The sequence below is a fragment of the Paenarthrobacter sp. MSM-2-10-13 genome (assembly GCF_011605365.1).
GTDB lineage: Bacteria > Actinomycetota > Actinomycetes > Actinomycetales > Micrococcaceae > Arthrobacter.
In genome coordinates, this window is record NZ_JAAOXO010000009.1 from 1 (window position 1) to 56,736 (window position 56,736).

Genomic DNA, 56,736 nt, shown 5'->3' on the forward strand with positions numbered 1-56,736 from the left:
CCAACCGCCGAGCCGGCGGCATACCACCAGCCAAAGCCCACACCAACTACCAAACCCGCGCCCAGCAACCCCTGGCCGCCTAACCAAAAACAACAACGAGACCTGTCTCAAAAACTTGACGACCGCAGACCCTCTCGCAGTGGACACCTGCCGGAAGGTTTGAAAGTATTGGCGGCAGCGGACTACCGCTTCTTATGGAATCGATCGAGGGGATGAGCGTGCGCACTGTTTCAGTGGCTGCAGCCACGGTTGGCGAGGTGGCCGCTTTGGCCTGCTTGGCACTCCCCCGCACGTCGGTATCTTCCTAGGCTCTTAGCCGGGCACCGTTTTCCGGGTCTTTTGCTGCGCCCGCTTTCTGAGATGACCGACGACCCCTGCCATTTCCCGCGCGCCCACTAAGGCACGCGGACGTCGACCATTTCCGAAAGAAGAAGCTTTGCCATGCAGAAAATCACTGCCCAACAAATCCGTTCGTCGTTCATCAATGCCAGCCGCTCAGAGGCTGCCAAGCTGAATCTCCCCCGGAACTTCGAAACCCTCGACTGGGACAACCTGGAGTTCCTGGGTTGGCGCGACGAGAAAATGCCCCAGCGCGGATACCTTGTGCTTCCGCACCGGGGCAAGCTCACCGGGATCATGCTCCGCGCTCCTGAAGGCGGATCCGGAAAAAGGCGTGTAGTCCTCTGCGAACTGTGCCGGGACGTATTTTCGAAGGATGACGTTTATCTGTGGGTGGCCAAAAAAGCCGGACAATCCGGTAAGGACGGGAACACGGTGGGGACACTGATCTGCGCTGAGTTCGGTTGTAGCGCCAACGTGCGCAAGGAACCGCCCGTCAATGAGATCAACCCGGACCCTGCCGCCGTCGTCGTTCGACAAATCGCGGGACTGGAATCCAGAACCGAACAGTTCCTTGACCGCGTCCGCGCGAAGTAGCCGCGAATAATTCCCCAAGTAGGTAGCAGCAGGTGCCGTTTTGAGGCGTCAAAACGGCCTTAACTGCTACCTACTTGGGCCAGCCGGGGAGAGGTGACGTCACCGCAGGACGATATCCACCGGGTTCGCCTCGGAACGCCACGCTCCCGGTTCGCCGGGCCCGGCGATAACCGGAGCCGTGAGCACTCCCGAGCGGTTGGTTCGCTTGTCGCGGAGGATCTCGGTGACGGACCCAAGGTGCCTGGAGAGATCAATGACGTTTTCCGGCGCAGCCAGCAACAGCTGGAAACCGAACTCGTGGAGCGCCTTGATGCCCGCGCCTGCGAATTCCTCGGAAGCCAGCACGAACGCTTCGTCCATCATCACGGTGCCGTAGGTGGTGAAGCCCTGTTCGGCGATGCCCAACTGGTAGCTCAGCGCAGCAGCCATGATGAACGCCGTGAATCGCTGGCGCTCACCGCCGGACATGGAACCGGTATCGGCATGCATGAAGACTTCGGTCTTCTTCTTGCCGGCCTTGCCCGCGGCGGCTTTGGAAGCAACTTCCCTGTGCTCCTTGCACTGAATAAACAGGTGCCCGCGGACGTCCAGCACCTCAGCCCGCCAACGCCGATCCTCCGGCGTCTGCGATCCGAGCCGCTTGACCAGGGTCTCCAACGACTTATAGCGCGCGGTGAGCTCGGCGTCGTCGTCCGTTTCGGCCGGACCAGCGGCAGCTCCGCGCGAGGGCCTGGTGTGCTTCGCCTTCAGGGCGTTCTGGATCGCATCTTTGAACTGTTTGGCTGTGGCCGGGAGCGTCTGTTTGATGTCCAGTTCCAGGAAGCTGCCCTCATGGAAGTTCACCTGGGACAGGATGCCGTTGAGGGGCAGGATGCGGCTGGTGATGCTGCGGCGTTCCTCATCCAGCAAGTGCAGGAGCGTGCTGAACGACTCGTGCGTGCGCTGGTTGAAGAACAGCCGGAACTCGGCCTCCTGGGCGGGCAAGCCATCACTGACGATCGCGTGGTACCGGGATTCGAAGTCCCCGGCGGCGCCGATCGACGTGCCATGATCGGCGCTGATGGCACTTCCCCAGTCCCGCACGAACGCTTCGAACATGCGGGTCAACCGCTCGGCCGTTGCCTGCCCGCGCGATTCCGCCGCATGCAGTTCGTCCAGCAGCTTGTTGCGGACGCTGTTGGCCAGGTTGTCGAGTTCGTACAGTTCAGAGAGGTCGGTGACGCCCTGGAAGTACGGCTCCAAAGCAGTGACAGTAGAGGCCGACGGCGGTGCTTGCTCCAGCTTCAGCCTCGCGGCATCGAGCAGGCCGTCCGCCGTGGTCATCTTGTGATCCAGCGCCTTGTATTCGCTCTGCAGAACGGCAGCGGTACCTGTGGAGGACTGGTGCTTTTCCCTGACGGTTTCGATGCTGGCCCGCAGCGGTTCCAGGTCCGCTTGCGCGGCCAACGCATCTGTCAGCCGCTGTTCGATCCTGGCCAGCTCGTCCGCGGCCACGGCTGCGGAAACCTGTTCCCATGACCGTTCATCTTCAGCGACGCGACGCAGGGCTTCGAGCTGCCGCGCCATACCCTGATGCGAATCTTCGCGGCTCTGCGCAAGTTCCGCGGCCTTCACAAGCTCGTTTTCCAGCTCGCCCACACGTGCTGCCACAAGTTCGAGCTTGGAAGCGTTGTCGAAACCGAGGACGTAATCCTGGCGGCTCGTGAAACGGTCGTCCTTCTCCACGGTGTGGCGGTTGCGTTTGACCACGCCGCCCAGGCTCAGGCCCTTGTCCATCGAGGCAAGCTCGTCCGGGTCCTCGACACACGGGTAGGCGAAGTCCAGGGCGATCCGCTCCCGGATCCACTCTCCCGCGTCAGCATTGGCACCCGAGGTGAGAATGCTCAACTTAGTCAAGAGGTCGCCGTCGGACACTTCCTCAACAGCCAGGGCGCCACCGGCGAGCGGCTTGGACACATCAACAGCACGGAGGGCACCGCGGACGGTGTTGTCATTCAAATATCGGGTCACCGCCGCGAAATGCTCACCCGGTACCAGCAACGTGGTGGCCAGGTTACGAAGCGCGCGCTCGGCGGCGGGACGCCATTGATTCTGACCGTCGGCGAGATCGATCAGCTCGCCACCAAACGGCATCCGCTCTTCTGGGACCCCGGTTGCCGCTGCGATGGCTGCCCGGTTTTCAATGCTCGACGGCGGCAGCAGGGACTTGCGCGTGCGCAAGGAAATCAGCTCCTGCTGAGCTGCGGCAAGCTCACGCTTCTTAGTGGCGTGGCCGTCAAAAGCCTCGAAGCGAAGCTCTTTGAGTGCCTCCGAATCGTCCTTCAACTCGGCCGAGCGGGCGGCTGCCTGCTCATGCGCCTGATCCCACCCTTCGGCGGACCATTCAAGGTTCAGTCCGGCATCGGCCAAAGCCTTCTTCGCCGAATCCTCAACTTGCTGACGCAGCTTCAGGCCAACCTTGGCGTTCTCCAACGACTGCTCAATCGCCGAAATGGCGTTGCCGCCGCGGTTGTTGTAGTCCAGCTCAAGGTCGCGGAGTTCCTTGGCCAAATCATCCCGCACCGTGCGCTCGGCAGCCAGTTCCTGGGCCTTGGACTGAGCCAACTCCTTGAACCGGGCCAACGTCTTGGCATGGACCGTGACTGCCAGTTGCTGCTTGTAAGCCTCGAACTCTTCGCCAGCCAACTCACGGAGACGGTTCGCGTCCAGCAATGCCTGCGCGTACTCCTTGTTCAACCCCGGTACCGGAGCCAACTGGTCCCGCTGCTGCCGGACGTCCTCCAACCGTTGCCGAATGGACATCAGGTTGCTGAATTCCTCCACCACATCATCGGCTGCAGCCAACGTTGCAGGAGCATCAAGCACCTGATCGCGGAAGAACGTATTCACGCTGCCGCCCAAGCCCTTGCCGGCCTGGATCACGCGAAGCAGCGGAAGGGCCTGGTCAGAGTTGATGCCCAGAAGCCTGCGGAAGCGCTCGGCGAAGGCCTTGTGCACATCGAAGACCTGCCCATCCGGGAAAATCGACTCCAACGCGCCCTTGGTGAACCGCTTCTGCGCAATGCCCTCGATTGCCTCGAGGTCCAGCGGTTTGCTGTCAATGACATAGAAGCGCCCGACACTGGACTCCGTGCCGTTTTTCGGAAGGTCGAACAGCGCCGACACCGTCACCTTCGTGCCGGCTGCGTTATCAAACGTCAGCGCGACGGCGGACCACGTGGCACCAGGGCGCTGGAAGGCACTCGCCGAGCTGTCGCCGACCGCCTTATCACCAACCTTGCCGCGCATGTAAGTGAAGGTGGTCCTCTTATCCTCTACAGCGCCACCGGAACGCTGGGCGGCGGCCTCGTTCGAGCGCGGGCGGGCATCGAAAACACGGAGCATCGCATCAAAAAGAGTCGACTTGCCGACGCCCGAATTACCCGTCAGGAGGGTGCCCTTGCGGTCCACGTGCATGGTGTGGGCGCCATGGAAGGTGCCCCAGTTGACCACCTGCACCAACGCGAGGCGCATTTGGCCGGGATTCGTGAGCTCGCCGAGAGGGAGCATGCTTGCGATGGTCACTTGGCTGCCTCCTCTGTTGACGGGTCACTGTCCGCGGCGGTACGCACCATCGCAGGCCCGTCGCCATCCCCGTCGTCCAACTCGTCATCTGAAGGGCTGGTTGGGTTGGAATCGGGATCGAGATCCAGGAGGGGCTCCGTGCCTGATTCGTCGGCTGCTACTGCTATCAGGGCCTCGATTTGGGCTGGGATGTCGCCGATGTTTTCGAAGGGCAGGGCCAGTGGGAGGGCGTTGCTGATGGTGTAGGTGTCGTCCAGCGGGGTGGGGAGGATGAGTTGGCGGGCCAGGAGTTTGGTGATGGTCCGGGTGACCACGTCGGAGTCGCGGAGGGCGTCCTGTTGGCCAGACGGCGTGTAGTTGGCCACGAGGTCCGAGATCTCTTCGCGGGTGATGGTGGGGTCCGTTTGGGCTGTGACATGGCGGTCCAGCAGGAGGCGCAGTCGCAGCAACACAATGGTTTCCACGCGGCTCAGGGCACGCTGCTGGCGCAGGATGCTGGAGCGGGAGCTGGCGCCGATCACTTCCGGGTCAACGGGTCGGAGGACTGCGATTTTGCGGTCGTGATCGAGCTGCAGGGTGAGGAACAGCTCCGAGAGGCGGCTGCGGAGGATCAGTTGGTTGTCCAGCAGCGTTGTCCACAGTTTCTCGTCGCGGCCACCGTCGATGTACGGGCCCTTGAGCAGTTTCACCAGCGCATGCCGAACCTTCATGGGCAACACTCCGGTATCGCCGGGGAAGAGAGCAGCGCCATCCACAAAAGTGTCCCGCGGAGTAACCCGGAACGGGTCCAAGTGGCTGATTTCCGGAACCGGCTCAGCCTCCGCAGCCAGCTCAGCCTCGACAGCCTGCTCGGGCTCGACACCGACTTCAGTCACCGCTTCGGTGACGCTGTCCGCCGCGGTGACGTCCGTCGTCGTGATTTCTTCAGTCATCAGAATCCTCATTCAGCGAGACGACAGGCAGGTACGCCGTGCGGATGCTGCCGTCGATTTGTTCGAAGTCGATGTGTTCCCAAGTGGCCCTGTCGAAGGCTGCGCCCGTCTGAAGCGCCATGGACAGCAGGGTGCGCACGGTGTTGATGTGGCGTTCTTCGGGGGGCAGGTTTTCCCAGGCGTCGCCCAGGGTGGCGGCACCGGCCATGGCTGCCCGGACGACAGCGGGCTTGGCCTTGCCCGTGCGCGCCGACCTGACGCGGTCCGAGTCGCTGAAAGCGATGGGATCGGCCAGGCGCGGGGGTGTGGCAAATTCGTCGGGGTCGAAAAGTTTAACCATGGCCAACGACTCGAACCCGGCGTTAAACAGCACGGGCCCGCGGACCAGACCGGGACGGTCTCGCTCGTACGGCATGGACCGGATGGCTTGCTCGGCTTCGGCAAGCACCTTGCGCAGGCTGACGGACTGCCTGACGTCGTCGCTCTGAATGTAGGTGTTCAGGCTTTCGGAGAGCTTGCCGTAGATTCGCTGGATCTGGCTGTGCTGATATCGCAACTCGGCCACCAGGTTTTTCAGCGTTTCGCGGTCCTCATGGGATAGGTCGTCCGCAAATTGACGGCTCAGCACCTCACCGATCGCCGAGCGGAACCGCAGTTGCTGCTGCGGGTCCTCCAAGAATGCGGTGAACGAGCGGAAGGTTCGTCCCTCAGGGCTTTGCCGCAAGCGCTTGTCGGCCTCCAAAACCTGGGCCATGGTGGCACCCTTGCTCAGGGATTCCTCAATAATCTGGTTCCGGAGCTCACCCACCAGTTCTTCGATCCGGTCGCGCATTTTCTTGTAATCCGCCGGCAGGCTGGCTGCGAGGTCCAGGATGTTGCCGGCAGCTTCCACAGCTTCTTCGTCATCCAGAAGTCCATCGAACTCACCGGAGCTGATGTCCTCCACCAACTGCTGCCGCTCCTGGATTTCCTCTTCGAGGGCTTCCAAGCGCGCGCTCTGGTCCGGGTTGGTCTCGTTGGCGAGCTTCTCAACGTCGCCCAACAATGTGCCGAGCCGAGAACCGTTCAGCGTGGAACGCTCGCTGGAGAGGCTGTCCAGGAAAGCCAGCACACGGGCGGCCGGTTCGGTGACTTCGTAAACGATCTGACCTGATTGGTTACGCCGGGTCAGGAATTGTTTCCTGGTCCACTCGTCGCCGAAAAGCTTGCCGTTCTGTTGGCCGCCCAACGCCGGGTCCTGGCGGCGGAGCTGCTCAAGGAAAGCGTCGACGTCGGCATGGAACTCTTCGAGCGGAAGCTGCGGCCGGGTGCGGGTAAAGGATGCCTGCAGCACGGCGATCACCCACGGAGCCGACCGCGTCAGGGCCCAGGCAGGCCCTTTGGTCAGCTGCTCGAGATCACGGAGCCGGGCGCCGATGGCGTCGGCGGAGGACATGGCTGAACGGGACAACTACTCTCCTTCAGCTGCTGCGAAACCTGGCTGGCAGCGAAAACTGCCCCGTACAAGGTTAACGCAGAGCGTCGCCGGGGCGACCGACCGCCGGAAGCGGCGCCGTCGAGCCTTGCCGGAAGCAACGCCGTCGCAACCATTCCGTAACCTACCGCCTGGTATGGTTTCGATCCCATATCAACGCCGCCGCGAGGCGTTTCCGCACTGGCCGGAAACCATGGACGCCCCTAGTGTCAGAGCATCGACGCAGCCACGCCGCGTCAACCCACGCACCGTCGCCCCGGGGGGAACCATGAATTTCGACTTCTCTGCGCTTGATACCGCCACGTACGTATTCATTGGAACACTGGTTTTCGCTGCAATTCTGGTGGCCTTCATTGCCGCCGCAGCACTGGCAACAATCATTCTTATCGGAGCAATGGGCATCGCCTGGTACGCCATTAAGGCCGTTCTGGGTGGTCTGGTCCATGGCATTAACTTTGCGTGGGACCGGGTGGTTCACCACGCCGGACAAGTGGAAATTCCGGCCGAATTCCAGCCGCAGGTTTCCCCTAGCACAGGTAGCTACTCGCGGGTAGCATTGAGGGACAGCTGAAGGGTTCGCACCCACGGCGGACCCTGGCTCCATCCGGCACCACCGGCTAGAGGAGTTATCCCATGACGTCCGCCACTGACAACAGTCTCGCCGCCGCAAGCGTCAACGCCACCGCAGAAGAAGCCCGCGCCGTCGCCGAAGCCGCGCGCGAAACAGAATGGAACCGGCCCAGCTTCGCCAAGGGCCTGTACCTGGGCAGCTTCGACCTGAGCCTGATACACCCCTGGCCGCAAGCAAAAACAGAAGACGTCCAGCGGGGCGAAGAATTCATGGCCCGCTTGGTGCCCTTCGCCAAAACAATGTCCGGCCGCACGATCGAGCGGGACGCAAAAATTCCCGACGAATACCTGAAAGAGCTCGCGGACCTAGGCGTTTTCGGCATGAAAGTACCGCGCGAATACGGCGGCCTGGGCCTGTCCCTGGTCTACTACGGCCGCGCCCTTGCCCTGCTGGGATCGGTCCATCCGAGCCTGGGCGCACTGATTTCAGCCCACCAATCCATCGGAGTTCCGGAACCGGTGAAGGAGTTCGGCACGCCCGAGCAGAAGCAGGAATACCTGCCGCGTTGCGCCGCCGGCGCCATTACCGCATTCCTCCTCACAGAGCCCGACGTCGGCAGCGACCCCGCGCGCATGGGCGCCACTGCCGTACTGTCCGACGACGGCGACTCTTACCTTTTGGACGGCGTGAAACTGTGGACCACCAACGGTGTGATCGCTGAACTGGTGGTGGTCATGGCCAGGGTTCCCTCCCATACCGATGCTGACGGGACGGAACATAAGGGCGGGATCTCCGCCTTTGTGGTGGAAATGGACTCCCCCGGCATCACCGTGGAAAACCGCAACACGTTCATGGGCCTGCGCGGAATAGAGAATGGTGTGACCCGCTTCCACCAAGTCCGCGTCCCTGCAGCCAACCGGCTGGGTCGTGAAGGCCAAGGGCTCAAGATTGCCCTCACCACCCTCAACACGGGGCGGCTCTCCATTCCGGGTCTGTGCGTTGCCGCCGGAAAGTGGAGCCTGAAGATCTCCCGCGAATGGTCCAACGCGAGGACGCAGTGGGGCCGTCCGGTGGGCAAACACGAGGCCGTGGGAAAGAAGATCGCGTTCATCGCCGCCACCACCTTCGCGCTGGAGGCTGTGTTCGAGCTTTCCGCTGAGATGGCCGACGCGGGCCAGAAGGACGTTCGCATCGAGGCCGCGCTGGCCAAGCTGTGGTCCACGGAACTGAGCTGCCGGATTGCCGACGAACTCGTTCAGATCCGCGGTGGACGCGGCTTCGAAACGGCCGACTCCCTGGAAGCCCGGGGCGAACGTGCCGTGGCCGCTGAGCAACTTCTCCGCGACCTCCGCATCAACCGGATCTTCGAGGGCTCCAGCGAGATCATGAAACTCCTGATCGCCCGGGAAGCCGTGGATGCCCACCTTGCCGCCGCGGGAGACCTCGCCTCAGCGGACGCGAGCCTGCAGGATAAGGCGCGGGCCGCCGTCGGGGCTTCCGGCTTTTACGCTAAGTGGCTCCCGAAACTGGTGGCTGGCGCCGGAATGGATCCGCGGTCCTATGCGGAATTTGGACGCCTTGGCAAGCAGCTGCGCTTTGTGGAGAGGTCCTCGCGGCGGCTGGCCCGCCAGACGTTCTACGGCATGGGGCGTTGGCAGGCGAAGCTGGAGCACAAGCAGGCGTTCCTGGGCAGGATCGTGGACATCGGCGCTGAGCTGTTCGCCATGGCTGCGTGCTGTTCGCGGGCGGAGATGCTGCTCCGGACCCATCCTGAACAGGGCGCTACCGCTTTTGAGCTGGCTGAGGCGTTCTGTGAGCAGGCGCGGGTGCGGGTGGACGAATACTTCGATCAGCTGTGGAGGAATACTGACGACGGCGATCACGACCTTTCGCGGAAGGTCCTCGCCGGCGACTATGCCTGGTTGGAGGCCGGCGTTCTGGATCAGTCCGAAGGCACCGGGCCCTGGATCGGCGATGCCTCCCCTGGCGCTTCAACCAAGGAGAACCTGCACCGGAACTACCGGTAGGGCGTTCCTGCGGCGTTCCTTCCCAGTTAGTGCGGGGGACACCGTGACTTTGACGGGTCAGGCCGCGGAACCACCGTGATCGGCGCTCGGCAATATGGAGGCAACTGGGAAGGAACGCGACTAGCGCACGTCCCCATCCACATAGAACCAACGCTTGTCTTCCCGGACGAAGCGGCTTAGCTCGCGCTGGACCCCGCGTTCGCCGTCGAGCCTGTAGTGCGCAGCGAACTCCACTGTCCCCGTCGTGTCCAGGGGGCCACCGCCCGTGGCCGACACAATGTCCAGTCTGCGCCATTCCATGTCCGGATCAAGGTCCATCGACGCGGGGCGGGTGGACGAGTGCCAGGTGCGCAGGAGGTAGCCGGGATCCAGGACGACGAACGCCGAATAGCGGGACCGCATGAGTTGCTCAGCCGTTGGCGCATCCGCCGCGCTGCGATGAAAGCGCCCACAACATTCCTCGTATTGTTCGCCGGAGAGGCACGGGCAGGCACCGTTGCGGAGACGGGTTGAATCAGGGGTCATGGAGTGCCAATCTGAAGCCAAAAATGAGAGCTGGGCAACAATATTTTCCCACGCCTTATAACAGCTTCGAAACAACCCCGCCAGAGGGTGGGGCGGGGCGTGATTCCGTCGGTGCTGGACCTTAGGCTATATATATGCAAGCTGGGTGGGCATTGGGCGCATCACAAAACGACGGCCAGGGGAGGCTAACGTGGAGGATCCGACAACACTCGCCATCAACCTGACGTATTTGGGGACACTCGGACTCGCGGTCCTGATGTTTTTGGGTCTCTGTTTAATCGTCATCATCACCCTGGTGATCGCCGGAATCGGACGGTTACTGTCCATCATCCTTTTGGCCATGGTGGGGATCTTTCCCAAGAAGGCCAACACTCCCATAGTTCACCTCCCCCAGCACCCTGAACGCGTACCTGATCCCGCTGAGGCACACCACCATTCTGTTCCTGCCGCTGCGCCGGAGCCCGCTTTCGCGTCGGCCGGGGTTGGCGCTGCCTCCGCGCCCGGAGCCGGGGCCCCACCCGCAGCGCCCAAGCGAGACCTCCTGGGCGGTGCCCGACGACGCCTCTCGGGTGCGTCTTCTGCGCTCAAGGAAGGCGCGTGGAAGGCAAAAGTAGACCCCCGCAACCTGCCCAAACCGGCTGAGGTTAAATCAGTGGTGGAACACCAGACCGCCCACCACCCGATCGTTGTTGCAGCCGCCAAGGAACCACCCGTCCTCGCGAAGGACTGGGCAGACGCAGTGGCAGAAGCAGACGAGCGGGCTGCCGCACGCGCCAAAGCGCAACAGCCACCGGCCATCAAGGTCACCGTCCGCGACCTTGACGAGCCGACGCCGTCGTCCAACGGCAAAACCCCGGCTCCCAAGCGTCCCGACTTTCCACCCAAGAAGCCGGAGCAGGGTCCCGCACAGAGCCGCGACACCAAGAGCCCGGCCTCAGGCAATGGGGCAAAGAAGCCGGGCCCGGACACTTCCAAGGATGGAAAGTCTCCGAGCCCGATCCGAAAAGGTTCGCTCAGCGGCGCCAGCCGCAACTCCTAGATGCTTAGGCTGCCAACTGCCTAAACGCAGCACCGTGGTAGATCAATGGTTTGGATTCGAGATTGATGGTGGTGGCCTTGACCTCCAGAACGACGATCGCGTGATCCCCCGCGGGCGTCTCAGACACAATTTCGCATTCGAAACCCAGCACCGCGCCGTCGATCAGAACTGCACCTGAGTCGCTCACGCTGGTGTCCAATCCGGCAAAACGGTCGCGCGTTTTTGAGGCCAGCTGGAGGGCGGCCGCTTCCTGGCCCTCGGCGAGCACCGAAACGCCAAGCCGCTGCGCTTGACGGAGCTTCGGCCAAGTGGTGGAGGAGTTCTGCACGGCGAACATCACCAATGGCGGCTCCAGCGATACACCCACCGTGAAGGACGATGCAACCAAGGCTTCCGGCGTGAAGTCCACCATGGCGCTGAACGCCGCAACTCCGGACGGGAACTGCGCGAATGCTGCCTTGATGGCCGCCGTTTCTTCCACTGTGGTCTGTGTCATTCCGGTGTCCCCTATCGTGCGATGCCTGAGTTCCCTTCCCATGATTCACCTGCTTCCGGTAACGGCAATATTTGTTGATTCGAAAGACATTTGTGTTGCCGCGTGTCAAGAAATGTCGCGAAGTAAGGCCTCCTCCATTACCTCGCAAGAAGAAAAACGAAGAACTTCTACCATTTGCGTTTATGCCTCCGGTAGCCGTGTGTAGCCTCGATTGAACATCCGCACCGTTCCACCACAGGAAGCCGACATGAGCCTCAACGAGCTACGAACGCTTGGACGCACTGGCGCCCTGATCAGCCCCCTCACGCTGGGCACCCTGAATTTCGGCACCGGCGCCGCACCCACGGGTCCGGCCGAGAGCATCCGCATCATCAAGGCCGCCCTCGACGCCGGTATCACCAGCGTTGACACCGCCGACATCTACTCACAGGGCGAGGCCGAGACCGTGGTTGGCCAGGCCATCCACAGCCGGCGCGACGACGTTTTCCTGGCCACGAAGTTCCACGGCCAGATGGGCTCCAACCCAGCGCATGCCGGCAACTCACGCCGGTGGATCGTCCGGGCTGTTGAGGACAGCTTGCGGCGGCTGAACACGGACAGGATCGATCTCTACCAGGCGCACCGTCCGGACTACAACACCGATCTCCTTGAGACCATCACTGCCCTCAACGACCTCATCCGCCAGGGCAAGATCCTCTATTACGGCACGTCCGTGTTCAGCCCGGCCCAACTTGTTGAGGCCCAGTGGATCGCGAATACCAACCACCTGACCCCGCCCGTGGTGGACCAGGTTCCTTACTCCCTTCTGGTGCGCGCTAATGAACGGGACGTTTTCCCTATCACCCAGCAGTACGGCGTCGGGGTTTTGAGTTACGGACCGCTCGACGGCGGGTGGCTGGCTGGCGGTTACCGCGTTGGCGGGGGCCAGCCGGAGAGTTCACGCTTCTCCGCCCTTCCCGGCAGATTCGACGTGAACGCACCGTTCAACCAAGGCAAGCTGCACGCCGCCGACGCTTTGGCGCAGCTCGCAGCCCGCCACGGCCTGACCCTCATCCAGCTTGCCGTTGCATTCGCCATGAACCACCCTGCCGTGACCAGCGTGATTATCGGCCCCCGCACCGAAGAGCACCTGACCGACTACTTGAAAGCAGCAGACGTGGTGCTGAGCGAGTCCGTCCTGGACGAGATCGACGACATCGTGGCCCCGGCCGTGAATTTCCTGGAGCGGGACGCCGGCACTGTTGCGCCCCACCTTGAGTACCCGGAACTACGACGCCGGTAGCCCCCTTCCGTTGTGAGGCCCGCTTTGCACGCTCTCGGCACGCGTTAGCGCGCAAAGCAGGCCTCACAACAGGCTATTGACGCGGGTTCGGCCGCGGCGTGATCCTTGACCTAAGTGCTGCGGCACTCCGCAGCGTTTAGCTTCCAGTAGAACGCCGCCGTCCCATGTCCAAACACCATGTCAAACAAAGAGCATCGAAAGCCGCCAACCCCGGGCAGCCAACCGAAGGCCCCCTGACCCGCGAAGAACTTCAGCTCTCCGGGCGGAACCACTCCATGCCCCTCGAGGCCCTGCACGACGACATCACGCCGGCCGGGCTGCATTACCTGCTGATTCACTTCGATATACCCCACGTTTCCGCAGATACGTGGCGGTTGCGTCTCAGTGGCGCGGTTGATCGGAGCCTCGAGCTGAGTCTCGAGGACATCAAAGCCCGGCCCGCCGTCACCATGCCCGTCACCCTTGAATGCGCAGGAAACGGGCGGTCGCTTCTGCAGCCGCGTCCCGTCAGCCAACCCTGGGTTCTCGGTGCGGTGGGCACGGCAGAGTGGACCGGAACCCCGTTGGCACCCTTGCTGGAGGAAGCAGGCCTGGCGAGTGACGCCGTCGAACTTGTCTTTACCGGTGCCGACAACGGCATTCAGGGCGGCGTCGAAGAACCTTATGCGCGCAGCCTTTCGGTGGCGGAAGCCATGCATCCCGAAGTCATGCTGGTCTACGCCATGAATGGCAACCCGCTGCCCAAACAGCACGGCTTCCCCTTACGGCTCCTAGTGCCAGGTTGGTATGGCATGGCCAGTGTGAAGTGGCTGACGTCCATCGAAGCTGTAACGTCGCGGTTCATGGGATTCCAGCAAGCCGTCGCGTACCACTACCTCCAAGGTCCAGACGGGCCCGGCATACCCGTGTCCCACATTCGCGTCCGCTCCCTGATGATTCCGCCCGGCATTCCGGACTTCTACACCCGGCGACGAGTGGTGAATGCAGGTCCCGTGATGCTGCACGGGCGCGCGTGGTCAGGGCACGGCGACGTTGAACGTGTTGAAGTGGGGATCGACGGCGAGTGGATGCCCGCGCATGTGGATCCGCCGTTGGGTGATTTCGCGTGGCGGCGGTGGTCCATGGTGTGGGTGGCGAGCCCCGGTGAGCATGTGTTGCGGTGCCGGGCTATGGATTCCTCGGGCGCGCTCCAGCCCACTGAACAGGTGTGGAACTACCAGGGCATCGGGAACAACATGGCGCAGGTGGTTGAGGTGACGGTGCGGTAGTTTGGGATGGACTGCCTGCTGCGGCCGGCGAAGACGGGGCCACAGATTGGGGGAGCGATTGAGCCAGCACTTGGCAGGCATGGCCCTTCCGTCAATTACCTTGGGCACGGGATTACGCCCGCCCAAGGATGTCCACCGCCTGGTTGGCTGGGCACTCGATATGGGCTATCGCTCCTTCGATACAGCCGCGCTGTACGGAACGGAGGCCGCGATTGGACGTGCCATCCGCGACTCTGGCATCGATCGTCGCGAGCTGTTCATCACGGTAAAAGTACGTGGAAATGAGTACGGGTGCCGGGCTCGCGTTCATCAGGCCATCGAGCGGAGCCTCGACGCGCTCGGCACGAGCTTCGCTGACATGGTTGTTCCACACTGGCCCCTGCCCATGGTCAGGGCGTTGCCCTCCACGTTCGCGCAGATGCTGGACGCACGCGCAGAGGGGCTGGTCCGCGGCGTAGGGCTGAGCAATGCTTCCTCGGCGATGGTCCGCGCAGTAAGAACGGAAACAGGCGAATGGCCGCTTGTGAACCAACTGCACCTCTCGCCCATCGTTGGGCAGGCGGACTTCACGCGCTTTGCTGAGACGGTACCTGTCGGCATCCAGGCATACCGCGTCTTGGAATCAGGTTCAGGGCTCATGCAGACTCGCGTCATTTCGGAGCTTTCCCGGCAGTACGGCTGTACACCCACCCAGTTGCTGATCGGATGGCAACTCGGACTGGGGCACAGAGTGGTGCTCGGAGCCAGCACCCAGGAGCAACTGGGTGCCAACCTTGACACCCGGCCACTGGAGTTGGCGCCCTCTGACAGTCAGCGGTTGGCCCGGCTGGACCGGTTCTCCCTGGCCAAACCGGATCCGGTGACTCACTTCGAACTTTAACGAACTTGCTGCTGGGCTGCTCCGTAAAAGGTGAAGTACGCGGGGACGTCAAGCAACGGCGGTCGATCGCTGGCCATGAGGGCGGCTGCTCCGAGACGGGCGCTGACGGCTGATGCTGACTCAATCCCCCCAAGCACATAACGCCAGGGGCCTTGGGAAGGCTCATCCTGGGCAATTTCAATCATGCTGTCCACGACATCACTGATAGCCCCGGGATGGCCCTTTAAGGCGCCGTGCCATATCTGCCCATACGTTTCCTGGTCCCCGGTGGCAACTGCCAGGGCAAGCCGGGCTGACTGAGCCCTTGAAGGTGCGCTCATCCGTTGCGTCATCATATTCACGGTCCGCGCTGCTTGGATGGCTTCTTCGATGCAAGGGCGGCCAATCAACGCCGGAATATCGACGGTGAAAGCCCCCTTTTCCAGAAAGAGGCTGACAGTCTCGCTGGCCTCCGGGGGTACGCCCTCCAAACCCGCGACGTTCACCGCCCCCTCCTTGGGCCAAGCATGCTGCAACGCATGCCCCAGCTCATGGAGCAGGCTCAGGAGGTTCTGAAACGACAGCTTCAACGCCGCGCCCGCCTGACGCGTCACACCACAGGAAACAGCAGAACTGGCTGGCATCCAACCATCGGCAAGAAACACGCGGTTTCGTACCGGCTGCGTGTAGTTCTGCCTGAACCTACGCGAGGTACCTGCGAACTCCACCCGGATGTGGGCAAGCGGCATAGCCGCCGTGGACAGGGAAGCAAACCAGACGTCCGAGCCGGCAGGCTCAACCGTCAGGGAGACACCGGCCCCCGCCGCCAAAATGTGCTGGGCGGTCCGAAATGCCTCTTCGACGGAAAAAAGGCCGGACTTTACGCCGCGGACTTTCTGCTGCAGCACGTAAGGCACATCTGCGTAAAAATCAGCCGAAGGCCCAATGCCGGCCCGGAGACGCTCGACGTCCTGGATCGCAGCCTCGTGGAATTGGGTCAATACCTCGCGAAGTTGCAGGTCTGGAAGCTTGGTCTGGTGACGTTCTGTCTTCAGGGCATGTTGAAGATCGACGGCATGCTTACGTGCAATCCGGCTCCATGCCTCTACCAATCGTTTCCTGGTCAGGCTGGAATCCAGCGTGGCCAGGAGCTGCCGGTAAGTTACGGAGGGATCATCCGCGCAACCTCCTGAGACCAGCGAAGTTACCAGTTTCCGTTGCTGGTCACGGATTTCCGCGATGATGGCAGCTGCCCGTCGCGGGCCGGAAACCGGTGAAGCGGCGTCGTTGACCATCTTCTGCTGCAGCTGATCCAGTAGCGTCCTGCGAGCAGCGTCCATCGTCGGAGTTACCGGAGCGGCCCTGTCCAACCATTGAATGAATGCCAGGTCATCCTTTGCATTCGAATAGAACAAGTCCCTGATGTCCTGCAGCCCGGCCAGGTCTGCGTCCCGGTGGACTTCCCGCAGGGCAAGGAACCAGGATTCCACCACGTTATTGATGGCAAGGACGTCCGCTATTTCACTGTCGGACCCGACGCGGGATTCCGTTCTGACGGCACGGAGCGCGTAGAGTTGCCGCATTCGTTCGGCAATGGATTGCCTGTCCGGAAGCGCAAAGGGGTCCAGTGCATAAGCCGTGTCCAACAGGCTTCCACGGGATGAATCAGCGGAAGGCACCGCCGGAACCTCCATCCAGCCGGAATGAGGCGCCATTGGCAACGTCGCCCAAGTCGAAGCCGCAGGAAATCAATCGGGCACATTCCGATGGTTCAATGAACCTTCTGATCCTGGACTCCGGGTTGGCCCGCGCCAACGTTCGTGAGACGAGCTCCTCAATTCCTACCTTGTACTTGACTGACGCCGCCGCGAACTCTTCCCGCCGCTGCTCGCTGTTCAGAGCACCAAAGATCACTTCGAAAACGGCCCCTCCTCGGCTCCGGCACAGGTCGGTGAGGGCACCCGTTAGAACTTTGAGAGCGGCCTTGCCCGCCGCATAGCCGGCAGAACCGGCATCCGGTGTGTAGATCGCTTCCGATCCAACGACCGCAATGGATAGTGGACTGTCAGACTTCTCAATAAAGAGCTTGAGAATGTCGTAACCACCAGCGCCGTTGACCAGTAGCGACTGAGTTACGCCATCCCCTTCGCCTGAAGAAGGACGGTCCGATCTGGGGTCGAAGGCAGCAGCAAAAATGATCCTGGAAGGGACCACATCAAGGGACTCAGCGGCACGCCGACGCGCTCCACTCTCCGCGAGGTCGCATTCCATCCATGTCATCCCCTCTACGGACGGAGGCCCGGATAAGCCCGAATGCACACCGATGACTGTGCTGCCTTGCTCAATGAACAATCGGGCCAGGTCCAGTCCCAAACCGCGGGAGGCACCGATGATAAGAACCTGGTTATTCATCAATATTTCCTTGCTTCACGGCGAGCAGCATCCCGTGCTCGGTGCCGAGGAATGATGCGGTAACCCGCTGTGACCGGGCGAGGGCGCGTACCACTTGACGGATCGACTCCCCCAAGTTGTCATTATCGCCACCCTCGTGGACAGCATAGGTTCCGCCGGCGAAGGCATCATCGATAAGGAGCGCCCCTCCTGCCCGCAAAAGAGGAAAGGCTGCCTTCACGTATTCAACATATTCGGTCTTGGCGCCATCGATGAAGATCAGATCAGCACTTTCAGGGGCCATGCGGGACAAGGCGGACACCGCATCCTCGGTGGATATCCGGACCCTGTCATCCAGCCCGAAGCGCGAAACGTTCTCCCGGGCGATCTCTGCGGATTTGGGGTCGATTTCAAACGAAATCAGCTGGCCACCCTTTCCGAGCCCGCGCGCCAGATGGATCGTTGAGTATCCAAAAAGTGCTCCAATTTCAATTACCAGTTGCGGCCGTGCAAGCAGGGTAAGGCATTCCAGGAGCTTGGCTGCGTTGTCGTCCACTTGGATGGGTGGAAGCTGCTCGTCGACTATCGCCTGCCTCAACATGCTGGTCAGTTCCGGGTCACGTGCCGGAAGCATCGCAGCGATATAGTCGGCGGGATACTCACGCATAGAGCTCATCGGATTTCCTTCGTCAGGCGTTATCGGGTCTTTATTTGTTGCTCCCGCAGCCTGCCCCAGGAAGGCAATCAGGGCAGTGGGATCCGGCGCTTGGTGGGGTTCCTTCCCCAGGATTCTTTCCAACCAGGCTGCGGGCGGTGTCTGGTCGTGCAAAGCCAACCCGTGACGATGCATCCGCGTCGCAGCAACCTCGGACATTGCCCAAAACAGTCCGTACTCCGCACCAGGGCGGGTGGCCGGGATAGGCCAGGTCAACCTATGCAGGGCCTCCAGGTAAGTTGACGCATGACGGGTCGGGTCGGAACCGGTGACTGACCGCCACAGGTCCTGGTACTCAGATTCCGGGTGATTCAGCCAAGCCCGGTCCAATTCCATGACCAATGCGCGCAAGGGCAGTTCCTTAAGCGCCTCCAGCTGGAGAATCCCCTGCCATTCAACCAAGCCCCCGCCGGACGATTCTCCGGCGGCAGGGATGACGCAGTCTCCCCACCCGTCGTCGAAGACAGTCCATTCAAGCCAGAGGCTCAGCAGGTCTATCTCGGTTTCTCCAGCCGATTCGAGCCCGTGCCTGAGGGGTTCCCGGGAAGCTGTGAGCGCATGATGGACAGAGTGTCCCACTTCGTGCAGAGTGGCTTTCAAATCCCGGAGGTGCATGACAAGACGCCCATCGGCGCGCGACGAACACCGCAGCCCCACATGGGCTGTGGGTATTCCCGGAGCGGTCGCCGGTGCCGTACGCCCGGCTTCTTCCCTGAAGTCAGGATTCCGGCCATCGAAGGGCCATATGACGACGGCGGAAGCGGGCACCTTGGCGTTTGAGGGACCCCCGAAGAGAACTTCCCATCGGTTCCCGGCAAACGAGACACGAACCGTCGAATCGGTGGTGTCTGCCAGCCGTCGTCGTAATTCTTCTACGACTCTGTCAACGTCCAGCATCGGTTCGCGGGTCTGCGATGCGAGCGCCAGCATTTTGGCCGGGATTTCCTCCGTAGCCAGCTCGGAGTGGGACACCAGCGACAAGGATGCCGTGCCAAAGATCCTGGACATTGCGTTGATCACGGATGTGGAAAAGGTGGCGACAAAATTGTCTGCTGCAATGCCCCGGGAAGAGGGATCCGATGCTTCCGCCCTCAGGTTGCGAACTGCCGCCGCCAGGTTCTGGACGGCCAGTGATTCCACATCCAACACAGCGTCCCAGGCAGTTCGCACAGCTTTGCGGTGGGAACGCGTTGGCGCATGCGCGAGGGACCGCTCCACCGCGACAAATGCGGGCAGTCTGTCATCTTCCGCGGGAGGAACGCCGCCCCCGAAGGTGCAGTGTCTTTCTTCTTGACGGAGCACCCGGGCCGCTTCCTCAACAGCACCCCTGGGATCAACCAGTCCATTTTGTGGCCCGTCCGCTGGTCCGCTAAGAGAGGCTCGGAAAGCGTGGTCGAAGAGGTCGTCGTTGGCTTCGAGGAAAGCTATCAGGTACGCGGTGTTGTTGCGCTCCACGAGACTGTCCCCGGAGGCAGTCGTTCGTGATTTGCGCTCTTCCACCCAGTTCCGAAGTCCACGCATGTAGCCCGGCTCAGTCATTGCCGCCGCGTTCGTCATGGTCGTTGCCCGCCTTCCGGTTCTTCCACCGTTGGATGGTCAAAGCGGTAGCAATCGCCGCTGTACGAAGCCACGTACAGGCTGCCATCACCGCAAGGCATGGGCGAAGTGTGCACCTCTGTGGGGTGGTCGGGCCGGCCGATAATTTGCGAAGACTCCCACAAGAACTCACCGGTGCACGCATCCAGGCAGCAAGCAGTCCCCCTGTCGCTGGTGAAAAGCACCGTCTGGTCCTCACCCATGACCAGGGATGTGTACTCGAAGAGCGCACCACCCGTCCAGTGCCATTCCCTGGTGCCGGCTACCGCATCCACCGCCAAGATTCCCTGTCCCCTTACCGGAACAATGACGAGTTTCCGCAACGATGTGAGGCTGCCATCGATACGTCCACCCATCCTTAGGTCAGCCAGCTGCTCTCCACTTCGGGTCCATCGGTGGAGGACTCCCTCCGTCGTAGCGCAGACCACCAAGTCCTCGCAGATTGTGGGTGACGATCTGATGATCCCGCTGGCTCTGGCACGCCATTGGAGCAAACCGTCCGCCTGCAGGCAGGCCACATCGTCGTGGTCCACCACCACCACTTCTCCGGATTCGAAAACCACGGGTGACGCATAGGGTGCGCGGCCGTAAGCGTAGGTGTCCCGGTACGTTGCGGACGCGGTGTCGAAGGTCCACTCCGCATTTCCGGACGCCACATCGAGGGCAACCAGTTTGTGCCCGAAAACGGCAACGTAGGCCTTCCCACCGTCAGGTGAGAAGGCGATGGTGCCCAAGACCGGGCCTGAGAGGGCAGCCGTCCACACTGCACGGCCCCTCAGATCGAAGCGGACAACCATTCCTCCCGTGCTGGCAACCAGGAAATCGGCAGTTCCCGGAACAGCGACAGGGGAAGAATAAATTCCTGCGTCCAGACGCCGAACCCAGAACTCGCGCTGCATGGTGGTGTCCAGGAACCGGAGACGGCCGTCCTCTCCCCCTATGATCACACCGATGCCCGCCACGGGGAGAGGACTCGCATTGAAGGCGACCGGAACATGGTCATCCGACAGCAGGCTTTTCTCGGTGACGGTGCGGAGCGCAACCACCTGCGGTTCCCGACGGCGGGATCCCAGCCAGGTGAATTGGGCTGTGCATTCCATGGAGGTCTTACCCATGGCATGCCGAGAGTGGAGACCAAGAACAGATACAGCATCAAGCGTCATTCATGCCCCTCCAATAACCCGGTATCCGAGCTGCCGGGTCCTCATGCTGTACCTCAAGGCCAGGAGAAGCGACGCGACGGCTGCGGATGCAACGGCCACCAGTGCCGATTCCCACACAAGGATTCCGACGATGGCGATAGGAATGGTTACCAGGTACGTTACGACCGTTGAGGGCAAGGAAAGCCATGCAGCCCGTTGTTCCACCGTCAGGATCTCGCCGCACAGATTCTCGACAACGTAGGCGGGGACCGCGATGAGATACGCGGCAGTTAGTACCCAAACCAAGCCGACGTCGACCTCGGGACCGCCCAAAACCTTAGTGAGGACGGGGACAGCCGCGGCCACTCCGGCGGCGGCAATGAAGCTGGGCCATACCACATATTTGCGCGAACGTTGCACTACAGCGTGGGCGTCTTGTTGGCTGCGGCCCCGTGAGTATCCGACAAAGACGCCGACGGCGCTCAGGGTCGCTTGGGGTACACGGCAGTAAAGCGTCCAGATCCTCGTTGCCACCGCTGCGGCAGCCACAGTGCCTACGTCCAGGCGGCTGATGAGCATGAAGGGCACCACAGCCGCGGCGTAGTTGTTCATCTGCCTGAGCCCGATGCCAAGACTCGTGGTAAACATCTCCCGCGTCAACGGAATGATCCGCTGTTGGGCAGCTCCATCAATGCGTTCTCCCCGGGACCGGGAGAAGTGCCGGGCGAGGACAACAAAACCGCAGGCAGCAGTCAGGACCTGGGCAATCACCGTCGCGATGGCCACTGCCATCACCGGGTTGGCCGCCAATACGTTCAGGGGGCCGTATACCAAGGCTGCGTTGAAGGCGGCATTCAGCACGAACACCGTAGCGATGAGGATTATCGAAGCGCGTTGTCGTCCCACGATGCGCAGGGTGATCGACACGGCCGCCAGGGCCAAAGTGAACGGAATGCCAAACATACGCACCGTCAAGTAGTCGGTTGCTATGGCAGCAATTGCCGGCTCAGAGCCCACGAGGTCAAAAATCAGGGGAACAATCCGGCTGACGAGCATTCCGGCAGCAGTCCAGACGGCGGCAACCAGAAGCAGTGCTGCAAAAAGTTTGGGTAACAGCCTGCTGGCGTCGTTACGGCCCTCAGCCCGTGCCAACTTCACTGCAAAAACGTCGATGATGCCAGCAAAGAACGCCATGAACAGTGCGGTGACCAGATCGCCCAAACCTATGCCAGCCACCATGAGAGCCCCGAACGGTGCCACGAAGGCCAGGTCGATGGCCCCGTTTCCCGCGCTCAGGAGATCGACTGCGAACATGGTCCCGGCCAAGGAGATAAACGTCCGTGGCGAAAGGATGGTGTGGGAGGCCGCGCCCGTCGCTGCCGTGTCCTCCGATGAATTGACCTGTTGTGACATCAGCTCAGCTTGCTGCCAACTGCTGTCGCACAGCCATCAGCGTCGCATCGGCATTGTCGTCCAGCATGTTGTCTACCGTGGCCAACACCTCGGATGGATCCGGGAGCATGCTGGCGAGGAAAAGATACCGGGCTATCGCCTTGCCGGCCATTCCTGCCTTGGCATACTGCTGCGCTGCTTTGCGTAGGTGGTGGGTCACGTAAGGAGCCCCCAGAGAGGTCGCACGATCATAGGTTTCCGCTGCCAACTCGGACTTTCCAAAGGCTGCGAGCACATCTGCGTACTCACCGGCGCTTACTGACCATAGCGGATCCCAGGCGACCAGATCCGCAGCGGCCTGAAGCGCCTTTTCCTCGTCTCGTGAGACGTAGAGATGTTCTTTTACGGAGGACTCGAGGTACGTCTTATGCAGATTGCGGGCGAAGGGAGCGTCGCTGTCTTCCATGGCCCTCTGAGCTGAAACGGCGGCCTCGTTCATCAAGGCACGGGTTCGGGAAACGTCGCCGATCTCGGCAGGGATCATCGCCACGCCGCGGTACCAGGCCGACGCCGAAACGGCAGGTATCTTCTTTCCGTGCTCCAGAACCACCTTATTTCCAGTTCTGGCGAACCACTCGAAATCTTGTTTAGTGACTCCGACACCCTTCAAGTACCAAACCACGGCAATGCTGCAGGCGTCGAGCAAGCGGTGGGCCGGGACGTCCTCGGATGCAGCCGTCCTGCGAACCTCTGACATGAGGTTCACGTCCAGCCCGCGTCCTTGGGTGCGGTTTCCAATGATGTAGCGAAGCAGTGCGGCCTCAAACTGGAATCGCGCTCCCGGCTCACCTGCCCGCGCCAATACGCTGTCTGCAAGTTCGAACCTCGACAGGGTAACCAAGGCACTGGCAAGGACTATGACAGCAGCATCATCCATCGTCTCAACGCGGTCCAAACGCTTCTGGAGTTCGCTCACGCGTTCACCGCCGTGAGTACGAAGCATCGTCACGTCTTCGTAGTCGAGCCCGTGAAGGTCGCACACTTCCCGAACGACATCCGGCTCGAAAACCTGCCCTATCGGATAGTAGTAGTCGCCCGGGATGGTGGCTGTGAACGCAGCCACGTTCTCGCGGGAAAATTCCACGATCTCATCCCGCTGCGAAGGTAAATCAAATTCGATAATCGTTTCGGTGAAAGAGTTCCAGCGGTCCCATCCGGCAATCTCGGAAATATTCAAAGCTTTGCTGATGGATTTGGCATGGTTAATTCGTGATATCAATGCGTGCTCCTCATTTCAGGACGTCAAGCGTGAAATTGCACCCATCAGCAGGTCTGCGGCGCGCATGGCATCCGCCAGGACGGCCGGCTCCCGCGCTTCCCGGGCGGCACTGAACTCCACAATGTCCAAACCGACGATGGGGTTATTGCGAAGAACCACATCGAGAACCCACAAGAGGTTGCCCGCGTCCATCCCGATGTGCGCGGGGTAGCCCGTTGAACTCATTTGGGACTGTTGGATAACATCGACGTCAATTGATACGTAGGTTGGTACCTCGGAGCCGAGTGCCTCAACCAAACTCGCTTCATCCCGTAGCAGCGGGGACGTCACGGGGATGATGCCCGCACTCACGTCGAGGCGTCCTAACACCTCCATCGCTGACGACGCGCTGATCGCGACAAATGGATCAACCCCCACCTGGAGGACACTTCGACGCCCCAGCCGCTCGCCAACGTGGGTCATGACGTTCGTGTTGAAAAGCGGATCCGCACGCGTTGAAGCCGCCGGCCGCCACAGTTGAATGTCAAGGTGCTGGTCGAACTGAATGACTCTGGTAGGCGCAGTGCCCCTCGCAATGAGACCGTCGATTACTCCGGCCGTAATGCTGTGGTCGCCGCCGATGACGCATGGCACAGAAAGGGAATCGAGGTCGGCGACGACACTTCCAATCTCTTCCGCCACTTCCTGAGCAGAGGACCCGACCGGAACAATGTCCCCCAGATCAACGGCAGCGAAATCCGTTCGACGAGTCTCCGCGTTCATCAGGCATCCATCCGGGTAGCCCCAGGTATAACGGCGGGAAGCAGCCCGAAGAAACGCCGGACCGTTTTCTGCACCGTCGTGTGGAGAGCCTGCTGAGGATGCCACTCCAAGAACTGCCACACGGGCACTACCAAGGTCGCGTGGGTCCGCGCCGACGGCAAGTCCGGCAAACCCGCGCGATGGTTGTCTAAGCATCACATTCCGTGTCAATAGGGCGGCAATGGGCCGGTTGGGCGCTGCCCAACCGGCCCACCAAATTACTTGGCCAGAATAGCTTCGAGTTCAGCATCAATCGACTGAACGGCCACAAGACCTTCGGTCGCAGCTTCGGTACCAAATTCCTCTTCGAAGAAGATGCCCGGAGTTGCCGCACGGAAGAAAGCAGGGCTCTTCTCGTAGTTCTTTTCAGTCATTTAATTCCCCTCCAATTAAAATTGCCAATCAGATATTGATTGAACTCCAGCAATACGTACTGATCAGTACGTGAACACGCTAACACACACATTCCGCCCAAAACAGGGTTCTAGAGAGATTTCTAAATCAACTTTATCGCGTTATATCAAGCGCCTTGGGAAATCAAGTCAAGCGCCACTAGATCAACAATTGGCATTACAGGAAATTTCAAATTATGCAAGTCAAATCGATGACCGCCCTCATTATTCGGGCCCGCTCGGGCCCCTTTGACGCCTCGAAACAGGGTCTGCCGTGCACACACCCCGGTTATCGGCGACAATTCAATGATGAGCATCCCGTCCTCGTCCCCGGCCAACGTCCGAGTCGATGCTTGGCTGTGGGCGATCCGTGCCTACAAGACCCGTTCCGCCGCCACCGCCGCGTGCCGGGCCGGGCACATCCGCGTCAACGGGAACCCGGTTAAGGCTTCGCAGAGCGTGATCATTGGAGACACCATCCGCGTCCGGGAGTCAGGCTGGGAAAGGATCCTTGAGGTACGGCGACTTATCGCCAAACGCGTCGGCGCGGAAGCCGCTTCCCACTGCTTCACCGACCACACTCCCCCGCGTCCCGTAGCCCCCAAGCTCGGCCTGCCCCAGCGTGACCGCGGCGCCGGCCGGCCCACCAAGAAGGACCGACGGGACATGGATAAGCTGCGGGGCTAGGCGAGCCCTCACGGACGTTATCCACAGGCCGCGTTTTCTGACATGAATGGATGCCCGTCCCCGGCCTAGACTGTCCGGCACACCGCCAAACAGCTGCTGGGGAGCCTGTCATGTCACGTCTTTCGTTTGCCGCTTTTCCTTTTACTCACGCCCGAACGTGGGTCGCGGGACTCGCCGCTGTGGTGCTTCTGAGCGGTTGCCAGGGCGGCTCCGCACCAGGCCTCTCACCCTTAGGGAGCATCTCGACGACGGCGTCGCCCACCTTGAGCGTTTCGGCTCCGGCGGTTTCGGCTACTGCGACTGCTCCCCCCGTATACAAGCCTGCAGACGCCCACGGGAAGGCGCAGAATGTGCCCGTTCCCGTAATGCCCGAGCTGGCGAAGGAGAACTCGAAGGCTGGGCTGGAAGCGTTCATCAGGTACTGGTACGCGCAGCTGAGCTACAGCTACGAGACGGGCTCCACCGATCAACTGAAGCCTCTGAGCAGTTCGACATGTGCCTTATGTGCGTCCCTCCGCAAGAGTGTGGAGAGCGCTTGGCTGGACGGGCGATGGATCACAGGGGCAACTATTAAGTCAGCGACCATTGAGGCTGACTTCGATCCATCAACTTCCACCCAAGTCGCCGTCGTTCAGGTCATCCAAGAACCCATTGAAATTAGGGTGCCTGGCGGAACTCTCTATCAGGACCCCACAGCCGCAACGAATTCAGCAAGTCGTGCAGCCCTGACGTTTGAGAATCAGCGATGGTTACTGACCGACCTTGGTTTGATCCGTTAGCTTATGCAGAGTCTCAAGCGTGTCACCGTCGCTCTTATCGCCTCCACCTACCTAGCACTGACGATGCAATGCGGAATCGCCAAAGCTAAAGACCCAAAGATAGACGTTGGGTACGTCGACAATGGGCTGAACCTCAGCTCTACCCAGTGGACCAGAGACCCTGTCACCGGCAGCTTTACACCGTTCGTTGAAGGCAGCGGGGGTTCTGAGGACCCGAATCAGTACCTGGCCGACGTTCATTGCCGGTCCGGTGGAACGGACACGCCCGACAGGGGTTGCCTCACAATGGAATGCCCGGCCAAAACGCCTGACGGAGAAGAAGGCACCCCCGTGATCTGGAGGCAGGCCCCGAAGTCCATCACGAATCCGACGTGGACTGATTATCCAGCTGTCAGCGGCCCGACCTGCCTCTACGACTCCCAACCCGAGAACGTCCTGGCCAACATAGCCGCACGGATCCTCACCGCCTTTCGCCAACTACCCGTCAACCCCGGAACCCTCGAAGCCCAACCCTTCCCCCACACCCTCAAAGGCGGGCCCACCAACTTCTACACCACCACCAACGAACAAACCTTCGACCTCACCATCCTCGGCCAAACAGTCCACCTCACCGCCACACCCACCACCTACAGCTACACCTTCGGCGACGGCACCACCCTCGGACCCACACCAGCCGCCGGCTACTCCATCCCCGAAACCGAATGGCTCAGCACCGAAACCCGCACCAGCCACATCTATGCAGAAACCGGCAACTACCAAGCAGCAGTCACCACCAGCTTCACCGGCACCTACTCCGTCAACAACGGCCCACCCCTACCCATCAACGGCACCCTGGACATCACCACACCCGCCAAAACCATCCACGTCTGGAAAACAGAAAAAGCACTCGTCGCCGACACCTGCCAGGAAAACCCCAACTCCTGGGGCTGCCCCGGGGCAGCGTCCAGGTAAACAGACGACGCCGCGTACCGCCACCACCCACTTTGATCGCCTAATCCTGGCGACACACCACTGGGTCGGCGCGTCGAGACCACCCACGATTCAAAGTGGGTGGTTGCGGCCCATGACGTCAGGGATCCTTCGCCTTAAGTGAAGAAAAGCATCAGTTCCGAAGAACCGATGCTTTTCGTCTGCCGAACCTTAGGAGAACCAGGTACCTGGAGGGCCCATAAACAATAGGAAGCTAAAGACGGCTCCCACGGCCACAAGGGTGACAACTACGGCAAGAATCGGGTTCCGAAGTACCCAGGCCTGGGCTTTCTCGAATCCGCCTCGGGGTGCCTCGCCGCCAGCGGCCAAGCGCCACCCGCCGTCGAGGAGACCTCGACGATCCAGCGACTTCTCCGTTGGGATGGTGGCGTAGGGGATAACGGCTGAACCGATCGCGAGCAGACCCGTTCGGGTAGACCACTTTTGGTTGATCCACGTAAATGCCGCCGTCGCAGCGTAGCAAAGGAAAACGAAACCGTGGATGCCTCCGGCAATGCTCACCCCAACCTCAGTGGTGCGCGTGACGTACTTAAGGAACAGCCCGATCAACAGCAACGTCCATGTCACGGCCTCGGCAAAAGCAACGGTACGGAACAAGGTGCGGGGCTGCATTGAAGTCCTCAGGTCGGAAACGGGAGACACGCGCTATTTTACCGGCTGTAGAACTGCCCCCACGTCACGGCATGGGCCTCGCAGCGTTACGGCAAAGGCAGCGCCTTCCGATTCCGGATCTGCGAGTCGCCCAACTCAATAGCCACGGGAGCTATCTCCACCTCCGGCTCATGGCGTGAGCGGGCTTTGCCAACAGCGATGTGGGGCAACCACCGCGGCGACTTGTAACCAAGGGCGGGCGAGCTGAGGATGAAGTCGTCGATGTTGTCCAGGCCCAGGTCGTCGAAAAGTACGTGTAGCCCTTGCACCAAAAGTGCCTGATAGTCGTGCACTTCTTGAGGCACTTCGACTTCGAGCCCCATCAGACGGCCCCCGCCCAAAGGGATCAGTTTGTCCGACTTCCCCAGAAAGCCCTGCAATACCGGCAACTCCGTCAACCAACTGGCGATCTCCGGAAGCGTCTTCTCTGGAGCTGACAACCCTTTGGTCCAGGCAGCAATGTCGCGGCCCAGTTCATCCAGGATGCCAACATGGAGCAACGTCATATGCAGGCCTTGCGGTTTGCGGAGGGCCTCAACGAACCGGTTCAGCCCGTCGTAGTCCGACGCTCCTGCGCCCACCCGAAGGACAGGCACCTCAACTGTGATGCGAGGTCCATGCGGTTTGCCTGCAGCGGGATGATGACTGCCCGTCATGGTTGCCATTATGCGCCGTAAGGCCTGCGAGCGGGAGGCCGACGGCGGATCTCAAGTTCCGCCGTCGTGGTGCTGTTGGCGGGTGGCAGGGTTTCACTTCTTGGGGCGAGCCTGAACCAGGTTGGCAAACGGCAGGCGCCCATGAGCGGCCACGAAGCCTGCGTGGAAGGCGGCCTCGGCTGCATTGACCTCGGAAGCCGGGAGTTCCTTCCACGCGATGATCAGGTCCAAGGCGTCGCGGAGTTGCCAGATGAGCCGTGCGTCCCAGAAGACGGTGGGCCGTCCACGGCCGTAGTCCAGAAACTCTTGGATCTGCTTGCGGAGCCCGCGGTTGCCTTGGCTCCCGGCGCTGGCTTTGCCGATGTAGAGCACAGAAGCATCGGGCACCCATTCGGCTTCCAGCTCTTCACGCTTGAGCGAGGGGTCCTTCTTCTTGAACGTGCCAGCGCTGCTCTTGCTGAGGAACATGGGCTCAAAATCGGCGGCACGGAGGATCACGAAGATGCCGGGGCCTTGGGGAATCCTCATGGGATCGAGTTCGTCGATCGGCCGGAATCCGGTAAACCCGTCCTCCGTGAGGGACTTTTTGGTGAAGAGCATGGTTCATTGTGCGGGACCGCGCAGCGTCCGGCCCAAAGAGCGGGCAACAGCGCGCACGGAGCAGCCCGTGACACCCAAAGCGTGAAGCGACTCTTTCAGCGTTGACACGCACTTGTGACCCGTGCCATATTCAGAGCGTGAACCTGTCAGACAGCCGGACAGCCGGACAGCAAGGACCTCAGGGTGGGCATACGCCCATCTCACGCATCTCCGCAGCCGAGGCGGTCTTTGCGGCACTCCGCCGCGCCATTGAGGGCGGTCAGTTCGATATCGGCACCAAGCTGAGTTCCGAGGCAACGCTGGCAGGCCAGTACGGCGTGAGCCGCTCAGTCATCAGGGAAGCATTGAGGTCCTGCAACACCTTGGGCCTCACGGTGACCAAGACCGGCAAGGGCACGTTCATTGTGGCCAACAAGGTTGCTAACGACCTTACCTTGGGTCAGTACAGTGCGCGGGATCTTAACGAAGCACGTCCTCACATCGAGATCCCGGCAGCGGGACTGGCGGCTCAAAGAAGGACCGAGGAAGAACTGGAACACCTCAAGGAAATCGTCCAGGAGATGCTCACCGAGAACGATCCCGAAACGTGGGTGAACCTGGACGCCAGCTTCCATTCAGCCGTTGCCCGCGCCAGCGGGAACCGTGTGTTTGCCAGCGTAGTCTCGGACATTCGTGAAGCCCTGGCCCACCAGTCCGAAACCTTGAACCTCGTCGCAGACCGGCAACACCGCTCGGACGAGGAACACGTCGCAGTACTCAACGCAATCGAAGCCGGCGACTCCGAAGCCGCGAGCAACGCGATGGCCGCTCACCTGCAGGCCGTCAGCGTGGCACTGGACACGATCCTCAGTAAATGACACATCCGAAGGACACTATGCCCGCCCCTGCAGCACCGGCCCACCAGGCCGCGGCACTGAACATAAAGCCGCCCCACCACGTCCCGCTCGTAGAGGTAACACGCGACGGCTTGGTGGAGAGCATCCACTACGGCTCGTTGATCGCCCTCACAGCGGGCGGCAGCACCGCCGTCGAGGCTGGCGAGCCGGCCGCCCCCATGTACCCGCGTTCAAGCCTGAAGCCATTACAGGCTGTTGCCTTGCTCAAGGCCGGGTTGGACATCCCCCAGAACCTCTTGGCCCTTACGGCGGCCAGCCACTCCGGCGCGCAGATGCACCGCGACGGCGCCGTTGAGATCCTGAAGCTTCACGGCCTCACCGAGGCGGCCTTGGGTAACAGCCAGGACCTCCCCTTCGGTGTCCCTGAACGTGAAGAGTGGCTCCGCGCCGGCAACGGCCCCACCCAGCTCGCGCAGAACTGCTCCGGCAAGCACGCCTCCATGACCGCCGTCTGCGTCATCAACGGCTGGCCTGTGGAGGGCTACTTGCACCCCGGGCACCCCCTGCAGGTCCTGGTCCGCGACACCATCACAGAGCTCACTGGCGAAGAAGCCGCTGCGGTCAGCACGGACGGCTGTGGCACCCCGCTCTTCGCGCATTCGCTGCACGGCATGGCGCGCGCTTACGGCCGCCTCGCCGCTGCCGATGAAAGCACAGACGAGGGCAAGGTTGCCCACGCCATGCGCCGATTCCCGGAAATGGTGGCTGGTGAGAGCCGTGACGTTACAGCCCTCATGCGTGCCGTTCCCGGCTTGCTCGCGAAGGATGGTTTTGAAGGCCTCCAGCTGGTTGGCCTCCCGGACGGCACCGGCGTCGCGGTGAAGATTTCCGACGGCGGCGATCGCGCCCGCATGCCCGTCACCGTCGAGCTTCTTCGCCGGTTGGGCGTCGACGGCGGCAGCCTGGACACGCTTCAAAGCCCCCCTGTGCTGGGCGGCGGCCTTCCGGTCGGCGAGCTCCGCGCAGCCCAAATTTTCAGCAACTAAACCAAGGACAGCTATGACCACCGTCGATCAGGCGATCCCCCTCCGTTCCGAACACGACCTTTTGGGCGACCGCAATGTCCCCGCGGATGCCTACTGGGGCGTGCACACCCTCCGCGCTATCGAGAACTTCCCCATCACCGGGCAACCCCTCTCCACCAACAAGCACCTGGTTAGGGGCCTGGCGGCCGTAAAGCAGGCAGCCGCACGCACCAACCATGAGCTTGGCCTGCTGGATGCCGAGAAGGCAGGCGCCATCGAGCAGGCATGCCAGGACATCCTTGACGGCATGCTGCACGAGCAGTTCATGGTGGACGTGATCCAGGGCGGTGCGGGAACCAGTTCCAACATGAACGCCAATGAGGTCATCGCCAACCGGGCGTTAGAGATCCTGGGCCACCCCAAGGGCGAGTACTCCAGGCTTCACCCCAATGACCACGTGAACCTGAGCCAGTCCACCAACGACGTTTACCCGACGGCCGTGAACCTCGCCACGATCTTCTCCGTGAAGGAACTCCTGGAGGCCCTCGAGGAACTCGAGTTGGCCTTCGCCGAGAAGGGCCGTGAGTTCCGGACTGTGGTGAAGATGGGTCGCACGCAGTTGCAGGACGCGGTTCCCATGACGCTTGGCCAGGAGTTCGGCGGGTACGCCGTGACCATCGGCGAGGACCGGGCGCGCCTGGACGAATCCCACATGCTGATCCACGAGATCAACCTCGGTGCCACGGCAATCGGCACGGGGTTGAATGCCCCGGCCGGTTACGCGGATGCCGCGTGCCGCCATCTGGCGGACATCACTGGCCTTCCCCTCATTACTGCTGCTGACCTCATTGAGGCCACACAGGACGTGGGCGCGTTCGTCCACCTGTCCGGCGTGCTGAAGCGCGTGGCAGTGAAGCTCTCCAAGATTTGTAACGACCTCCGCTTGCTGTCTTCCGGACCGCGTGCGGGTTTGGGCGAGATCAACCTTCCGGCCGTGCAGTCCGGTTCGTCGATCATGCCCGGCAAGATCAATCCGGTGATCCCGGAAGTGGTCAGCCAGGTGGCGTATGAGGTCATCGGCAACGATGTCACAGTCACCATGGCCGCGGAGGCCGGCCAGCTTCAGCTGAACGCCTTCGAACCGATCATTGTGCACAGCCTGCACAAGAGCATCTCCCACCTGGAAGCAGCGTGCCGCACCCTTACGGCGCGCTGCGTCCGGGGCATCACTGCAAACACCGAACGGCTACGGCTTACCGTGGAGCAGTCGATCGGTCTCGTCACGGCATTGAACCCCCATATCGGCTACGCCTCCGCCACCGCTATCGCCCAGGAAGCGTTGGCAACGGGCAAGGGCGTTGCAGAACTCGTGTTGGAGCACGGTCTCCTGACCGCTGCCCAGCTGGAGGAACTGCTGAGCCCCGAGCGTCTGGCAAATCTCAGCAAATAGGCCGAAACTGGCCTGTAAGCGCTCCGACCAGCCGTCCCGCCCCATGAGGCATACCCCCACGAGGCTTTGTTCTGCGTGCCCGAATCCCTCTCCGGGCGCGCCCAGGACACCCCCAACAGGACACCCCTAAGGATTCCAATGACCAACCCCATCACGGACCACACGGTCCCGGCCCAAGCGCACGCCAGCGAGAAAGCCCTCCACCAGGAGGACTCCGGCTACCACAAGGACCTCAAGCCCCGCCAGATCCAGATGATCGCGATCGGCGGCGCGATCGGCACCGGGCTGTTCCTGGGTGCCGGCGGCCGACTCAACGCAGCTGGCCCTTCCCTTGTCATCGCGTACGCAATCTGTGGTTTCTTCGCTTTCCTGATCCTCCGCGCACTCGGTGAACTGGTTCTGCACCGCCCGTCGTCGGGTTCCTTCGTTTCCTACGCCCGTGAGTTCTACGGCGAGAAGGCCGCCTTCGTTTCTGGGTGGTTCTACTGGATCAACTGGGCCACCACCACCATTGTGGACATCACCGCCGCGGCGCTGTACATGAACTTCTTCGGAAAATACGTCGCGTGGATTGGTGCGGTTCCGCAATGGGCCTGGGCGCTGATTGCCCTGGTGGTAGTCCTTTGCCTCAACCTGGTGTCCGTGAAGGTCTTCGGCGAAATGGAGTTCTGGTTCGCGCTGATCAAGGTGGCAGCACTGGTGGCCTTCCTCCTGGTGGGCACCTACTTCGTCATCTTCGGCACACCCGTGGAAGGCCAGGAAGTCGGCTTCAGCCTCATCGCAGACAACGGCGGCGTCTTCCCCAACGGCGTCCTTCCCATGATCATCCTCATGCAGGGCGTGCTGTTCGCCTACGCATCGATTGAGCTCATCGGCACTGCAGCCGGCGAAACTGCCAACCCGGAAAAGATCATGCCCAAGGCCATCAACTCCGTGGTGATCCGCATCGCCCTCTTCTACGTTGGTTCCGTCATCCTCCTGGCCCTGTTGCTCCCGTTCACCGCTTACGAGAAGGGCGTCAGCCCCTTCGTGACGTTCTTCGGCTCCATTGGTGTTGAGGGCGTGGACGTCATCATGAACCTCGTGGTGCTCACCGCGGCCTTGTCCTCACTGAACGCCGGGCTCTACTCCACGGGCCGCATCCTCCGCTCCATGTCCGTGGCCGGTTCGGCCCCGAAGTTCGCCCAGCGCATGAATAAGGCTGGCGTCCCGTACGGTGGCATCGCCATCACGGCTGGCGTTTCCCTGCTCGGCGTTCCTCTGAACTACCTGGTCCCGTCCGATGCTTTCGAGATCGTCCTCAACGTCGCATCCGTGGGCATCATCGTCACGTGGGCCACCATCGTCCTGTGCCAGATGCAGCTCAAACGATGGGCCGACAAAGGGTGGCTCAAGCGCCCGTCCTTCCGGATGTTTGGTGCCCCCTACACCGGCTGGTTGTCTTTGATCTTCCTGGCAGCTGTGCTGATCATGGTCTTCATCGAGTCCCCATTGACCATGCTGGTCACCGCGATTGCCTGCGGACTCATGGTCTGGGGCTGGTTCCTGTGCCGCAAGCAAATCCATGAGCTTGCTGCCACCCGTGACGGCTACACGGGCAGCGCCCCCGTCATCGCCAACCGCCCTCTTCCCGGCGGCGACAAGTAACAGGCAACTACCGCTAGTTCACGACGGCGGCACCCGGGTTCCGTACCAATCGGAACCCAGGTGCCGCCGTCGTACGTTAACGCACCCAACTGAGAAGGGGGCGGACACAGACATCCGATCATTCGTGGCTACTATTGGTCCATGGCTGTCACAGACGAGGCGATCAGCAAGATCAAAGACATGTTGATCCGCGGCGAACTCAAGGCCGGCGACCGACTTCCGCCGGAAAAAGAACTGAGCGAACGGCTCGGCCTTTCAAGGAGTTCATTGCGTGAGGCTGTGAAGGCCCTGGAGCTGATCCGTGTGCTGGATGTTCGCCGCGGCGATGGCACCTACGTGACAAGCCTCGACGCGAAGCTGCTCAACGAAGCCGTTGGGTTCGTCGTTGACCTGCACCAGGACCGGTCCATCCTGGAACTCTTTGAGGTCCGACGAATCCTGGAGCCCGCAACCGCACACCTGGCGGCCGCTAAAATCACGCCGGCCGAGCTGCAAGCCCTGCGAAGCACCATGGACGGCATCGACGAGAACACGGACGTTGAGGAACTCGTCGCGCATGACCTGCAATTTCACAGCATCATTACCGAGGCCGCGGGAAACGACTACCTCGGGAGCCTCTTGGAAGCACTGTCCAGCAGCACCGTGCGGGCCCGGATCTGGCGTGGACTGACGCAGGAAAAAGCTGTGGCGCACACCCTGGCGGAGCACCACGCAATTGCTGACGCCTTGGAACGCGGCGACGCTGAACTGGTGCGGGCCCTGGTCACCGTGCATATCAGCGGCGTAGAGAACTGGTTGCGGCAGGCGCTCTAATTGTCCGGCAAAGGGGTGACCGCCAAGCCGTAGGTCCGCACGGCCGTCTCCTCCAGCACAAGGTCCTGCTCCGAGGGACTCAAGGAAGACACCAGTTCCAGCAAGACATCCAGCGTCCGGCCGTACGGTGCACCCACAGTACTCACGGGCCAGTCACCGCCGATCATCAAACGCGCCGGCCCGAATGCCTCCAATGCTGTTTCAAACAGCGGCCGCAACGCATCCGCGGTGTAGTCGACTCCGGGCAAATGTAAGCCGGAAAGTTTGGCCACTGTGTTCGGCTCCCGTCCCAGCGCCAGGAAGTCTGCGCGCCACAGGTCCATGAGCGAAGGATCAGCCAGCGGCGGCTTACCCAGGTGGTCCAGCACAACGGTCAGTTCCGGCATCTCGCGGGCGAGCCGAACTGCAGAACCAAGATGCCTGGGGAACGCATCCGGGATGTCCAGGGTGAGCCCGCGCTGAGCCACCAACGCCAGGGAATCCCGAACAGTGGGTAGATCCAGAAAGTCGCTTCGCGGATCATCGTGGAGCAGGTGCCGCACTCCCTTGAAGACCGGGTGAGCAGAGAACCGGTGCAACTGCTCAGCGGCGTCAGCCGGCGCGTCCAACCTGATCCAGCCCACCACTCCGAACACCCAGGGATTCCTCGCGGCGACGGTCAACATGCTTTCGGTATCGGCAACGGAATCGTCGGCCTGCACCAGCACCGCTCCCCTGACTCCGGCAGCGTCCAACGTCTGGCGCGCCTCATCTTCGCCGAAGCTGCGGAAGAGTGCACCATGCTGCGGGCCCAGCCACGGATAGTGGCGCGCACCGCCGGTGACGAAGGTGTCCAAGGTCCACATATGCAGGTGCGAATCAATCACCGCCCAACGCCCTCCAAAGCCTCCCACAGCTCCTCCGGCACGGTCGCCTCCATACGGGCAGCGTTGATGGAGACTTGTTCAGGAGAAGTCGCCCCGGCTGTCACGTTCACCACTGCCGGGTGCCGCAGCGGAAACTGGAGTGCCGCCGTCGGAAGTTCCACGCCGAAATCGCGGCAAACGGCTGCGAGCGCACGCGCCCGTTCCAGCACATCCGGTGGTGCCTGACTGTAGTTGTAGTGGGCGTCCTCGGGGACTTCGGGCCGGGCCAGGAGGCCCGAGTTGTAGGCACCAACGCTGACGACGCCGGTGCTGCGCTCGGCACAGCGTTCAAGAAGCGGGACGCCGGGCTGCTCAAGCAGGGTGTACCTACCGGCGAGCATCACAAGGTCCAGGTCCGCGGCTTCGACGCATTCCAACGCCGCTTCGGCAGAGTTGATGCCCACTCCGATCGCCCGGACTACACCCTCGGAGCGGAGTTTCTCCAGGGCCGGGAGCGCGTGGGTGATTCCGGCCTGGAGATCGTGGACGTCGGGATCGTGCAGGTATGCGATGTCCACGTGGTCCAGGCCGAGCCGTTCCAGGGAGTCTTCGATGCTGCGGCGGACGCCCTTTTCGGAGAAGTCCCACACACGCTGGGTGGTGGCGGGGACGTCGAAGCCTTCGGGGTCCTGGCCCCCACGTGTGTTGGGTTCCAGGAGCCGGCCTACCTTGGTGGAGATGACGAATTCGTCGCGGGGCTTGTCCCGGAGAACAGCACCCAGTCTCTGCTCGGAGAGGCCCAGCCCGTAGTGGGGCGCGGTGTCGAAGTATCGGATGCCGGCGTCCCAGGCTGCCAGGACGGTTGCGAGCGCCTCTCCGTCGGGGATGGCCCGGTAGAGGTTACCGATGCCCGCCCCGCCGAAGCCCAGTTTGCCCAGTTTTCGCAGATCGAGTGAGTTCATGGCAGTTCCCATACCCTTTGGATACCCGTATCCACCCCTGAGTAATCGTCGTGGACCTCTAAGAGTTCAGCCATTCGGGCCTGCCATGGCACATTGGCCGGGTGGTGGGCGAGGGCATGCCGCATCGCTTGGTAGTCGTCCACGTCCACCACATGGAAGAGGTCGAGCCCGCTGCGCCAGATACGCCAGTTCCGCACACCGGCTTCCTTGAGCGCTGTCACCAGCTCAGGGGGAATGTGCGAGTGGGCGTCAGCGTACGCCTCTTCCAACCCTGGTTTGAGCCGTGTGTGGAGGGCGATGCTCTCAACCATTCACGGCCTCCGGCTCTGCAGCCGACGGTTTCAGGAAGAGTTCCACCACAGGTACGGCGACGTCCGGCCGCTGCACTGGCAGCTTGATGGTTAACGTCCCTGGCGGTTGGCCTCCCTGGGTCATGTTCATGGCCTGCTGTCCGGGGTTTACTTCTTTGAGGAACACCTCGGACGCGTCGTTCAGCAACTGCGCGTACTCGACCTTCCCGGCAAGGTCCGGGAGGTGGACGTACTCGAACGGCCAAGCGAACAGGTGGACGTAAAGCCTGTCACCGCGCTGCGTGTATCGCGTATCTGCCGGGGCCGTGAACTGCGAGGCCCCCGCCCCGTAGATGGCGCGCGAGTGCAGCTTCATCCAGCCGCCAATGCCTTCCAAGGATGCCAGGGCCCGAGGATCGAGGTTTCCCCTTCCGGTAGGGCCGACGTTGAGCAGCAAGTTGCCGCCCTTGGAAACACCGTCTACCAGCATGCGGATGAGCAGGTCCACGGATTTGTAGTTCAGGTTGTCCCTGTCGTAGCCCCAGCTTCCGTTCAGTGTCTGGCATGCCTCCCAGGTGACCGGTTCGCCGTCGAGCATCATGGGGCCGGCGGGCTGGTACTGTTCCGGCGTGACGAAGTCTCCCGGGATTTCCAGCCGGTCGTTGACAATAATGCCGGGTTGCAGCTCCCGCACCATGGCGAGCAACGCCTCAGAATCCCAATCCTTTCGCCCCTTGCCGCCCCAGAATTCCTCTTCATGTCCACCTGTGTAGGAGAAGTCGAAGAACAGGTAATCGATGGTTCCGTAGTTGCTCAGGAGTTCACGCACCTGACCGTGCAGGTACTCGCGGTAGCGGGCCATGTCGCGCCCGGCGTTCAAGCTTTCGACGTCGGCAGCGTTGCGTTGCGGGTGTACCCCGTCAACGGTGAAGTCGGGGTGGTGCCAGTCAACGAGCGAGTGGTAGAAGCCGACCTTCAGCCCCTCAGCCTTGAGTGCTTCCACATACGGTGTGATCAGGTCGCGGCCGGCCGGCGTGTTGGTGGCTTTGTAATCAGTCAAGGCTGAGTCCCACAGGCAGAAGCCGTCATGGTGCTTGGTGGTGAGGACCACGTACTTCATCCCCGCATTCCGGGCGGCGCGGGCCCATTCCCTGGGATCGTAGAGGTCCGGGTCGAAGCGTTGGAAATACTTTGAGTACTCCTCCACGGTGATTTCTTCCTGGTTCATCACCCACTCGTGCCGGGCAGGCAGGGCGTAGATGCCCCAGTGCACGAACATCCCAAAGCGTGCCTCTTCAAACCAAGGTGCGTGCTGAATCAACGGGATTCCTTCCAGATGGGGCCGTTCGGAAAACTGTAGGCGGCCAGTGTTTCACGGAGCATTTCGTTTCCTGCACCCGGCCCAGCGGGCGGCCAGTAGGCGCCGTCGTGGACCACCACGGGAGTGATGAAGTGTTCATGGAGGTGGTCCACGAACTCGATGGTCCTGTTCTCCCTGGTACCGGAGACAGCTACGAAGTCGAACATGGACAGGTGCTGCACGGCTTCGCAAAGGCCAACCCCGCCGGCGTGCGGACATACCGGCACACCGAACTTGGCAGCAAGAAGTAGTATCACGATGTTCTCGTTCACGCCCGCTACCCTGGCGGCGTCAATCTGCAGGACCTGAAGTGACCCTGCCTGAAGCATCTGTTTGAACACCACACGGTTCTGGACATGTTCACCGGTGGCAACGGGGATGGGCGCAACTCCACGGGAGATTGCAGCGTGGCCCAGGATGTCGTCCGGGCTGGTGGGCTCCTCAATCCAGGCGATGTCGTAGGGAGCGAGGTGGGCCATCCAGTCGATGGCTTCCTGCACGTCCCAACGCTGGTTGGCGTCCACGGCGATCTTGATGTCGGGGCCCACAGCAGCGCGCGCAGTCCTCACGCGGCGGATGTCGTCCTCCAAGGAGGCGCCCACCTTCAACTTGATCTGGGCGAATCCGTCAGCCACGGCTTCCTTGGCCAGCCGCGTCAGTTTCTCGTCGCTGTAACCCAGCCAACCCGGCGTCGTGGTGTACGCGGGGTAACCCTCAGCGCGAAGTGCCGCTTTGCGGGCTTCGCGTCCGGGTTCGGCGGCGCGAAGTATGCTCAGCGCCTCGTCCGGAGTGAGCGCGTCCGTGAGGTACCGGAAGTCCACGAGCGCTACGAGTTCTTCGGGCGTCATACCTGCGAGCAACTCCCACAGGGGCAGACCTGCACGTTTGGCTTTCAGGTCCCACAGAGCATTGACCACCGCACCGATAGCCATGTGCATAACGCCTTTCTCCGGCCCCAGCCACCTGAGTTGGGAATCATGGGCCAACAGTTTCCAGGTGGCGCCCATGTCAGCGAGCAGTTCCTCAACGGACCGGCCGAGGATGTGCCCGCGGAGGGCATCAAGCGCCGCCGTTTCAACCTCGTTCCCGCGCCCAATCGTGAACACAAACCCGTGGCCCTCGTGCCCATCCCCGGCATCCGTGCGGATGATGAGGTACGCCGCTGAATAGTCCGGGTCCGGATTCATGGCATCGGAACCATCAAGTTCCAAGGACGTTGGGAAGCGGACGTCGAACGTTTCCACTGCGGTGATGGTGCTCATACGGCTCCTGAGGTGCGTTGCTCTATCTTTACCCGACACTAAACATCGGATGTCTACCTTGTCAATGGGTCACATTTCCGTATTATGGGTAACAACACCACACTAGAGTTCGGATGTTAGTCCCGAACGCACGGAGGAAGCCATGACCTTGAAATTCGCCAGGCTGGGCACGGCCGGAAACGAACAACCGGCCGTCATCGCCCAGGACGCCGCCGGCGCAGAGAAGTACTTCAGCCTAACGGCCCTGACCCAAGACATCGACGGCGGTTTCCTCGCCTCGGACGGCATCGAACGCACCCGCGAAGCCCTGGAGAAAGGGGAACTACCCCAGATCTCAGCGGAGGGCCTGCGCATCGGTGCACCCATTGCCCGCCCGGGCGCCGTCGTCGCCATCGGCCTCAATTACACCGCGCATGCTGCCGAATCCGGTGCTACGCCGCCCGAGGTTCCCGTAGTTTTCCTCAAGCCCACCAATACCATCGCCGGGCCGTTCGACGCCGCCCCCATCCCGCCGTCGTCGGAAAAGTACGACTGGGAAGTGGAACTGGCAATCGTGATCGGCAAGGAAGCGTCATACCTTTCCTCCCTATCCGACGCCGAAGCATGCATCGCCGGCTACGCCGTGGCCAACGACCTCTCGGAGCGCGACTACCAAATCCCCGGCGCCGCAGGACAGTGGACCAAAGGCAAATCCCTTCCCGGCTCCACTCCCCTGGGCCCGTGGCTGGTTCCAGCCTCGGACATCGATGCCGGCAACCTCCGCCTGCAGACCCTGGTCAACGGTGAGGCCCGCCAGGATTCCAGTACCTCGGACATGATCTTCCACCCCGCAACGATCGTGCACCACCTCAGCCAGTACATGGTCCTGGAGCCGGGCGACGTGATCATCACGGGCACGCCGGAGGGTGTGGCACTGTCCGGCCGTTTCCCCTTCATCCAGCCCGGCGACGCGGTGGAACTGGAAATTGAAGGACTTGGACGCCAGCGCCAGGAGTATTTCCGTGCGCAGGCCGGCGCGCAGTCCGGTGCGACCGCCCACATCTACGCCTAACGCCGTGGCAACCTCGGTGGGCAACGACTTCGAAGGCCTCACAGCACTCGTAACCGGCGGCGCCTCGGGCATCGGGGCAGCCATCGCGGACCGCCTGGCGGCAGGGGGCGCGCAGGTGGCGGTCCTGGACCTGGCCCCCGAAACCAGCCCGCACTGTGGAGTGCAGTGCAACGTCGCCGACGACGGCTCGGTGCGTGCCGCCGTCGAGCGCGTTGTACAGCAGTTCGGCCGCCTGGACATCGTGATCAACAACGCCGGCATCGGCGCGCAAGGTGACATCTCGGCCAACGATGACGACGAATGGCTGCGAGTCCTTAACGTCAACGTGGTGGGCATAGCGCGCGTCAGCCGGGCAGCACTCCCGTACCTGCGCAAATCCCCGGCGGCTGCGATCGTGAACACCTGTTCCATCGCCGCGACGGCCGGACTCCCGCAGCGTGCCCTGTACTCGGCGTCGAAGGGCGCCGTCTTGGCGCTGACGCTCGCCATGGCCGCGGATCACGTTCGGGAGGGCATCCGCGTGAACTGCGTGAACCCCGGCACAGTAGACACCCCGTGGGTTGGCCGGTTGCTCGATTCAGCCGCTGACCCCGCCGGCGAGCGCGCCGCCCTCAATGCCCGCCAACCGCATGGCCGGATGGTGGACCCTGCTGAGGTGGCCGGTGCCGTCGCTTACCTGGCGAGCCCGCTGTCCGGATCGACGTCGGGAACCTCACTGGCGGTCGACGGCGGCATGCAGGGCCTGCGGCTGCGGCCGGTTCAGTCATCTTAGGTGGGAGGTACGACGCCGGAGCGAACGCGCGCGCCGACAGGCCGCCGTCGCGCGTTGCTTCGTAACGCAACGGGCCCGCAACCTCCGGCAGCGGTGATTCGCCTATGCTCAACTCCAAGAGATCAACGGCGACTCACTTAGCAGACTCAGGAGATACAGCCATGAGCAACTGGCGCATCAGGGACTTCCACTCGTCCGATTTGGACGGCATCCTGCACCTCTGGGAGTCACTCAAAGCCGACGGCGTGGAACCCGTATACGCACTGTCCGAGGTTCTGGCGTCCTGTGAAAAGGACCATGCCGTGGTGGCGGTGCAGGGTGAGCAGGTGGTGGGAGCCGCCGTCGGACGCGCCGCCCACGACCAAGGCTGGATCGTTTTCCTGGCAACGCTGACGGAGTTCCGCGGACGCGGGATCGGCACCTCGCTGCTGTCCGCCGTCGAGAACCGCATGGCCCCGCACGGGCTCAACAAACTCTCCGCGCTGATGCCGGAAACGGAAACGCGGGTGGAAGCATTCCTGGGCCGCGGCTTTGTGGTGAAGAAGAACCTGCGCTACTTCGAGCGGACCATCCCCGTGCAGCGGCAGGAACTCGGGGCATTGGGGCTCTTGGGCGGGCGCATCCTTGCCCGGGATCTCTGGGAGAACGTGGCCGGCATGCGCCGCGAGAAGGAACTCCTTGAACGCCGACTGGTTCTGCCATTGGCTGAGGCTGATCTGGCCGATGAATACGGCGTTGTTCCGCCCCGGGCCGTGGTACTTTTCGGTCCTCCAGGCACCGGCAAAACCACGTTCGCAAAAGCCATTGCGTCCCGGCTTGAGTGGCCGTTTGTGGAGGTGTTCCCGTCTCGCCTCGCCTCCGATCCCAAGGGCCTGGCCGGTGCTCTGCGCGAGACGTTCCTGGAAATTGCCGAACTGGAACACGCCGTGGTGTTCATCGACGAAGTGGAGGAGATCGCGTCGCAGCGCGCCGGCGATCCGCCGTCGCCATTGCAGGGCGTCACCAACGAACTCCTCAAAATCATCCCGGCTTTCCGCGAACAACCCGGCCGGCTGCTGGTGTGCGCTACCAACTTCATCCGCGCCCTGGACACCGCGTTCCTGCGCCACGGCCGGTTCGACTACGTCATCCCCATCGGGCTCCCCGACGTGCACGCCCGCGAGGCCATGTGGCAGCGGTTCATCCCCGCAGCCGTGGTGGACTCAGTCGATATTGCCCAGCTGGTGGACCGAACCGAAGGCTTCTCACCGGCGGACATCGAGTTCGCTGCGCGCAGCGCCTCCCAGCGGGCTTTGGAAAAAGCAGTGTACGACGACGATGCTGCCTCGGGCGGTTCAGCCGGCCTTGCGTCCGGGGCCGGGTCCACCGGGCGCAAGGGACCCGAGACGCAGGACTACCTCGACGCGATTGCGGATACCCGGACCACCGTGAGCCCCGAGGTGCATCAGGACTTCCTGGAAGACATCGACGTGCTGGGGCGGGTGTAGGTTTCCGGCGGCGAGATCGCCGGAACGCTGCCGGGCCGCCGGAATGGTGTGAGATCGCCGGGTCTATCCGGCGATCTGGACGCATTCCAGCGATCTCGGCGAGGGTCCCATGGGTGGCGGTAATCTTTGAGCCATGTCCTCGAATCCCCTTCGCCATGCGCTCTCCCGCATGGGCGGCCGCGATCCCCACGAAAAACACCGCACCGCCACCCCGCTTGAGCTGTTCTTCGACCTGACCTTTGTTATTGCCTTCGGTGTTGCCGGCAGCCAGTTCGCGCACGCGGTGGCCGAAGCGCATTTCGGGGCGGGCCTTTTGGGCTTTAGCTTCGCTATGTTCGCGGTGATCTGGGCTTGGATCAACTTCACGTGGTTCGCCAGCGCCTACGACACCGATGACTGGGTGTTCAGGGTGGTCACCATGATCCAGATGGTTGGCGTCCTCATCCTGGCCATGGGCATTGAGCCGATGTTCCACTCGATTGTGGAAGGGGATCATGTCAACAACGTGGCCATCCTCATCGGTTACATCATCATGCGCGTAGCTTTGATCTTCCAGTGGCTGCGCGCTGCCCGCCAAGACCCGGAACGCCGCGAGACATGCCTCCGTTACGCGAAGTACCTGGCAATCGTGCAAGTTGGCTGGGTCATCGCCTTGGTGATTGAGACGGATGTGCTCACCACGTTCCTCCTGGCGGCCCCTTTGTTTGTCCTGGAGATGGCGACCCCGTACTTCGCAGAACGCAAGATCCGTACGCCCTGGCATGCTCACCACATTGCTGAAAGATACGGCCTGCTTGCCATCATCGCCCTGGGTGAATGTTTGATTGGCGCTATTGAAACCCTGCGGGCAATCGTTGCCACACACAGTTGGTCCATGGACGCCGCCTTGGTGGGCTTGAGTGGAACCGGGCTGGCCTTCGCCATGTGGTGGATCTACTTCATCCTGCCCTCAGGCCCTGCACTTCACGTCCAGCGGCATCGCTCATGGGTGTTTGGCTATGGGCACATGCCGGTCTTCGCAGCCATTGCGGCTACAGGCGCGGGACTCCACGTCGCTGCGTACTTCATTGATCACGAGACACACATCCCGGCGGCTGCTGCCGTGGCCTCCATCGCCATCCCGGTGATCCTCTTCAAGGCCTCACTCACCACCCTTTACTGCATCATGCTGGGTCCGGATCGCGACCTCATCTGGAGTTCCGCGCTGGTGGTCCTGGGTCTGGCGTCCAGTATTGCCCTGGCCGCGGCCGGTGCATCCGTGCCCATCTGCATGCTGGCAATGATGCTGGTGCTGGGCCTGTCCATTGGGTACGACGAACGGCGTGGGCACAAAGGCAGGGCGGCAGCACTCCGTCGGCTCGAATCCGCCGCTGGCTAGGGCATTCCGGTGCGTTGCGAGGCCCGCTCTGCACGCAATATCGACTCGAAAGCATGCAGAGTAGGCCCCACAACGGGTGGATTTGGGGTTACTCGGGGACGATCTCGTCCAGTTCCCGGAGCAAGTACGGGTTGATGCGCTCCAGAATCATCCGGACCTCTTCGCGTGGAACGGCCGCGTACAGCACAGGGCGGGCGTCGGCGTAACGCGTTACCGGCGGCTTGTCCGGCCACTTTTCGGCAAGTGCTTTGACCCTCTCGGGCAGGGAGTTGTGGGCGTTGTCCGCGATCTTCACCAACGTTGCGTCGTGGTCCTCCGCAACGAAACGGATACCGGCGTCGTAATCATCCGGGTCTTCATGGAAGCGGCGGGTGACTCGCTCGATGATGTCCACCGCACGCTGGGAAACTCCCATATCCAGCAGGGCTTGGCGGGTGATGGGCGTATCTTCGGCGATGTCATGAAGGTATCCGGCGATCTGGATATCTTCGTCGAAGTCGGCGAGCGCGTCGCCCACGGCCAGAACGTGCTCCCGATACGGCCGCTTGAGCTTGTCCTTCTGCCGGTTGTGAGCCACCTCGGCCAAAACCTGGGCTGTCTCTACGGTAAAGCGTGGTTCGGTCATGCTGGCCTCCGGCTTGAAGAGGGACCGACGGGGATCGGTCCTTCCCTTCAGGCTATCCGCTGTTCGGGCCCCGAAACACCGAGCTACCCGGCCTACCGGCTCTGCCCGCTCTACCAGTCTTGAACTGCGCGGGCTGCAATGGCAACGGTGATGGCCCTGGGCAAACGCTGAGCGAAACCTGCCGCAACGCGGTTAGCCAAGCCCGAAACCACGCTGCCGGGCGTGTCCTTGCGATCGAGGGCCTTGAGCGCAGTTCCCACAACTTGGGCCGAGGTCTGCATCTTGCCAACCGCCGCCGACTCGCCGCCCAGCACGTCGAAGAACTCGGTGCGCGTCGCTCCGGGGCAAAGGGCCAGAACGTTGAGTCCGGAGCTCTTGGTTTCGTGGGCAACGGCTTCGGTGAAGCTCAGGACGAAGGCCTTGGTGGCGCCGTAAACGGCCATGCCGGGAATGGGCTGGAAAGCGGCCGTGCTTGCAACATTCAACAGGGCACCCTTCCCCGAGGCGAGCAGTCCGGGCAGGAAGGCACGGGTAATGTCCACGAGGGCGGCCACATTCAAGGAGATCTCGGACGCAATGGTGTCCGGGTCCTCCTCCACCAACGGACCATGGGTACCGAAACCCGCGTTGTTGATCAACGTGTCCACGGTGATTCCGCGGCCGAACAGTTCGCCGAGGAGCTCGCGTCCAACTCCTGCCCGGCCGAGGTCCATGGGGAGCACAGTAACGGTGACACCGTGCCGGGAGCGCAGGTCCTGGGCCAACTCCTCAAGACGGTCTGCGCGCCTGGCCACCAGGACGAGGTTGGAACCCCGGGCAGCAAATTGCCCGGCGAATTCGGCGCCGAGTCCGGAGCTGGCACCGGTGATGAGTGCGGTGGTACCTGCGTAGGTCATGGTCATGGCTGGATCCCGTCCGTTGAGTCGGAGACAAATGTAGTCGCCGTCTACATGGTAGGCAGTGTCTACATTGTTGTCAATGACTACATTGGCCTAGACTTGACCCATGACTGACCAGCCCTACCACCACGGCAAACTCCGGGAAGCACTATTGGAGCGCGCCATGGAAACCATCGAAGAAGCTGGCGTGGACGGACTCTCCCTGCGGCAGCTGGCCCGCGACGTGAACGTCAGCCACGGAGCCCCGGCCAAACACTTCCGCGACAAGCAGGCCCTGATCGACGCCGTGGCCATGGCCGGCTTTGAGTCGATGAACCGCCGCATTCGGGATGCCGCCCAGTCCTATGAAAACCTCCGGGGACGTTTCGTCAGCGTTGGGAAGGCGTACGTCGACTTCGCCGTTGAGCACCCCGCACTGCTGACGGTGATGTACTCCACCAAGCACCACCCCGATTCCAGCGATGAACTTCGAAGCACCGGCGCCCAAGGCATACACCTCGCCCAGGCCATGATCGCTGAAGCGCAGGAGGCCGGCGTCCTGGCTCCCGGCAACCCCGAGACACTGGCTATGGTGTGCTTCGTCAGCCTCCATGGCACAGCCCTTCTCGCGGCTGGCGGGCAGTTGGACGGAAATTCAGTGGAAGACGTGGTCATTGCCACCACGGACACTTTATGGGCAGGAATGACGGCCGGAGTCCCGGCCGCGCAAGTCAACTAAGCCTCGCAAGTCCACTAAGCCGCGATCCCGGCAATCACTTCCCGCACCGCCGAGCTCAGGAGGAAGTTGCGGCAGCCCACTCCCCCGGGCTCGGCCGTCTGCGGCACGTACCCAAAGCCGAGTTCATACACAGGGTCCGCGAACCCCAAAGATGCGCTGGCGCCGTCGTGCCCGAACGCACGGTAGCTGCCGAACGGCATCCGCGTATGGGATTTCATGAAAACGGTGCCGAAGCAGCCCGTCTCGCCAAACACGCGGTCGATCCCGAAGACCTGCTCAGCGGAAACGCTCCGGATGGTCTCCTCTGTCAGGAGAGGTGGGGTGGCGGCTTCGCCTTCCAGCCCGGTCAGCGCCGCAGCATAGATCCTCGCCATGCCTTCCGCGCTGGCCACGCCGGCCGCTGAGCTGAGCCCCGCGGCCCTGACTTCACGGATGTTGGGCAGGTCCAGGATGTCACCGACTGCCGAGTTGGCAGCCAGGCCGAAGTGACTGGCCGGGTCCACCCATGGCCACGACGGGTCGGCCGCCCAACGGAAAGGTGCAAAGCGGGCTTCCTGGGACTCCGGGAGACCAAGGTAGAAATGCGCGCCCGTGACTGCGCGGATGCGCTGCTCGAAAACCTGCTGCAGCGTGGAACCGGTGATGCGCCGGCACAGCTCTTCCATGAAGATGCCAATGGTCAGCGCGTGATATCCGAATGCCGCGCCGGGCTTCCACAGCGGCGGAAGCTGTGCGAGCTTGGCGGCTGCGAGCTCTGAGTTGTTGACCTCGTGGAGGGTCAGGCCACCTTCCACTCCAAGGAGCCCGGCCTGATGCGAAAGTAGCTGCGCCACCGTCACTGAGGACTTGCCCTCAGCGCCGAACTCGGGCCAGTACTTGACCACTTCGGCTTCAAGATCCAACTGGCCGTCCTGGACGAGCAACGCGATGACCAGGCCGGCCATGCCTTTGGAACACGAGAAGACGCCCGTGACGGAATCAGGGCGGATGTGCGGGCCGCCGCTGAGGTCCAGCACCTTGACGCCGCGATGGTACGCCGCCACTTGCGCAGAATAGTCAGGATCCTGCTCGAGAAAACGGCCAAAGAGCTCGGCGACGGGTTCGAAACCTGGGGCGATCAGCTGTGACTGCATTCAGACAGCCTACGCGGCGGCCGATTCAGGCCTGGGGAGTTTTCCACACCCAAGGCGTTTTTGGCACATTTTGCGGGGTGAAGTGCTGGAGCGCATCCTGGACGCTTCCGGCAGGCAAATCCAGGGACTCAAGGATCAGGTCACGCACGCGTTGGGCGGGAATTCCGACGGCGGCGAGGTCGCCCAGCGTCACGGCACCGTCGCGCTTTGCCAGCCTGACGCCGTCGTGATTCACCACCAGCGGAACGTGGGCGTATTCAGGGACCTGCAGCCCCAGCAGCGTCGCCAGGTAGGCTTGCCGCGGGGTGGACGGGAGGAGGTCATCGCCGCGCACCACCTGGTCAATTCCTTGGGCAGCATCGTCAACAACTACCGCGAGGTTGTAGGCGGTGACGCCGTCGTTCCGGCGAAGCACAAAGTCATCCACCACTCCCACGTAGGTGCCGTGCAACTGGTCCTCAACAGCCCACTCCGAAACCTCTGAGCGCAAGCGGATGGAAGCCGGACGCGTCGATCGCCGGATCTCGCGCTCAGCCTTCGAAAGCCGCCGGCACGTCCCGGGGTAGGCGCCTTGCGGGGCATGCGGCGCTGACGGCGCTTCCTGGATCTCGCGCCGCGTGCAGAAACACTCATAGGTCCGGCCTTCGGCAGTCAGCCGCTCGATTGCGTGGTCATACAGTTCCGCGCGCTCGGTCTGGCGCACGACGGCGGCGTCCCACCTGACGCCGACGGCCTGCAGGTCGCGGAGCTGCTCAGCCTCGGCACCGGAGCGGGCGCGGTCCAGATCCTCGACGCGCAGCAGGAAATCCCGGCCGCTGGACTTGGCGAATAGCCAGGCGAGAATTGCGGTGCGAAGGTTGCCGACGTGCAGTTCGCCGGAGGGGCTCGGGGCGAAGCGGCCAGCGGAAGTCATGATCCAAGCCAACCACAAGAGCCCCTCAGCTACCGCAACGATCCGGTAGCTCAGGGGCTCTTGCTGTGACGCCCGGGTGAAGGGGCGGGTGCAGAATGACAATGCTGTGAACAAGAGTCAATCAGCGGCTGCTTCCTTGCGGGAAACCTGTGCAGGGCTCCGGGTGGTGTTCCGGGGTCCTGGTGCCTGCGGGTTTTGGCGGTAGCCTCGTCCTGCTTCGTTGTCATCATTTGAGCAGAAGACATACAGTTGGTGCAACGGACATCACAATCATTGGTCGATCTGACCAGTCTGGTGCTAAAACTTAGTCAGGGAGTGGTCACTTTGCAGGAACTCGACGCCACGGACCGCCGGATCCTCGCCGCTTTGGATGAAGATCCCCGCGTGCCCATCATGGTGTTGGCCCAGAAGTTGCACCTCGCTCGCGGAACAGTTCAGTCACGCCTTGAGCGAATGACGGCGTCCGGCGCCCTCCGCCCCAACAGCAGCCGCGTCCTGCCCTCGGCTTTAGGCCGTGGCGTGGCAGCTGCCGTGAGTGCCGAACTCGATCAAAGTCACCTGAATGAGGCCATCGCTGCGCTGCGGGAGATCCCGGAAGTCCTGGAATGCCACGCCCCGGCCGGCGATACCGACCTCATCATCAGGGTGGTTGCCAAGAGTCCGGACGATCTCTACCGGGTATCGGAAGAGATTCGCCTGTGCCCTGGCATAGTGCGCACGTCAACCAGCATGTTCCTCCGGGAAGTGATCCCCTACCGGACCACTGGCTTGCTCGCGCAGTAGGGCCTTAGACCGGGGGTCCGATGTTGGTTTTCAGGTTCTTCATCACCAGCGTTGAGGTCAGCCGTTCAACCGCGGGAAGGGCCGCCAGTTCGTCGTCGTAGAACCGCTGATACGCGGGGAGGTCCGCGGCAATGACCTTCAGCAGATAGTCAGGCGACCCGAAGAGCCGCTGCGCCTCCACGATGTTGGGACTGGCGGTGACGCGCTCTTCAAACTCCGCCATGATGGTGCGTTCCACCTGCTTGAGGGTCACAAAAACAATCGCTTCGAAACCCAGGCCCACTGCGGCAGGGTCGATGTCTGCACGGTAGCCGCGGATCACCCCTGAGGATTCCAAATCGCGGAGCCGCCGGTGGCAGGGAGCCACCGTCAAACCCACCTTCGAAGCAAGGGCTGTGGCAGTCATCCGGCCGTCGTCTTGGAGGTGGCGCAAAATACTTCTATCGATCCCGTCAATCACGCAATAATCTTACCGGGAACGGCGGGGGTGGGGCTAAAAAGAGGAACACTTATGGTCGGTTTTTCCCTAGAGTTTTCCTACCACCTAGCCCTGGAGAGAAAACGTGAACCCGCAGCTGTTTATGGCCTTCATGATCGTCGCCGTCAGCTTGGCGTGCACGCCCGGCGTCGACTGGGCTTACTCGATTTCGGCCGGACTCAAGCAACGCAGCTTCGTCCCCGCCGTCGCCGGCCTGTGCAGCGGATATGTCGTCCACACCGCGCTGATGACGGCAGGGTTGGCAGCCCTCTTGGCGGGAGTCCCGGGACTACTGGGGTGGCTGACCATCGCAGGAGCTGCCTACCTGCTGTGGCTCGGCGTGACTACCATCCGCTCGTGGCGAGGCGCGAGCTTCAGTGCGGAAGGCGGCGTCGTGCAGTCCGGAAACCAGCTCCGCACCTTCCTTCAGGGCATGGGCACCAGCGGTATAAATCCCAAAGGCCTGCTCTTCTTCGTGGCGCTGGTGCCACAGTTCGTCAGCCCCGAGGCGGCACTGCCGGTTCCGGTCCAGTCCGGCTTGCTGGGCCTGACCTTCGTGATCCTGGCCGGCATGGTGTACACCGCAGTCGCATTGACCTCCAGGAAGCTGCTGGCTTCCCGGCCCGGCGCCGCCCGCGTTGTGACCCTGATCAGCGGAATCATCATGATCGGGCTGGGGACAGTGCTGCTATCCGAGCAACTCCTTCCGCTTCTACAGCCGGCGGGAGCTTAGGCCGCAAGCAGCTCATCCAGGCGCTCGTATCCTTCGATCACGCCGTAGTCCATCCCGGTAGCCAAAGCCATGTCCCTTGCTTCAACCGAGGGGTAGACCTCGTGCGCGGACATCCGCGTCCTGCCATCGATATCTTCGAAAGTGGTGGTGCTGATGACCACTTGGTTGGGCGCGCCCTCGAACTCGACGGTATGGATGATCAAAGCGTCGGGTTCGACCGTGTGGAAAACGCCGCGGAATCCGGCCATTCCATTATCGTCGCCGCTCTCGTAGCGCCAGCTGCCGCCAGTGGTGGCGTTGTACTCGGTAATTTTCGTTTGAGTACTGCGCGGGCCCAGCCACTTAGCCAAGAGATCCGGGTCAACGTGGGCTTTGAAGACCGCACTGACCGGGGCATCGAATTCGCGGACCGTGTCAACGAACGGGACGCCAGGGTCAGCGGTGATTGTTGTTGGATTGCTCATTTCAGTTCCTCTTTCTTCTTTGCTGGTTTGTTTTCTTGTTGTTGGTGGGAGTCACCGGCACCCAGCAGCTCGTCCAGCTGCCGAAAGCGCGATTCGGCGATCAGCCGATACTGGTCAATCCATGCGGTCAGCCGCTCCAAGGCGGCAGCATCCAAGTGGACAGGCCTGCGCTGGGCGTCGCGTGAGCGGGTTACCAATCCTGCGTGCTCCAGGACTTGTATGTGTTTGGAAACCGCCTGCTTGGTGATGGCGAACGGTTCAGCGAGCTCGTTGACGGTGGCGTCTCCCCGGGACAGGCGTGCCACCATGGCCCGCCTCACCGGATCCGCCAAAGCCATGAAGGCCCTGTCCAGAGCTTCTTCCTCCACTGCCGCATCAACCTCTCATCATCAACTCTTTGATCAACTGAATAATTGATCAACCGTTTGATTGATTAAGAGATTACGCCTTTCCCAGAAAAGGCACAATGGTTGTTATTCGCCGCCCAGCTGCCTGAAGTCGTTCTCCCATAGACGCCGCATCTCGGCATCCTTCCGGATCACTTCAAAAGTCTCCAGCTCCGCAGGCGGGGCCGGCCGTTTGGACCACGGAGTCAACGTCCGCCGGCCCTGGTCAAGAGCGAGCAGGGCCCTGTCGGTCAACGCATCATTCTTCAGTGCCAAATTGGTCTTACGACGCCGGAGCACTTCTTTGAGGGCCACCTGAGCCGACTCGAAGTCACCCCTGGCCCGTTGCGACCGCGCCCGGATCAGCAAAAGCGCCGCCGAGAGGTCGTCCGTGTTCAGCAAACCCTCAGTCCACAGGACCACATCACGGTGCCGTTCCAACGAGTACGCCGCTGTGCAGCGCGCCAACGCCGAAGGCAACGACGGCGGCAACGTCACCACTGCTTCCAACGCCGCCTCGGTCATCCCCATTTCCCGAAGGCAATGGGACAGCGCCAAAAACACGGACTCCTCACTGAACAGGACCGGAACCTCAATCCGTTCGGCCACCTCAACCTTGGTGACCACCTGCCCAAGGTACATTGCCGAGAACTGGCTGGCGTCGTCGTCGATCCTTGTTGTTAAACCGCGTTGCAGAAGCTCGGACGCCCTCAAAAACCCGCCATGTTTGTACGCGAGCAAACCGGCCATCACATGACACAGGCCCGCCCATCCGGGATACATACGGCCGAAGGCCAGAAGCCGATCCGGCTCCGTGGAGGTGAAAACGGCCTCGTGCATGGCCTTCGCCGTCTTGGAGGACAACATCCTCAGCCGCGGGACGTTGCCGGCTACCGTCAACCGTGCATGATCGCGGCCGCTCAGGACACCGGAGAGCACATCATTCACGCCGTCAGCGAGCCCCCGCACAGAGGTGCGGACGTAGCCCTCGCGGAAAGGAGTGAGATCGCGGGTGTCGTGGAAAATCGTGTGCACGCGTCCGTTGGGAGCTTGGCTCATAATTCCATGCTAACCGCCGCTGAACTGGGCACATCCCCTGCTATCGGAGGCATTTCAGGAGTATTATGGCGGCGTCGGCAAGGTTTTTGCCACAGCCCTTGCCGCAGGTCGGCTCTCCATGAGAAGAGCCGGGTAACAGCGTGAAAGGGAGGACTTGATGACCACCGCTTCGCACCCCGCCGAACACCACCACATGATGGGGTTGACGCTACGCAACACCGCCATGGGCGTTGGCATTGTATTTCTGCTGGTTGGCGTCCTGGGCTTTATCCCGGGAATTACCACCAATTTCGGCGCCATGACCTTTGCGGGACATGAATCCGGCGCCATGCTGCTTGGAGTCTTCCAAGTGTCCGTACTCCACAACATCGTTCATCTGCTGTTTGGCGTGGCCGGCTTGGCCATGGCAAGGAACGCACGCATGGCCCGCCTGTTCCTCTTGGGCGGCGGCGCCGTGTACATCGTTCTTTGGATCTATGGCCTGGTCATCAACCAGGAAACAGGCGCCAACTTTGTCCCGTTCAACACCGCTGACAACTGGCTGCACCTGATCCTCGGCGTTGCCATGATCGGTCTGGGAGCCTGGCTCGGTAGGGACGCCATGGACGAAACAACCACAGCGCGACGGAAGATGTAGCCCCTTCCGCACGTCTTGCAGAATAACGACGGCGGCAGTCCCCTTAAGCGGGACGGCCGCCGTTTTTTCGCACCCACCGCTTGAGGGCCCGACGGCGGTACCCGGCTTAGCGCGGGGCGCGGCCACCCAACCGCGTGGTCACCTTGGCCGCTGCTGCGGCGCAGGCTTCGCCGAGACTGTTGAGGGTGTCCTGCGAAACACGGAACTTCGGGGCCGGGATCAGGACGGAGGCCACCATGTTGCCGCGGTGGTCGTACACGGGTGAGGCCACGCCCACTTCTTCGATGGATGTCTCACCGAAGTTCACTGCCCACCCACGCTCCATCGATTCCTTCAGGCGAAGCAAATAAGCCTCCAGCGCGTCCTCGTCCACGCCGGTCAGCGTGATCGATCCGCTGCGCAGCAACTGGCGCACCCGGTCCTCGTTCTCCGAAGCAAGGAAGACCTGCACCGATGAACTCAGGGCCTCGTTGTAGCGGGCACCCAACGGAGCGAGATGCTTGACCTGGTGACGGCTGGGGATCTGCTCCACACACATGGACTCGTTGCCGTTCCACACCATCAGCGCGCTGGTCTCCCCAGTCCGCTCAGTAAGTTCGCGCAGCACAGGGTAGGCAACGCGACGCTCTTCGAGTTCCGCCAGGAGGGGGCCCGCCATGGCGATCATGCCCAGCCCCAAGCGGAACCTGCGCGAATCGACGTCGCGCTCTACAAGATTCTCCTGTTCCAGCGTCGCGAGGATCCGGGAGACGGTGCTCTTGTGCAGGCCAATGCGGCCGGCGATTTCGGTGACTCCCAGGAGCGGCTCGTCAGCAGTGAAGCTCCTCAAGACGGCGATGGCGTTGACGATCACCGAGGTGTTTTTGCTGTCACCAGTGCTGTTGCTGTTCTCAAGAGTGTCGCTGGATTCGGTGGGAGTCATGGGTTCACTATATTTCGCTGGAGATATTTCGACGGCGGACGCCCCACCGGATTCGGCCGGTGGACACCACGCTGTGTCCACCGGCCGGGTCACTAGGCTCCGATGATGTTGTACTCGGGGCCGAACGGGAACTTGGTGATGTTCTCCGCGCCGTCTTCGCCCACCACCAGGATGTCGTGCTCGCGGTAACCGCCAGCGCCCGGCTGGCCGTCCAGCACCGTGATCATCGGCTCCATGGAGACCACCATGCCGGGCTCCAGGACGGTGTCAATGTCCTCGCGGAGTTCGAGTCCGGCTTCGCGTCCGTAGTAGTGGCTCAGCACGCCGAACGAGTGGCCGTAGCCGAACGTGCGGTTGGCCAGCAAACCGTGGCTGACGTAGATCTCGTTGAGCTCTGCCGCGATGTCCTTGCACACAGCACCGGGCTTGATGAGCTCCAGACCACGCTTGTGGACCTCAACGTTGATGTTCCACAGTTCCAGAGAGCGGGCGTCCGGTTCGCCGTAGAACAGGGTGCGCTCCAGTGCCGTGTAGTAGCCGCTGGTCATGGGGAAACAGTTCAGGGACAGGATGTCGTGTTCCTGGATCTTGCGGGTGGTGGCCCAGTTATGTGCACCATCTGTGTTGATGCCGGACTGGAACCACACCCAGGTGTCTCGGATTTCAGAGTCCGGGAAGGTCCGGGCAATCTCGTGAACCATGGCCTCGGTACCGATCAGAGCCACCTCGTACTCGGTGATCCCGGCGGTGATGGCGTTGCGGATGGCCTCGCCACCCAAGTCACCAATGCGCGCACCGTGCTTGATGACCGCGATCTCCTCGGCGGACTTGATCATGCGCTGGCGCATCGCTGCCTGCGCAACGTCAACCAGCGTCGCTCCGGAGAACGCGGCCTGGATCTTGTTGCGGTTGTCCAGCGGCAGCGAGTCATCCTCGACGCCGATGCGGCGCGGGTTGATGCCGCGGGTCCGCAGGACTTCCTGGATGGCGTGGATGTAGTTGTCCCGGCGCCAGTCCGTGTACACAAGGTTCTCGCCGTAGCTGCGGCGCCAAGGCATCCCGGCGTCGATATTTGCCGTGATGGTGACCGTGTCATCCTTGGTGACCACCATGCCGTAGGAGCGGCCAAAGTAGGTGAAGAGGAAGTCGGAGTAGTACTTGATGGAGTGGTAGCTGGTGAGGATGACGGCGTCGAGGTCTTTCTCGGCCATGATGCGGCGGAGTCCGGAGAGGCGACGCTCGAACTCGGCGTCGGAGAAGGTCAGCGATACTTTTTCGCCGTTGTTGAGGACCTTGGTGCGCTCGAGCTTGGCCACATCGTTGACGGCCTCGTTCTGGGTGATGGTCATGGTTGTTCCTTTCAATGGGTGGGTTGTACTAGTCCTGCAGCAGAGGCTTTTTGGAAGTCTCGGTGGCGAACAGGACTGCGATGAGGGAAACCAGAGCGGCAGCCACGAGGTACCAACCGGGGGCCAGCTGGTTGTGGGTCATGCCGATAAGAAGGGTGGCCATGAACGGCGCGGTGCCGCCGAACAGGGCATTGGAGAGATTGAAGCTGACGGCGAATCCGGTGTACCGGACCTTCGTGGGAAAGAGCTCGGCCAGGAAGCTCGGCAAGGTTCCGTCGTTGAGGGTCAGCATTCCGCCCAGGAGTATCTGCACCAGCACGATCACCAGGAAATTGCGGGTATCCAGGAGCATGAAAGCCGGCACCGTTAGCAGCATGAAAAGCACTGATGCCGTGATGAGCATCCGCTTGCGGCCGAACCTGTCCGACGCCATGCCGGTTAGGAAGATGAAGCCGATGTAACTGGCCAGGGCGATGGTGGTGGCCAGGAACGATTCCGTTGCGCCAAAGCCCAGCTCTTCCGACAGGTAAGTGGGCATATAGCTGAGGATCACGTAGAAGCCCACAGCGTTCAGCAACACCGCGCCGGTGGCAATGATGAGTTGCTTCCGGTACGTCCTGAACATGGCGAAGGCAGGGGCTTTGACCGCATTGTCCTTGGCAGCGAGCTCCCGGAAAGCCGGCGTGTCCTCGAGCTTGGTCCGGATATACCGGCCGATCAATCCCATGGGCGCAGCCAACAGGAACGGCAATCGCCAACCCCATTCGTTGAGCTGCTCCGCGGTCAGGACTGAACTCAGCAGGGCTGCCAGCAAGGACCCCAGCAGCAGACCCGCTGCAGTACTGGCGGGCACGACGGCGGCATACAGTCCGCGCCGATTCGCCGGCGCATACTCCACCAGGAAGGCAGACGCCCCGGCGTACTCGCCGGCTGCGGAGAAGCCTTGGACGACTCTTACCAGGAGGAGCAGGATGGGCGCCATCACGCCGATCGTGGCGTAGCCGGGGATGAGTGCGATGCAGAACGTCGCCACGGACATCAGGACGATTGACAGGCTCAGCGCTTGCTTGCGGCCCAGCTTGTCCCCGATGTGGCCCCAGATGAAACCACCCAAGGGCCGGACGAAGAAGCTAATGGCAAACACGCCGAAGGTTGCGAGCAGGGCCGTCTGGCGGTCTGACTCGGGGAAGAAAACAGTAGAGATGACGCCGGCCAGGTATCCGTACACGGCGTAGTCGAACCACTCAACAAAGTTCCCGATGAAGCTTGCGGTGACCACTCGCCGTCGAGTGTCCTTGCTGACTTCCGGTTGGGAACCTGGTGCGTGGGAGATGTGGGAGGGGCTGCCTGGAGCGGCTGCCACAGATGATTCATTGCTCATGTGTCCACCAAAATTGATTTGGGTTGCATTCAGC

Annotated in this window: 55 protein-coding genes; 23 read left to right on the forward strand and 32 right to left on the reverse strand. The window is 62.1% G+C overall.

Features of this window, described 5'->3' with window-relative positions:
• The first annotated feature begins 441 nt into the window (after positions 1-441).
• Positions 442-936, forward strand: coding sequence for an FBP domain-containing protein (locus tag HAV21_RS15960; RefSeq protein ID WP_142937666.1), 495 nt, complete (start codon positions 442-444; stop codon positions 934-936).
• A gap of 99 nt (positions 937-1,035) precedes the next feature.
• Here HAV21_RS15960 and HAV21_RS15965 read toward each other — a convergent pair whose 3' ends face one another.
• The 3 genes from HAV21_RS15965 to HAV21_RS15975 are packed head-to-tail and all read right to left on the reverse strand — an operon-like array spanning position 1,036 to position 6,882.
• Positions 1,036-4,500 carry an ATP-binding protein gene (locus HAV21_RS15965; RefSeq protein WP_166842434.1) on the reverse strand — a complete coding sequence of 1,155 codons (3,465 nt, stop codon included), beginning with the start codon at positions 4,498-4,500 and terminating at the stop codon, positions 1,036-1,038.
• On the reverse strand, positions 4,497-5,432 hold the full coding sequence (locus HAV21_RS15970) for a DUF4194 domain-containing protein (RefSeq protein WP_166842435.1): 936 nt from the start codon (positions 5,430-5,432) through the stop codon (positions 4,497-4,499). Before HAV21_RS15970 ends, HAV21_RS15965 begins: the two co-directional genes overlap by 4 nt.
• Complete coding sequence (locus tag HAV21_RS15975; protein WP_166842436.1) at positions 5,425-6,882, reverse strand: DUF3375 family protein; 1,458 nt, start codon at positions 6,880-6,882, stop codon at positions 5,425-5,427. Before HAV21_RS15975 ends, HAV21_RS15970 begins: the two co-directional genes overlap by 8 nt.
• 292 nt (positions 6,883-7,174) lie before the next feature.
• Here HAV21_RS15975 and HAV21_RS15980 point away from each other — a divergent pair, with 292 nt between their 5' ends.
• Both HAV21_RS15980 and HAV21_RS15985 read left to right on the forward strand, forming a co-directional pair.
• Positions 7,175-7,477, forward strand: coding sequence for a hypothetical protein (locus tag HAV21_RS15980; RefSeq protein ID WP_142937662.1), 303 nt, complete (start codon positions 7,175-7,177; stop codon positions 7,475-7,477).
• A 62-nt stretch (positions 7,478-7,539) separates the two neighbouring features.
• On the forward strand, positions 7,540-9,504 hold the full coding sequence (locus HAV21_RS15985; protein ID WP_166842437.1) for an acyl-CoA dehydrogenase family protein: 1,965 nt from the start codon (positions 7,540-7,542) through the stop codon (positions 9,502-9,504).
• Between the two features lie 120 nt (positions 9,505-9,624).
• On the opposite strand, the gene HAV21_RS15990 is transcribed toward HAV21_RS15985, so the two are convergent.
• On the reverse strand, positions 9,625-10,029 hold the full coding sequence (locus HAV21_RS15990) for a YchJ family protein (RefSeq protein WP_166842438.1): 405 nt from the start codon (positions 10,027-10,029) through the stop codon (positions 9,625-9,627).
• 190 nt (positions 10,030-10,219) lie between these two features.
• On the opposite strand from HAV21_RS15990, the gene HAV21_RS15995 reads away from it, so the two are divergent.
• Complete coding sequence (locus HAV21_RS15995) at positions 10,220-11,068, forward strand: hypothetical protein (protein ID WP_166842439.1); 849 nt, start codon at positions 10,220-10,222, stop codon at positions 11,066-11,068.
• Positions 11,069-11,072: 4 nt separating this feature from the next.
• On the opposite strand, the gene HAV21_RS16000 is transcribed toward HAV21_RS15995, so the two are convergent.
• Positions 11,073-11,564 carry a flavin reductase family protein gene (locus HAV21_RS16000; protein WP_011776380.1) on the reverse strand — a complete coding sequence of 164 codons (492 nt, stop codon included), beginning with the start codon at positions 11,562-11,564 and terminating at the stop codon, positions 11,073-11,075.
• Positions 11,565-11,811: 247 nt separating this feature from the next.
• Here HAV21_RS16000 and HAV21_RS16005 point away from each other — a divergent pair, with 247 nt between their 5' ends.
• From HAV21_RS16005 to HAV21_RS16015, 3 genes are all read left to right on the forward strand, one after another.
• The gene (locus HAV21_RS16005) at positions 11,812-12,846 is read left to right on the forward strand and encodes an aldo/keto reductase (RefSeq protein WP_166842440.1); all 1,035 of its coding nucleotides are present in this window, start codon (positions 11,812-11,814) and stop codon (positions 12,844-12,846) included.
• A gap of 164 nt (positions 12,847-13,010) precedes the next feature.
• Entirely contained in the window at positions 13,011-14,114 is a 1,104-nt protein-coding gene (locus HAV21_RS16010) for a sulfite oxidase (protein WP_166842441.1), read from the forward strand.
• 58 nt (positions 14,115-14,172) lie between these two features.
• Positions 14,173-14,994: an aldo/keto reductase gene (locus HAV21_RS16015; RefSeq protein WP_166842442.1), complete on the forward strand. Its 822-nt coding sequence runs from the start codon at positions 14,173-14,175 to the stop codon at positions 14,992-14,994.
• Here the strand turns inward: HAV21_RS16015 and HAV21_RS16020 are convergent.
• The 8 genes from HAV21_RS16020 to HAV21_RS16055 all read right to left on the reverse strand — a co-directional run bounded on the left by HAV21_RS16020 (position 14,991) and on the right by HAV21_RS16055 (position 24,663).
• A complete protein-coding gene (locus tag HAV21_RS16020) occupies positions 14,991-16,652 on the reverse strand; it encodes a hypothetical protein (protein WP_347877663.1) in 1,662 nt (553 codons plus the stop codon). The genes HAV21_RS16015 and HAV21_RS16020 overlap by 4 nt on opposite strands.
• On the reverse strand, positions 16,639-17,385 hold the full coding sequence (locus tag HAV21_RS16025) for an SDR family oxidoreductase (protein ID WP_166842443.1): 747 nt from the start codon (positions 17,383-17,385) through the stop codon (positions 16,639-16,641). The genes HAV21_RS16020 and HAV21_RS16025 overlap by 14 nt, the downstream gene beginning before the upstream one ends.
• Positions 17,378-19,636: an O-methyltransferase gene (locus HAV21_RS16030; RefSeq protein ID WP_166842444.1), complete on the reverse strand. Its 2,259-nt coding sequence runs from the start codon at positions 19,634-19,636 to the stop codon at positions 17,378-17,380. The genes HAV21_RS16025 and HAV21_RS16030 overlap by 8 nt, the downstream gene beginning before the upstream one ends.
• On the reverse strand, positions 19,633-20,838 hold the full coding sequence (locus tag HAV21_RS16035; RefSeq protein WP_166842445.1) for a PQQ-binding-like beta-propeller repeat protein: 1,206 nt from the start codon (positions 20,836-20,838) through the stop codon (positions 19,633-19,635). The genes HAV21_RS16030 and HAV21_RS16035 overlap by 4 nt, the downstream gene beginning before the upstream one ends.
• Positions 20,839-22,230, reverse strand: a complete 1,392-nt coding sequence (locus HAV21_RS16040; RefSeq protein ID WP_166842446.1) for an MATE family efflux transporter — start codon at positions 22,228-22,230, stop codon at positions 20,839-20,841.
• Positions 22,231-22,234: 4 nt separating this feature from the next.
• Positions 22,235-23,488 carry a hypothetical protein gene (locus HAV21_RS16045; protein ID WP_166842447.1) on the reverse strand — a complete coding sequence of 418 codons (1,254 nt, stop codon included), beginning with the start codon at positions 23,486-23,488 and terminating at the stop codon, positions 22,235-22,237.
• A 15-nt stretch (positions 23,489-23,503) separates the two neighbouring features.
• Complete coding sequence (locus HAV21_RS16050) at positions 23,504-24,370, reverse strand: arginase family protein (RefSeq protein ID WP_347877664.1); 867 nt, start codon at positions 24,368-24,370, stop codon at positions 23,504-23,506.
• Positions 24,371-24,507: 137 nt separating this feature from the next.
• Positions 24,508-24,663: a hypothetical protein gene (locus HAV21_RS16055; RefSeq protein WP_011776391.1), complete on the reverse strand. Its 156-nt coding sequence runs from the start codon at positions 24,661-24,663 to the stop codon at positions 24,508-24,510.
• A 324-nt stretch (positions 24,664-24,987) separates the two neighbouring features.
• Between HAV21_RS16055 and HAV21_RS16060 the strand changes: the two genes are divergently transcribed.
• From HAV21_RS16060 to HAV21_RS16070, 3 genes are all read left to right on the forward strand, one after another.
• Entirely contained in the window at positions 24,988-25,368 is a 381-nt protein-coding gene (locus HAV21_RS16060) for an RNA-binding S4 domain-containing protein (RefSeq protein WP_166842449.1), read from the forward strand.
• 110 nt (positions 25,369-25,478) lie between these two features.
• On the forward strand, positions 25,479-26,147 hold the full coding sequence (locus tag HAV21_RS22510; RefSeq protein WP_208096988.1) for a DUF6318 family protein: 669 nt from the start codon (positions 25,479-25,481) through the stop codon (positions 26,145-26,147).
• A 330-nt stretch (positions 26,148-26,477) separates the two neighbouring features.
• Positions 26,478-27,098, forward strand: a complete 621-nt coding sequence (locus HAV21_RS16070; protein ID WP_347877665.1) for a hypothetical protein — start codon at positions 26,478-26,480, stop codon at positions 27,096-27,098.
• A gap of 189 nt (positions 27,099-27,287) precedes the next feature.
• Here HAV21_RS16070 and HAV21_RS16075 read toward each other — a convergent pair whose 3' ends face one another.
• From HAV21_RS16075 to HAV21_RS16085, 3 genes are all read right to left on the reverse strand, one after another.
• Positions 27,288-27,749: a DUF3817 domain-containing protein gene (locus HAV21_RS16075; protein ID WP_208096990.1), complete on the reverse strand. Its 462-nt coding sequence runs from the start codon at positions 27,747-27,749 to the stop codon at positions 27,288-27,290.
• Positions 27,750-27,835: 86 nt separating this feature from the next.
• A complete protein-coding gene (locus HAV21_RS16080; RefSeq protein ID WP_223941127.1) occupies positions 27,836-28,444 on the reverse strand; it encodes a hypothetical protein in 609 nt (202 codons plus the stop codon).
• Positions 28,445-28,537: 93 nt separating this feature from the next.
• A complete protein-coding gene (locus HAV21_RS16085) occupies positions 28,538-29,044 on the reverse strand; it encodes a hypothetical protein (RefSeq protein ID WP_166842452.1) in 507 nt (168 codons plus the stop codon).
• Positions 29,045-29,181: 137 nt separating this feature from the next.
• On the opposite strand from HAV21_RS16085, the gene HAV21_RS16090 reads away from it, so the two are divergent.
• The 5 genes from HAV21_RS16090 (at position 29,182) to HAV21_RS16110 (ending at position 34,815) form a co-directional block, all read left to right on the forward strand.
• A complete protein-coding gene (locus HAV21_RS16090; protein WP_166842453.1) occupies positions 29,182-29,901 on the forward strand; it encodes a FadR/GntR family transcriptional regulator in 720 nt (239 codons plus the stop codon).
• Between the two features lie 17 nt (positions 29,902-29,918).
• Positions 29,919-30,926 (forward strand): asparaginase, encoded by a 1,008-nt coding sequence (locus HAV21_RS16095; RefSeq protein WP_166842544.1) that lies wholly within the window; start codon positions 29,919-29,921, stop codon positions 30,924-30,926.
• Between the two features lie 13 nt (positions 30,927-30,939).
• Entirely contained in the window at positions 30,940-32,355 is a 1,416-nt protein-coding gene (locus HAV21_RS16100; RefSeq protein ID WP_166842454.1) for an aspartate ammonia-lyase, read from the forward strand.
• Between the two features lie 138 nt (positions 32,356-32,493).
• Positions 32,494-34,002 (forward strand): amino acid permease, encoded by a 1,509-nt coding sequence (locus HAV21_RS16105; protein WP_142937649.1) that lies wholly within the window; start codon positions 32,494-32,496, stop codon positions 34,000-34,002.
• A 141-nt stretch (positions 34,003-34,143) separates the two neighbouring features.
• Positions 34,144-34,815 (forward strand): FadR/GntR family transcriptional regulator, encoded by a 672-nt coding sequence (locus HAV21_RS16110; RefSeq protein ID WP_142937648.1) that lies wholly within the window; start codon positions 34,144-34,146, stop codon positions 34,813-34,815.
• On the opposite strand, the gene HAV21_RS16115 is transcribed toward HAV21_RS16110, so the two are convergent.
• Genes HAV21_RS16115 through HAV21_RS16135 form a run of 5 tightly spaced genes read right to left on the reverse strand, consistent with a single transcriptional unit; the run spans position 34,812 to position 39,534 of the window.
• A complete protein-coding gene (locus HAV21_RS16115) occupies positions 34,812-35,681 on the reverse strand; it encodes an amidohydrolase family protein (RefSeq protein WP_166842455.1) in 870 nt (289 codons plus the stop codon). The genes HAV21_RS16110 and HAV21_RS16115 overlap by 4 nt on opposite strands.
• The gene (locus HAV21_RS16120) at positions 35,678-36,622 is read right to left on the reverse strand and encodes an aldo/keto reductase (RefSeq protein ID WP_166842456.1); all 945 of its coding nucleotides are present in this window, start codon (positions 36,620-36,622) and stop codon (positions 35,678-35,680) included. The genes HAV21_RS16115 and HAV21_RS16120 overlap by 4 nt, the downstream gene beginning before the upstream one ends.
• Positions 36,619-36,933 carry an L-rhamnose mutarotase gene (locus tag HAV21_RS16125; RefSeq protein ID WP_166842457.1) on the reverse strand — a complete coding sequence of 105 codons (315 nt, stop codon included), beginning with the start codon at positions 36,931-36,933 and terminating at the stop codon, positions 36,619-36,621. The genes HAV21_RS16120 and HAV21_RS16125 overlap by 4 nt, the downstream gene beginning before the upstream one ends.
• Complete coding sequence (locus HAV21_RS16130) at positions 36,926-38,233, reverse strand: alpha-L-fucosidase (RefSeq protein WP_142937644.1); 1,308 nt, start codon at positions 38,231-38,233, stop codon at positions 36,926-36,928. Before HAV21_RS16130 ends, HAV21_RS16125 begins: the two co-directional genes overlap by 8 nt.
• Complete coding sequence (locus tag HAV21_RS16135; RefSeq protein WP_166842458.1) at positions 38,230-39,534, reverse strand: L-fuconate dehydratase; 1,305 nt, start codon at positions 39,532-39,534, stop codon at positions 38,230-38,232. Before HAV21_RS16135 ends, HAV21_RS16130 begins: the two co-directional genes overlap by 4 nt.
• A gap of 142 nt (positions 39,535-39,676) precedes the next feature.
• On the opposite strand from HAV21_RS16135, the gene HAV21_RS16140 reads away from it, so the two are divergent.
• The 4 genes from HAV21_RS16140 (at position 39,677) to HAV21_RS16155 (ending at position 44,222) form a co-directional block, all read left to right on the forward strand.
• A complete protein-coding gene (locus HAV21_RS16140; protein WP_166842459.1) occupies positions 39,677-40,585 on the forward strand; it encodes a fumarylacetoacetate hydrolase family protein in 909 nt (302 codons plus the stop codon).
• A gap of 4 nt (positions 40,586-40,589) precedes the next feature.
• Positions 40,590-41,357 carry an SDR family oxidoreductase gene (locus tag HAV21_RS16145; protein ID WP_223941134.1) on the forward strand — a complete coding sequence of 256 codons (768 nt, stop codon included), beginning with the start codon at positions 40,590-40,592 and terminating at the stop codon, positions 41,355-41,357.
• A gap of 161 nt (positions 41,358-41,518) precedes the next feature.
• On the forward strand, positions 41,519-42,844 hold the full coding sequence (locus HAV21_RS16150; RefSeq protein ID WP_142937640.1) for a GNAT family N-acetyltransferase: 1,326 nt from the start codon (positions 41,519-41,521) through the stop codon (positions 42,842-42,844).
• A gap of 133 nt (positions 42,845-42,977) precedes the next feature.
• Positions 42,978-44,222 (forward strand): low temperature requirement protein A, encoded by a 1,245-nt coding sequence (locus tag HAV21_RS16155; RefSeq protein ID WP_166842460.1) that lies wholly within the window; start codon positions 42,978-42,980, stop codon positions 44,220-44,222.
• Positions 44,223-44,310: 88 nt separating this feature from the next.
• On the opposite strand, the gene HAV21_RS16160 is transcribed toward HAV21_RS16155, so the two are convergent.
• Both HAV21_RS16160 and HAV21_RS16165 read right to left on the reverse strand, forming a co-directional pair.
• Positions 44,311-44,847: a phosphohydrolase gene (locus tag HAV21_RS16160; RefSeq protein ID WP_166842461.1), complete on the reverse strand. Its 537-nt coding sequence runs from the start codon at positions 44,845-44,847 to the stop codon at positions 44,311-44,313.
• 110 nt (positions 44,848-44,957) lie between these two features.
• The gene (locus HAV21_RS16165; protein WP_166842462.1) at positions 44,958-45,749 is read right to left on the reverse strand and encodes an SDR family oxidoreductase; all 792 of its coding nucleotides are present in this window, start codon (positions 45,747-45,749) and stop codon (positions 44,958-44,960) included.
• Positions 45,750-45,852: 103 nt separating this feature from the next.
• On the opposite strand from HAV21_RS16165, the gene HAV21_RS16170 reads away from it, so the two are divergent.
• Positions 45,853-46,464 carry a TetR-like C-terminal domain-containing protein gene (locus tag HAV21_RS16170; RefSeq protein ID WP_142937636.1) on the forward strand — a complete coding sequence of 204 codons (612 nt, stop codon included), beginning with the start codon at positions 45,853-45,855 and terminating at the stop codon, positions 46,462-46,464.
• 14 nt (positions 46,465-46,478) lie between these two features.
• Here HAV21_RS16170 and HAV21_RS16175 read toward each other — a convergent pair whose 3' ends face one another.
• Positions 46,479-47,597 carry a serine hydrolase domain-containing protein gene (locus tag HAV21_RS16175; protein WP_166842463.1) on the reverse strand — a complete coding sequence of 373 codons (1,119 nt, stop codon included), beginning with the start codon at positions 47,595-47,597 and terminating at the stop codon, positions 46,479-46,481.
• A gap of 25 nt (positions 47,598-47,622) precedes the next feature.
• Complete coding sequence (gene gluQRS / locus HAV21_RS16180) at positions 47,623-48,510, reverse strand: tRNA glutamyl-Q(34) synthetase GluQRS (protein ID WP_166842464.1); 888 nt, start codon at positions 48,508-48,510, stop codon at positions 47,623-47,625.
• Between the two features lie 324 nt (positions 48,511-48,834).
• On the opposite strand from gluQRS, the gene HAV21_RS16185 reads away from it, so the two are divergent.
• Complete coding sequence (locus HAV21_RS16185; protein WP_208097011.1) at positions 48,835-49,293, forward strand: Lrp/AsnC family transcriptional regulator; 459 nt, start codon at positions 48,835-48,837, stop codon at positions 49,291-49,293.
• A gap of 4 nt (positions 49,294-49,297) precedes the next feature.
• Here the strand turns inward: HAV21_RS16185 and HAV21_RS16190 are convergent, their stop codons facing one another.
• Positions 49,298-49,753 (reverse strand): Lrp/AsnC family transcriptional regulator, encoded by a 456-nt coding sequence (locus HAV21_RS16190; RefSeq protein WP_011776419.1) that lies wholly within the window; start codon positions 49,751-49,753, stop codon positions 49,298-49,300.
• A 103-nt stretch (positions 49,754-49,856) separates the two neighbouring features.
• On the opposite strand from HAV21_RS16190, the gene HAV21_RS16195 reads away from it, so the two are divergent.
• Positions 49,857-50,504, forward strand: coding sequence for a LysE family translocator (locus HAV21_RS16195; protein ID WP_043806402.1), 648 nt, complete (start codon positions 49,857-49,859; stop codon positions 50,502-50,504).
• Here the strand turns inward: HAV21_RS16195 and HAV21_RS16200 are convergent.
• From HAV21_RS16200 to HAV21_RS16210, 3 genes are all read right to left on the reverse strand, one after another.
• Positions 50,501-50,968, reverse strand: coding sequence for an SRPBCC family protein (locus HAV21_RS16200; RefSeq protein ID WP_166842466.1), 468 nt, complete (start codon positions 50,966-50,968; stop codon positions 50,501-50,503). The genes HAV21_RS16195 and HAV21_RS16200 overlap by 4 nt on opposite strands.
• Positions 50,965-51,306: a metalloregulator ArsR/SmtB family transcription factor gene (locus tag HAV21_RS16205; RefSeq protein ID WP_187697089.1), complete on the reverse strand. Its 342-nt coding sequence runs from the start codon at positions 51,304-51,306 to the stop codon at positions 50,965-50,967. The genes HAV21_RS16200 and HAV21_RS16205 overlap by 4 nt, the downstream gene beginning before the upstream one ends.
• A 135-nt stretch (positions 51,307-51,441) precedes the next feature.
• Positions 51,442-52,413 (reverse strand): hypothetical protein, encoded by a 972-nt coding sequence (locus HAV21_RS16210; protein WP_166842467.1) that lies wholly within the window; start codon positions 52,411-52,413, stop codon positions 51,442-51,444.
• 157 nt (positions 52,414-52,570) lie between these two features.
• Between HAV21_RS16210 and HAV21_RS16215 the strand changes: the two genes are divergently transcribed.
• Positions 52,571-53,050 (forward strand): DUF4383 domain-containing protein, encoded by a 480-nt coding sequence (locus HAV21_RS16215; RefSeq protein ID WP_142937630.1) that lies wholly within the window; start codon positions 52,571-52,573, stop codon positions 53,048-53,050.
• A gap of 106 nt (positions 53,051-53,156) precedes the next feature.
• On the opposite strand, the gene HAV21_RS16220 is transcribed toward HAV21_RS16215, so the two are convergent.
• The 3 genes from HAV21_RS16220 to HAV21_RS16230 all read right to left on the reverse strand — a co-directional run bounded on the left by HAV21_RS16220 (position 53,157) and on the right by HAV21_RS16230 (position 56,702).
• The gene (locus HAV21_RS16220; protein WP_166842468.1) at positions 53,157-53,972 is read right to left on the reverse strand and encodes an IclR family transcriptional regulator; all 816 of its coding nucleotides are present in this window, start codon (positions 53,970-53,972) and stop codon (positions 53,157-53,159) included.
• Between the two features lie 92 nt (positions 53,973-54,064).
• On the reverse strand, positions 54,065-55,321 hold the full coding sequence (locus HAV21_RS16225; protein ID WP_166842469.1) for an aminopeptidase P family protein: 1,257 nt from the start codon (positions 55,319-55,321) through the stop codon (positions 54,065-54,067).
• 28 nt (positions 55,322-55,349) lie between these two features.
• Positions 55,350-56,702 (reverse strand): MFS transporter, encoded by a 1,353-nt coding sequence (locus HAV21_RS16230; RefSeq protein ID WP_142937627.1) that lies wholly within the window; start codon positions 56,700-56,702, stop codon positions 55,350-55,352.
• Positions 56,703-56,736 lie beyond the last annotated feature (34 nt).

Bases quoted from the DNA above. Each gene is read 5' to 3' on its own strand.
- HAV21_RS15960 (WP_142937666.1), top strand. From the start codon at position 442: ATGCAGAAAATCACTGCCCAACAAATCCGTTCGTCGTTCATCAATGCC.
- HAV21_RS15970 (WP_166842435.1), bottom strand. From the start codon at position 5,432: ATGACTGAAGAAATCACGACGACGGACGTCACCGCGGCGGACAGCGTC.
- HAV21_RS15980 (WP_142937662.1), top strand. From the start codon at position 7,175: ATGAATTTCGACTTCTCTGCGCTTGATACCGCCACGTACGTATTCATT.
- HAV21_RS15985 (WP_166842437.1), top strand. From the start codon at position 7,540: ATGACGTCCGCCACTGACAACAGTCTCGCCGCCGCAAGCGTCAACGCC.
- HAV21_RS15990 (WP_166842438.1), bottom strand. From the start codon at position 10,029: ATGACCCCTGATTCAACCCGTCTCCGCAACGGTGCCTGCCCGTGCCTC.
- HAV21_RS16000 (WP_011776380.1), bottom strand. From the start codon at position 11,564: ATGACACAGACCACAGTGGAAGAAACGGCGGCCATCAAGGCAGCATTC.
- HAV21_RS16005 (WP_166842440.1), top strand. From the start codon at position 11,812: ATGAGCCTCAACGAGCTACGAACGCTTGGACGCACTGGCGCCCTGATC.
- HAV21_RS16010 (WP_166842441.1), top strand. From the start codon at position 13,011: ATGTCCAAACACCATGTCAAACAAAGAGCATCGAAAGCCGCCAACCCC.
- HAV21_RS16025 (WP_166842443.1), bottom strand. From the start codon at position 17,385: ATGAATAACCAGGTTCTTATCATCGGTGCCTCCCGCGGTTTGGGACTG.
- HAV21_RS16030 (WP_166842444.1), bottom strand. From the start codon at position 19,636: ATGACGAACGCGGCGGCAATGACTGAGCCGGGCTACATGCGTGGACTT.
- HAV21_RS16035 (WP_166842445.1), bottom strand. From the start codon at position 20,838: ATGACGCTTGATGCTGTATCTGTTCTTGGTCTCCACTCTCGGCATGCC.
- HAV21_RS16040 (WP_166842446.1), bottom strand. From the start codon at position 22,230: ATGTCACAACAGGTCAATTCATCGGAGGACACGGCAGCGACGGGCGCG.
- HAV21_RS16055 (WP_011776391.1), bottom strand. From the start codon at position 24,663: ATGACTGAAAAGAACTACGAGAAGAGCCCTGCTTTCTTCCGTGCGGCA.
- HAV21_RS16060 (WP_166842449.1), top strand. From the start codon at position 24,988: ATGATGAGCATCCCGTCCTCGTCCCCGGCCAACGTCCGAGTCGATGCT.
- HAV21_RS22510 (WP_208096988.1), top strand. From the start codon at position 25,479: ATGTCACGTCTTTCGTTTGCCGCTTTTCCTTTTACTCACGCCCGAACG.
- HAV21_RS16075 (WP_208096990.1), bottom strand. From the start codon at position 27,749: ATGCAGCCCCGCACCTTGTTCCGTACCGTTGCTTTTGCCGAGGCCGTG.
- HAV21_RS16080 (WP_223941127.1), bottom strand. From the start codon at position 28,444: ATGACGGGCAGTCATCATCCCGCTGCAGGCAAACCGCATGGACCTCGC.
- HAV21_RS16085 (WP_166842452.1), bottom strand. From the start codon at position 29,044: ATGCTCTTCACCAAAAAGTCCCTCACGGAGGACGGGTTTACCGGATTC.
- HAV21_RS16095 (WP_166842544.1), top strand. From the start codon at position 29,919: ATGCCCGCCCCTGCAGCACCGGCCCACCAGGCCGCGGCACTGAACATA.
- HAV21_RS16100 (WP_166842454.1), top strand. From the start codon at position 30,940: ATGACCACCGTCGATCAGGCGATCCCCCTCCGTTCCGAACACGACCTT.
- HAV21_RS16105 (WP_142937649.1), top strand. From the start codon at position 32,494: ATGACCAACCCCATCACGGACCACACGGTCCCGGCCCAAGCGCACGCC.
- HAV21_RS16110 (WP_142937648.1), top strand. From the start codon at position 34,144: ATGGCTGTCACAGACGAGGCGATCAGCAAGATCAAAGACATGTTGATC.
- HAV21_RS16120 (WP_166842456.1), bottom strand. From the start codon at position 36,622: ATGAACTCACTCGATCTGCGAAAACTGGGCAAACTGGGCTTCGGCGGG.
- HAV21_RS16125 (WP_166842457.1), bottom strand. From the start codon at position 36,933: ATGGTTGAGAGCATCGCCCTCCACACACGGCTCAAACCAGGGTTGGAA.
- HAV21_RS16135 (WP_166842458.1), bottom strand. From the start codon at position 39,534: ATGAGCACCATCACCGCAGTGGAAACGTTCGACGTCCGCTTCCCAACG.
- HAV21_RS16140 (WP_166842459.1), top strand. From the start codon at position 39,677: ATGACCTTGAAATTCGCCAGGCTGGGCACGGCCGGAAACGAACAACCG.
- HAV21_RS16150 (WP_142937640.1), top strand. From the start codon at position 41,519: ATGAGCAACTGGCGCATCAGGGACTTCCACTCGTCCGATTTGGACGGC.
- HAV21_RS16155 (WP_166842460.1), top strand. From the start codon at position 42,978: ATGTCCTCGAATCCCCTTCGCCATGCGCTCTCCCGCATGGGCGGCCGC.
- HAV21_RS16160 (WP_166842461.1), bottom strand. From the start codon at position 44,847: ATGACCGAACCACGCTTTACCGTAGAGACAGCCCAGGTTTTGGCCGAG.
- HAV21_RS16165 (WP_166842462.1), bottom strand. From the start codon at position 45,749: ATGACCATGACCTACGCAGGTACCACCGCACTCATCACCGGTGCCAGC.
- HAV21_RS16170 (WP_142937636.1), top strand. From the start codon at position 45,853: ATGACTGACCAGCCCTACCACCACGGCAAACTCCGGGAAGCACTATTG.
- HAV21_RS16175 (WP_166842463.1), bottom strand. From the start codon at position 47,597: ATGCAGTCACAGCTGATCGCCCCAGGTTTCGAACCCGTCGCCGAGCTC.
- gluQRS (WP_166842464.1), bottom strand. From the start codon at position 48,510: ATGACTTCCGCTGGCCGCTTCGCCCCGAGCCCCTCCGGCGAACTGCAC.
- HAV21_RS16200 (WP_166842466.1), bottom strand. From the start codon at position 50,968: ATGAGCAATCCAACAACAATCACCGCTGACCCTGGCGTCCCGTTCGTT.
- HAV21_RS16205 (WP_187697089.1), bottom strand. From the start codon at position 51,306: ATGGCTTTGGCGGATCCGGTGAGGCGGGCCATGGTGGCACGCCTGTCC.
- HAV21_RS16210 (WP_166842467.1), bottom strand. From the start codon at position 52,413: ATGAGCCAAGCTCCCAACGGACGCGTGCACACGATTTTCCACGACACC.
- HAV21_RS16215 (WP_142937630.1), top strand. From the start codon at position 52,571: ATGACCACCGCTTCGCACCCCGCCGAACACCACCACATGATGGGGTTG.
- HAV21_RS16220 (WP_166842468.1), bottom strand. From the start codon at position 53,972: ATGACTCCCACCGAATCCAGCGACACTCTTGAGAACAGCAACAGCACT.
- HAV21_RS16225 (WP_166842469.1), bottom strand. From the start codon at position 55,321: ATGACCATCACCCAGAACGAGGCCGTCAACGATGTGGCCAAGCTCGAG.
- HAV21_RS16230 (WP_142937627.1), bottom strand. From the start codon at position 56,702: ATGAGCAATGAATCATCTGTGGCAGCCGCTCCAGGCAGCCCCTCCCAC.